The organism is Rhizobium anhuiense bv. trifolii (assembly GCF_024346605.1).
GTDB lineage: Bacteria > Pseudomonadota > Alphaproteobacteria > Rhizobiales > Rhizobiaceae > Rhizobium > Rhizobium anhuiense.
In genome coordinates this window covers 402,026-459,696 of the sequence record NZ_CP098804.1, presented here as the reverse complement: position 1 = coordinate 459,696, position 57,671 = coordinate 402,026, and the positions used below count along the sequence as shown (strand labels likewise).

Here is a 57,671-nt window from a genome sequence, read left to right as displayed (position 1 = left end):
TTTCCCGCGGCTTGTTCCAGTAGCCCGGCGTTACCGCCGGCCCGCGCAGCCAGAGTTCGCCCATTTCGTCTTCGCCAACGTCGCGGCCGTCCTCGCCGACGATGCGAATGTCGAGTAACGGCGCGGGAAGACCGACGCTGCCGGGATTATCCTGCACGGCGCGCCGGTCGATCGGCACATGCAGCACCGTTCCGGCCTCGCTCATGCCGTAGCCGTTGACCAGCGCAACGCCGTCGTCGAGATAGCTTTCGATCAGCGCCTGCGTCAGCGGCGCGCCGCCGACGAAGAGCGCATGCAGGCCGGAAAGCGCCGCAGCGCTATAGGCGGGGTCGTTGCGCAAGGCGAGCGCGATCTGCGGCACGGCGAAATAATGGGTGATGCAGCGCCGCCGGTCGGCAAGGGCTGCAAGCGTGCGCGCCGGCGTGAAGCGGTCGGAAATGACAAGCGTGCCGCCCAGCATCAACGTGGTGCGCGCCACCGCGATCAGCCCGATCGTGTGAAAGAACGGCAGGTCGCACAATGCGACGGAACCTGGCCCGATCTCTCCGACCATGGAAAAATTGATGGCGGCGAAAAAGGCGTTGCGGCGGGTGATGACGACGCCCTTCGGCTGCCCCGTCGTGCCCGAGGTGTAGAGAAGCACGCAAGGTTCATCGGCATCGGCGGGCACCGGGCCGGCCGGACGGCTCGCCTCGATCCGCGCGGCGAGCCCGGCCGGGCCATCGGCCGTCGATATCACCGCCATTTCGGGATCGACGCTCGCGACGCTTACCACCGTTGCCGCGAACTCCTCGTCGTGAACGAGCAGAGCCGGCGTGCAATCGGCGAGGATCGGCCGAAGCTCGGCGGCGTTGAGGCGCCAGTTGAGCGGCACGTAGATGGCGGCGGCGCGCTGGCAGGCAAAGGCAAGCACGATCGAATCCACCGAATTGCGCGCCAGCATGGCGACACGCGCCCCATCCCGCCGCGCCCCGAGCATATCGTTGAGCAAGCCGGCGCAGCGGGCGATCCGCGCATCGAGCTCGGCATAGCTAAGCTGCCGGCCGGTGGCGATCTCGAACAGGGCCGGACGGTCCGGCGCGACGCGGACGCGGTAAAGGATCGGATCATCCGTCACCAGTCCGCAATCTGCCGACGAAACCATCCCGGAAAAGGAATGCGCCATGTTCTCCTCCCATGCCCGCCGCTCCTCTGCAGCCGGCATCAAATTTGTATGTAACACATACTAATATTTTTCCATAGAGATGCAAGAGGCTGTTCAAGGCAAATGCGATCGTTCGAATGGACGCGGGGAAATCCGCAATGCCGATATTGACTAACCCGCTGATTTTGATGGTTATGACCCTGAATGAAGCGAGAGCGAACCATGGGCACAAAATCACCGCGGGACGATGTCGAGGGCGAAGATGCCCCCGCGACGCCGGCGCTCGACGTCGGCCGGCTTGGCGATCTGCTCGGCTTCCATCTGCGCATGGCGCATGTTGCAATCTATCGCGACTTTGCCGAAACCATGGAGGAGCTGGCGCTGACGCAGAAGCAGCTCGCCGTGATGGAACTCGTCGCCGGCAATCCCGGCGCATCGCAAATCGACCTTGCCAACACGCTCGGCACTGACCGGGCGACGATGATGGCCCTCGTCAACCGGCTGGCCGCCCGCGACCTGATCGAACGCCGCCCCTCCGCGGCCGACCGCCGCCGCCAGGAACTGCATCTGACGAAAGCGGGACGCGCGATGCTCGCGCGGGCGCGTGAGTTGATCGACAAGCATGAGCGGCGTTTCATCGGTCTGTTTTCGCAGGACGAAATGGATGGACTGCTGGCAGCGCTGAAGCGGATATACAAGGGGAGCTGAAAACCCCCTCAAGCTTGGGAAGTAAGCCGCATCCAAGCTGATAGATTTCGCTTGGGAAAGTCCCGTGTTATGATCCCGGCCCTGGCGTCGTCCGCCGTGGGTTCTGCACACGGAGACTTGTCTCATGAGTGAAATGGACGTGCTTTTTGCCACCCTGCGACAGGCGGCTGACCCGCAGACGGTCGAGTGCATCGAAAACGTCGTCAAACATGGCTCGGATCGCGATCTCAATCGCATCAATGCGCTCGCCTTTGCCGACAAGCATCATCTCGATGAAGAGAAAACCATCGCGGCGCTTCTGCATGCCGCCCGCATCGGCGTCTTCGAAATGACCTGGAACGTCCTTTGCCCGGGATGCGGCGGCGTCCTCGACAGCGGCGCAACCCTCAAAGGGGTCGTCCAGGACACCTACCATTGCGCGCTCTGCGCGGCCGGATACGAACCGACCCTCGACGAGATGGTCGAGGTAACCTTCACCGTTAGTCCAAGAGTGCGCAGGATTGCCGCCCACGACCCCGATCGGCTGCCTCCCCTTGAATACTACCGCCAGATCTTCTTCAGCTCCGGCGTCGACCTGCCGGAGGACCTGGAGGCGAAGTTCGATCGGATCCAGCTGGAGATGATCGAACTGGCGCCGGGCGAGAAGGCGTTCGTCTCCCTACAACTGCCGGCGCAGTTCGTCATCATCTTCGATGCGGTCACCCATTCGGCGCAGTTCATCGATGTGCAGGGCGAGCCCACCGACGAACGTCAAACCCTCTCGATGATCATCAGCCGGACGCATGCGCTGAACGAAACGCTGATCCTTCGTCCCGGCCTGCTGCGGCTCACCCTCGAGAACCACACCGATCGCCGAGTGGTACCGAATGTCTGCATCGCCGGAGACGAACTGCACGACCTCCTGGGCCGCAGGCGGCCTTTTCTGACGGCCAAGCGCCTGCTGACGAACCAGAGCTTCCGGGACATCTATCGCACCGACACGCTTGACGTCGACCAGCGCCTCAAGATCACCAGCCTGACCTTCCTTTTCACCGACTTGAGGGGCTCGACCGCGCTCTACGAGCGCGTCGGAGATCTTGCCGCTTTCGATCTGGTGCGCGCGCATTTCAGGGTTCTTCACGAGATCGTCGCCACAGAGGCCGGAGCCGTCGTCAAAACCATAGGCGATGCCGTGATGGCGACCTTCCCGAGCCCGGACCGCGCGGTGGCGGCAGCACTCAGGATGCGCGAGGCGATGCTGCGGCTGAATGCCGAACACGGCAGCGACGACCTTCTGCTGAAGATCGGAATTCACGAGGGACCATGCCTCGCCGTCAATCTCAACGACCGGCAGGACTATTTCGGCCAAACCGTCAACATCGCCTCCCGCGTCCAGGGCCTTGCCGATCCCAATGTGATCATGACGACGGAGGCGATTGTCGGGGATGCCCAGGTTTCGGAGATCCTGCGTGACGGCGGCATCTCATCGGTCTCCCGGCTGGCGGAGCTTCAGGGCATCGGGAGAGAGGTGAGGATTTTTGCGCTGTCGTGAGGTTGGGTTGTTCTTCGAGGTCAAGCCAACTTGAGCGGCTGATGCGTGCTGAAAGCGGACGGCAACCGTTCGCGAAGAAATTGGCAACCCACCACTTAGCCGCGAGCACTACGCCGATTCATGCTAACGCCTACTTACGGGAATCACCACGCGCTGATAGGATTAGATTCCTTGAGGCGAACCGCCGGTTAGAATGCCTGCCAGGTCAGCGGAGGAAATATGAATAGTATAACTGTCGATCTCAAGAATTGTTACGGAATTACCTCTCTAAGCCATAAATTCGATTTTTCGAAGAAGCGCCAAAACGTAGTTTACGCTGCTAACGGCATAATGAAAAGTTCTCTGGCACTGACGTTCAAAGACGTTTCAGAGGGAAGACCTTCTTGCGATCGTGTTCATAAGGAGCGGGAGACTGAACGCTCCATAGTCGACGAAGCTGGCCACGATATTGCGGCAGAAAACGTTTTTGTCGTCGAGCCCTACAATGAAGCATATAAATCCAATCGGATGTCGACACTGTTGGCAAACAGCAGGTTGCGCGAGCGATATGAAAACGTGCGCAGAGAGATTGACAAGAAAAAGGACGCTCTGCTCGCAAGTTTAGGCAGTGCTGCTGGCATGAAGGCCGGCGTAGAAGAGGCGCTGGCAATGGACATTGCTAGCGATCCAAACGAATTCTTCAAGGCCGTTCGTCGCTTGAAGCCTGAGGTTGACGAGAACCCGTACGCCGCACTCGCAGACCTAAAATATGCTCAAATTTTTTCGGCCAAGGTTGCGGAGCAGCTAAAATCGGAAGCGTTCCGCAGCGACATTGAGAACTACATGGCGGTGTACGACCGCCTGGTAAGCAATTCCACCTTTTTTAGGAAAGGCGCTTTCAATCATAATAATGCGGCTGATGTTGCGAAAAGTTTGAAGGCTAACGGCTTTTTCAAGGCTGAACACTCTGTTTATGTAAACAACAAGGATGTGCGGAAAGAAATCAAGACCGAGAAAGACTTAGAAAAAATAATTCAGGAGGAAAAAGACGAGATACTCAATGATGCTGATCTAAAGGCACAATTCGAGCGCATCGATAAACTCTTGACTAAGAACGTCGACATGAAAGAGTTTCGTGCTTATCTTACCGAGTACGACAAGCTCATACCGGAGCTTGCGAATCCAGATCGGCTGCGGCAGCGCTTATGGATTGCATATCTTGCCCTAAATGCTGATCTCCTGAACGATGCCTTGGGTACGTACGATCGAGGCCGCGGGGAACTCGAGGAAATCGTTAACGAAGCACGGCAGGAAGCGACCCGCTGGGGAGACGTACTGGATGAATTTAATGGCCGTTTTTCCGTACCCTTCATTGTCACAATGGAAAACCAGCATGACGTGATTTTAAAAGCTGATGCACCGAGCATCCGGTTCCGTTTCAAAGGACATGACGGAACCGAAGTTGCGGTTGAGGAGCTCGACCTCGTTCGCATCCTATCGAACGGAGAAAAACGCGCCCTGTATCTTCTCAACATAATCTTTGAGGTTATCGCGAGGAAGGAAGGTGCGGTGAAGACAATTTTTGTCTTCGATGACATCGCCGACTCGTTCGACTATAAAAACAAGTACGCAATCATTGAATATCTACGCGACATTACCGACGTGGATTTCTTTTATCAGATTATCCTTACTCACAACTATGACTTTTACCGCACCGTATCTAGTCGATTGGATCTTGGAAGGGACAATAAGTTCCATACGCTCCGTAGCGACTCGGGTGTCCACATACGTGAAGAAAAATATCAGAACAATCCTTTTAAGCATTGGAAGGAGAAGCTCCCGGAAGGAACGCACGATGACTTCCTTATCGCGATGATTCCGTTTGTCCGGAACGTGGCCGAGTTTGCAGGCATGGAGGCAGAGGAAGCCGAGTTGACGCGGTATCTGCACGTGAAGCAGACTTCTGAGAACCTTACAGTTTTTGACCTTGAAAAGGAATTTAAGAAGGTCGTCACCTTCAAAACGAATTTCGCCTTACCGCATGGCGACCGGAAGGTGTTTGACTTGCTGTTTGAACGGGCGCAACAGGCGTGTGCTTTGGGCGAGGAGCAAATCGAACTGGAAACCAAGATCGTTTTGGCGATGGCCATCCGCATCAAAGCGGAGGTTTTTATGATCGGCGCCATCAACGACCAGGCTTTTGTAGATGCTATAAAAAACAATCAGACCTTTAAGCTACTTCAAAAGGTGGAACAGTTAGGGGTAGCAAGTCCGGCCAGCATCAAGTGCCTGAAGCAGGTCGTCCTGATGACTCCTGAAAACATCCATATTAACTCATTTATGTACGAGCCGATCCTAGATATGTCGAACCATCATTTGAAAAAGCTTTTTGAGAAGGTCAGCGCCCTTCCGCTTTGAAGCACGAGCCAACTGAGCCAAAGATTTGTTGACCGAAAATATCCGGCTTCATCTGCAAATAGTTGCCGATTTTGTTGCGGGAGAGGCGTGCGCTCGTGTCACTTTCTTGCGGAGAAAGCGCAAAACCGGCTTTACTGCTACCGGCCCCCATGTCGGCCATAGCCGATTGCGGCGCGCAATGACCGCTATGGTGCAGCATTGCAGTCCCACGCCGGTTTGCGCTCCATGTAAACGTGATTTACGATCCAAAACCGGCAAATTCCAGCTTTGACCAATGAGCCCCGAGTCTAAGGCCAATCCGCATAGCCCGAAGACAGCATGCTGTTTTCCGAGCCGGCGGAAGCGCGGGCGATCTCGCGGTAGCCGGCGGGGGAAAGGCCGGTCTTGCGTTTGAAGAAATGGCTGAAATAGGTCGGGTCGCGGAAGCCGAGGCTGTCGGAGATTTCCTGGATATTGCGGGCTGATCGCTCCAATCTCAGCTTTGCCTCCTGCACCACGCGCTCGTGCAGGAGCTGGATCGGCGAGCGGCCGAGCGCCCTTTGGCAGATGGAATGCAGCCGGTCGGCCGTGACGCCCAATTCCGCGGCATAATCGCTGATCGGCCGGTGCCGGCGGAAGCCGGCCTCGACGAGTTGCCGGTATCTCTGCAGGATCGATCCGGTTTCGCCCTGCCCGCGCTGTTCGCTTCTCTCGCCATCGGAGCCGCGCCACAGCGCCATCAGAATGAGCCTGATATAGGCGGATGCGACCATCCAGGAGGAGCGGGCGGGATCGCCCAGTTCCCGCACGAAGCCCGAAATCAGCGGGCTGATTTCGGCCACTGCTGAGGGATCCAGTGCCTCGACCAGCTTGCGCTGCTCGGTGAAGATGCGCAGCGAATAGGATTCCACCTTGTCGCCGATCGCATCGACCATGATCTGCGGCGAGGCGCCGACCAGATGGGCCGCGCTTCCCGCTGATATCGACAGCTCGCATCGCGCCTGCGGCGGCAGGAAGGCAAGCAGCGGTCCGTGCAGCGGCCGGTGTTCGCCATTGTCGAAATGAAGCTCCCCGCTCCCCTCCCCCAGCAGAAGGAAATGGTAGAAATCGGCATACAGCCCTTTTTGGAAACGGATGCGCCGGTGCGACAGCGACGGCCCGTGCCACTCGCCCCTGGCATAGTGATGAATCCCGCCGTCCGTTGCCAAGGCCTCTCCTCCATTCCCGCGTCAAACAATGCTGATATCACCGGATAATTACAATATTAACCCAATAAATCGCATTCCATCCGCGCCGGATCGGCGTAACCTTTTCTCATCAGCCTTTGGGAGGAGGCTCTTCAGCAGATGCAGGAATCGTCAGGCGACCTTCGTGGCGCCGCGTCCGCTCGTTTTCTCCCCATGGCAATAAAGCAGGCGCCGGCACTTGGCGCCAACACGTGACGAATTGGGTGGAACAGTGTTCGCGGCAAAGCTGATGATCAACAACGAGGCGATGGATGCTTCCGAAGGGGCCACCTTCGAGCGCATCGATCCGCTGACCGGCGATGTCGCAACGATCGCCTCGGCCGGATCGGTTGCCGACATGACACGGGCTGCCAATGCGGCCGCGGCAGCCTATCCGGACTGGTCGCAGACCGGGCCGGGCGAACGGCGCAGGCTGCTGAATGCCGCCGCCGATATACTGGACGCGCGCGCACCGGAACTCATCGCCGCCATGACCGGCGAAACCGGCGCCACCGCGCAATGGGCCGCGATCAATTGCGGGCTCGGCGCGGATATTCTCCGCGAGGCTGCGGCGATGACCACGCAAATCTCGGGCGAGCTCATTCCTTCAGGCATTCCGGGAAACCTTGCCATGGCGGTCCGCCAGCCGGCAGGCGTCTGCGTCGGCATTGCCCCCTGGAATGCGCCCATCATCCTCGGCACCCGCGCCGTCGCCATGCCGCTTGCCTGCGGCAACACGGTCATCCTGAAGGCCTCCGAACTCTGCCCGAAGACCCATGGCCTGATCGGCGACGTCCTGTGTGACGCCGGCTTTCCGCGCGGCGTCGTCAATGTCGTTTCCAATGCGCCGAGCGATGCCGCCGCCGTTGTCGACGCCCTGATCGCCCATCCGGCCGTGCGCCGCATCAATTTCACCGGCTCGACGCGTGTCGGCCGGATCATTGCCGAATCCGCGGCAAGACATCTCAAGCGCTGCCTGCTCGAACTCGGCGGCAAGGCGCCGTTCATCGTTCTGGCCGACGCCGATATCGACGAAGCCGTCAGTGCGGCCGCCTTCGGCGCCTTCATGAACCAGGGCCAGATCTGCATGTCGACCGAACGGATCATCCTGATGGACGAGATCGCCGACGGCTTCGTCGGCAAGTTCCGGGCGAAAGCCGCAACCTTGGTCGCCGGCAACCCGAAGGACGGCAACACGCCGCTCGGCACGCTGATCAACGCCGAAGCCATCCGTCGCGTCAGGTCGCTCATCGACGATGCGCTGCAGAAGGGCGCGATGCTCGTCTGCGGCGGTCACGCCAACGGCACGCTGATGGATGCGACCGTCATCGATCACGTCACACCTGCCATGCGCATCTACCGCGAGGAGAGCTTTGGACCGGTCGCCGCGATCATCCGGGTCAGCAGCGTCGACGAGGCCGTGACGGTTGCCAACGACAATGAATACGGGCTGTCCGCCGCCGTTTTCAGCGCCGACGTCAATGCCGCGCTTGCCGTCGCCATGCGGCTCGAATCCGGCATCTGCCACATCAACGAGGCGACAGTTTCCGACGAGCCGCAAATGCCCTTCGGCGGCGTCAAATCAAGCGGCTACGGCCGCTTCGGCGGCAAGGCGGCGATCGATGAATTCACCGAGCTCCGATGGGTCACCATCGCATCGGGAAAACGGCACTACCCGATCTGAATTGAGATCGGCCGAAATGAACATTGGGAACGGGCTGGGAGGCCCCATCAAGAGGGAGGAATGATTTCATGAACGGCATTTTCCGCAGCGGAAAATTCAACGCGGCATCGCTGAGCCGCCGCTCTTTCATCGCATCGACCGTGGCGGGCGGCGCGGCGCTGGCGCTTTCCGGCCGCACCGCCTTTGCTCAAAGCAGCGACACGCTGAAGGTCGGCTTCATCAGCCCGCGCACCGGCCCGCTCGGCGGCTTCGGCGAGACGGACGGCTATGTGCTCGACCTGGCGCGCAAGGCGCTGGCGAACGGCCTGCAGGCGGGCGGCAAGACCTGGAAGGTGGAGATTCTCGACCAGGATACCCAGTCCGATCCCTCGCGCGCCGGCCAGCTGGCGAAGGACCTGATCAACAACCAGTCGATCGACCTGATGCTTGCCGTCTCGACGCCCGAAACCATCAACCCGGTGGCCGACGCCTGCGAAGCGGCCGGCATTCCCTGCCTCTCGACGGTCATGCCCTGGGAAGCCTGGTATTTCGGCCGCGGCGCCAAGCCCGGCGCGCCCTCGCCGTTCAAGTGGACCTATCATTTCGGCTTCGGCGTCGAAGAATTCCACAAGGCCTATGTTTCGCAGTGGAACCTGATCGAGACCAACAAGAAGGTCGGCGTCATGTATCCCAACGATGCCGACGGCAATGCGATCCGCGCCCATCTGGCGCCGGCGCTCGCCAAGGAAGGCTTCACCATCGTCGATCCGGGCGCCTATGAAACCGGCACCACCGACTTTACCGCGCAGATCGCTCTCTTCAGGCAGGAGGGCGTGGAGATCTTCAATTCCTTCCCGATCCCGCCCGACTTCGCCGCCTTCTGGCGTCAGGCCGCACAGCAGGGCCTCACCCAGCAGATCAAGATCTGCCAGATCGCCAAGACGGGCCTGTTTCCCTCCGACATCGAGGCGCTCGGCGACCTCGGCCTGAACATCGGCAGCGCCGCCTACTGGCACAAGGCTTTCCCTTACAAATCGACGCTGACCGGTGTCTCCGGAACCGAACTCGCCGACGGTTATGAAACGGCGAGCGGCAAGCAGTGGACGCAGCAGCTCGGCGCCAGCCTTGCGCTTCTCGACGCCGGCTTCGATGCGCTGAAAGCCAGCGCCGACGTCAAGAGCAAGGAGGCCGTCGCCAAGGCGCTCAGCACGCTGAAGACCACGACGATTGCCGGCAAGGTCGACTTCACCAGCGGTCCCGTCGCCAATGTTTCTCCCGGGCCGATCATCGGCACGCAATGGGTGAAAGCGCCGGAGGGCTCGAAGTTCGCGCTCGACTATGTCGTCACCGAAAACGCCACCGACCCGAACGTCCCGGTCGGCGCCAAGCTCACCGCTTACAACGGATAACCAAAGTGCAGCAGCAAGCGCAAAGACGGCCGGGAGGAGCCTTTCTCTCGGCCAAGGGGATCCACAAGCGGTTCGGCGCGCTGGTGGTCCTGGAGAATCTGGATTTTTCCATGGGCGATGGCGAGGCGGTGGGCATTGTCGGGCCGAACGGCGCGGGCAAGACGACCCTGCTCAGCGTGCTCGCCGGCGCCTTTCCGCCGAGCGAGGGAAGCATCACCTTCGACGGCGCCGACGTGACGAACCGGACGGCGGCGGAACGCTGCCGCTCCGGGCTCGTCCGGACCCATCAGATTCCCAAACCCTTCAGCGGCATGACGACCTTCGAGAATGTTTTCGTCGCCGCATCGCACGGCAATGCCGCCAGCCGCGACGAGGCCTATGAGCGCGTGGTGGATTCGCTTTCGCTCTGCGGCATGCTTGATGTCGCCAACCGCCCCGCCGATACGCTCGGCCTGCTGGATCGCAAACGGCTGGAGCTTGCCCGCGCGCTTGCCACGCAGCCGAGACTGTTGCTGCTCGACGAGATCGGCGGCGGCCTGACCGATGGCGAGGCGAGCGAGCTCGTCGAAACCATCCTCGAATTGCGCCGCCGCGGCATCGGCATCGTCTGGATCGAGCATATCGTTCATATCCTGCTGCAGGTGGCAGAACGGCTGATCTGCATGGACGCCGGCAGGATCATCGCCGATGGCGAACCGAAAATGGTCATGAGCAATGCGGAGGTGGTCAAGGCCTATCTTGGAGGGACGCCCGCATGAGCCTTCTTTCCATCCGCGACCTCGACGTCCGCCACGGCCTGCTGCAGGCGGTGCGCGGCGTCAGTTTCGATCTTGCCAAGGGCGAAGTGCTGGCGCTGGTCGGCGCGAACGGCGCCGGCAAGACGACGCTGCTTCGATCGATCGCCGGCGCCCATCTTCCATCCTCCGGCCGCGTCCTTCTCAACGATGAAGATCTGGCTTCCGTGCCGTCCCACAAGCGCATCGCCAAGGGCATCGCCCTGGTGCCGGAAGGCCGGCGCCTGTTTTCACAGATGACGGTGGAGGAAAACCTGCTTCTCGGAAAGAGCTCCGGCCGCAAGGGCGAGTGGAGCATCGATCGCGTGCTCGACGCCTTTCCCAACCTGAAACCCCGTCGTCACGCCAAGACCGGGCACCTCTCGGGCGGGGAACAGCAGGCAACCGCCATCGGCCGGGCGCTGATGAGCAATCCCGATATTCTTCTCCTGGACGAGGTCTCGCTCGGGCTTTCGCCTCTGGTCGTCGATCGCGTCTATGCCCAGCTGCAAGCGCTGCTGACGTCGGGAACAACAATCGTGCTCGTCGAGCAGGATCTCGCCCGCGCCATGAGCGTGGCAAGCCGTGTCATCTGCATGCTCGAGGGACGCATCGTCCTCGACAGGCCGGCGGCGGCCGTCACGCGCGAGCACGTCACCCAAGCCTATTTCGGATTGCACCGGGCAGCCGGCGAAAGGAGCGCATCGTGATCAATACCCTGCTCCAGGGCATTCTGCTCGGCGGTTACTACGCCGTTATCGCCTGCGGCCTGTCCTTCATGTTCTCCGTCATGCGGATCATCAATCTCGCGCATGGCAGCCTGGCGGTCGCAGCCGCCTACGGCCTGTGGCTGCTCGCCGCCAAAGCCGGCATTCCGCCTTTCTACGGCCTGCTGATCGTGCTGCCGGTGATGGCCGCCATCGGCTGGCTGCTGCAGCGCTTCATCCTGGAACGCAGCGCCCGCGGCGGCACGCTCCTGCCGATTCTCACGACCTTCGGCCTGTCAATCGTCATCGATAACCTGCTGTTCGAGCAGTTCGGCGCCGACACAAGGTCGCTCGCGCCCTTCATCGGCAACCTGTCCTATGCCTCCTGGCAGCTGCCCGGCCACATCTTCGTCGGCAAGCTTGCCGTCATGATGATGGTGGCCGCAGTCCTCATTCTCGGCACGCTGCAGTTCTTCCTCAGCCGCTTTGCCCTCGGCCGCGCCATCCGCGCGACGGCGGAAGATCCCGATACGGCAGGACTGGTCGGCATCGATGCCCGCAGGGTCAACGCCGTCGCCACTGCGATCACCATGGTCACGGTCGGCATCGCCGGCGCCTTTCTCGGGATGCGGGCGACCTTCAGCCCCTATGCCGGCGGCCCGCAGCTTCTCTTCGCCTTCGAGGCGGCCGTGATCGGCGGAGCGGGATCACTATGGGGCACGCTTGCCGGCGGCATCGTTCTCGGCCTTGCCCAATCGCTCGGCGCGCAATTGCATCCGCAAGGCTTCCTGATCGGCGGCCATGCCGTGTTCCTGCTGGTGCTGTTCGTCAGGCTGTCCCGGTTCGGCATGCCGGTTCTCGACAAATTCGGCGCCTCTCTCAAGCTGCGCGCCCGTCTCCGGAGCCCGACATGACCATCATCTCCAACGGAATATCGATAGAGCGCTGGACGAAATCGTCTCGGGTGGCGCTCGGCTCCATGGCCGCGGTACTCGCCTTGCTGATGTTCGCTCCCGCCGTGCTCGGCGCCGGCGCGATCGACCGGCTGACGGCCCTGTTCATCTACGTGATCCTTGCCGCCATGTGGAATGCGCTTGCCGGTTTCGGCGGGCTGGTTTCGGTCGGCCAGCAGGTGTTCTTCGGCCTCGGCGCCTATTTCACCATCCGGCTTGCCGATGCGGGGCTCAATCCCTTCGTCGCGCTGTTTGCCGCCGCGATCGTCACCGGTGCGCTGTCGATCCCGCTTTCGCTGTTCATGCTGCGCCTGAAGGGCGGCGAGTTTGCGATCGGCATGTGGGTGGTCGCCACTCTCGCCCACCTGCTCGTCAACCTCGACGGGCTGATCCAGGGAGAAACCGGAACCTCGCTGATTTCGCTCAACGTCTATGACAGCGGCACGCGGCGGGCGACGATCTACTGGCTCGCATTGGCGGCCATGGCCGCCCTGCTCGGCGCGCTCTTCATCCTGATGCGCAGCCGCGCGGGCGCTGCCATGCAGGCGATCCGCGACAATGAGGAGGCGGCGACCTCGGTCGGCGTGCGCGTGATCGCGACCAAGAGGCTGCTCTTCGTGCTCGCCGCCTTCGGCATCGCCGTCGCCGGAGGCCTGTGGCTGGCAACCGCCACCACCTTCCAGCCGAAGACCTATTTCAGCGTCCAGTGGACGGCCTACATGATCTTCATGGTGCTGGTCGGCGGGATCGGCAAGTTCGAGGGCGCCATCCTCGGCGCCATCCTGTTCTTCGTGATCGAGACCTTCTTCGGCGCAGCCGGCGTCTGGTACCTGATTGGCCTCGGTGCCACCGCCCTGATTTTCTCCCTCTACCTGCCACGCGGCCTGTGGGGCGAAATCGAGCGCCGCTACGATTTTCAACTTCTGCCCGTCGGCTACCGGCTGAAATTGCCGGGTCCGCATAAGATCAAATGGGAAGAATGAGCCGGCTTATTTCCGGACTCTCTTGCGAAAGGTGACGTTCATGCTTTTTGGTAAAACAATCCTGGTGACCGGCGTGGCTTCCGGCATCGGCGCCCGCACGGCCGAGCTGGCCGGCCAGATGGGGGCCGAGGTCATCGGCGTCGATGTGCGCGAACCGGCCGGTGGAAGTGCCGCCTTCATCAAGGGTGATCTGTCCACGGCAGCAGGCGTTGCCGACATCGTCGCGCAGTTGCCGACGCGCCTCGACGCGCTCGCCAATGTCGCCGGCCTTTCCGGCAGCACCGGTATCGCCTCGACGCTCGCCGTCAATTTCTATGGCCTTCGCGCCCTGTCCGAAGCCGTCGCACCCCGCCTGCGCGAAGGCGGCGCCGTCGTCAACGTCGCCTCGATTGCCGGCTACGGCTGGCGCGCCAATCTCGAGCGGGCAAAGGCCTTGGCCGGCAAAGAAGGTTTTCCGGACGTGGCGGCGGTTGTGGCCGAACACGGCCTCAAGGACGAGCAAGGCTACCCGCTCTCCAAGGAACTGCTGCTGCTCTGGACCATGCGCGCCGCCCACCAGCCGCTGTTCAAAAGCCGCGGCATCCGGGTCAATGCGGTCAGCCCCGGACCGGTGGAAACGCCGATCCTCAAGCAGTTCCGCGCCGTGCTCGGCGATGCCAGGGTCGACAGCGACATCACCCGCGTCGGCCGGGCCGGCACCTCAGCCGATATCGCGCCGGCCGTGCTCTTCCTCTGCTCGGATGGCGCGCGCTGGGTCAACGGCGCCAATCTTGCCGCCGACGGCGGCCTCGAAGCGTCCATCAACGCCGAAGTCCTCGGCTTCTAGTTCTTGTTCCCAGGAGATCTCCGATGAATATTTCCCTCCTCATAAACGGCGCCGACCGCGCAGCCTCCACCGGCCGGACCTATGATCGTCTCGATCCCTTCACCGAGAAGCTCGCAAGCCGCGCCGCAGCGGCGGACCTGGACGACGTTGCCGCGGCCGTCAATGCCGCCTCCGCTGCCTTCGGCGCCTGGTCGAAGACCGGCCCCGGCCAGCGCCGCGCCATCCTGATGAAGGCTGCCGATATCATGGATTCGAAAGTCGGCGAGTTTACCCAGCTGATGATCGAGGAGACCGGCGCAACCGCACCCTGGGCCGGTTTCAATGTCATGCTCGCCGCCAATATCCTGCGCGAGGCCGGCGCCATGACGACGCAAATCACCGGCGAAATCATCCCTTCCGACAAACCCGGCACGCTCGCCATGGGCGTTCGCCAGGCCGCCGGCGTCTGCCTGGCGATTGCTCCCTGGAACGCGCCCGTCATCCTCGCCACCCGCGCCATCGCCATGCCGATCGCCTGCGGCAACACCGTCGTCCTCAAGGCATCCGAACAATGCCCCGGCACGCATCGGCTGATCGCCACGGCGCTGACCGAAGCGGGCCTGCCCGCCGGCGTCATCAATGTCCTCACCAACGCGCCGGAGGATGCGCCTGAGATCGTCGCCGCGCTGATTGCCCATCCGGCCGTCAAACGCGTGAACTTCACCGGCTCGACCAAGGTCGGCAAGATCATTGCCGAGACCTGCGGCAAGCATCTCAAGCCCGCCCTTCTCGAGCTCGGCGGCAAGGCGCCGCTCGTCGTCCTCGACGACGCCGATATCGACGGCGCCGTCAATGCCGCCATTTTCGGCGCCTTCATGCATCAGGGCCAGATCTGCATGTCGACGGAGCGGATCATCGTCGACGAGACGATCGCCGATCAGTTCGTCGCCAAACTGGCCGCCCGCGCCAGCCAGCTGCCGGCCGGCGACCCGCGGGGCCACGTCGTGCTCGGCTCGCTGATCAGCCTCGACGCCGCGAAGAAAATGGAGGAGCTGATCGCCGACGCGACGGCCAAGGGTGCAAAGCTCGTCGCCGGCGGCAAGCGCTCCGGCACCGTGGTCGAGGCGACGCTGCTCGATCACGTCACCCCCGAGATGCGCGTCTATGCGGAAGAATCCTTCGGCCCGGTGAAGCCGATCATTCGTGTTGCCGGTGAGGAGGAAGCCATTCGCATCGCCAACGACACCGAGTATGGCCTGTCATCAGCCGTCTTCAGCCGTGACATCCAGCGGGCAATGGCGGTTGCGGCGCGCATCGAATCCGGCATCTGCCATATCAACGGCCCGACGCTGCATGACGAGGCGCAGATGCCCTTCGGCGGCGTCAAGGGCAGCGGCTACGGCCGCTTCGGCGGCAAGGCGGCAATCGCCGAATTCACCGACCTGCGCTGGATCACGGTAGAGGATTCCGCCCAGCACTATCCTTTCTGAGGCTGAGAGGCATCGCCGGCAAAATGATGGGGCGCCCGGTCGGAGACGGGGCGCTCTGTTGCAATTGCGGTGCGGTCCGGCCGCGAATGGTCGGCGCACCGGCGCCATGGCGGCCGTTCAGATCGAGAAATCGTCCAGGGCGTCGGCAAGCTTCAGCCAGAGATCATGGGGAGGCGAGGGAATTGGCCGCGCATCTTCGTCGGGGACCCGAACTCCGAAGGTAATTCCCTTCGATTTGACGGCTGCCAGCATCCGGCCGAATTTTGTCGCCTTGTCTCTGAACCGTTCTGAGCCTTGCTCCCCCAGCACCGAGCGGATCGTTGCCACGGCCAGATTGAAGTTCTTCTGCAATTGCCCGAATGCGCCGCGGTGCTTGGCCCGCACGCTGACGCGCAGATCCCCTTGCGCAAAAGCGGCCATCGCATCGTTGAAATCGGACAGGTTGCCGTCGATCGACAAAATCAGCTCGTTGAGGATCACTGCCGAACGGCGCAGATCCGGATCCGCATAGTCGGCATTCATTCGCCGCCTGAGATCCCCGTTCATGGCAGCATTGGCCAATGCCGCGACTTCGGCGCAGAATCTGGCCTTCTGATCTCCGAGATCCGTGACCGCCGCACCGGTGTCGGGACCATCGGCTCGATCCTGATGCGCCATATTCCGTCCGGAGCTGTTGGTGGTCTCGACCATGCGCAGCGAGCCTTAGCGCAACGCATCGCGGGCATCAGCCCCGCGATGAATCGTAAGAACACAAATGCCGTGGACCATCTCGTATTCCCGTTTGCATGCCGAACAATTGCGCCGCTGCCGCTTGTGACCGAGCCGGTATCATCCGTTGACAGACAGCGATCCCATCCAAGGCGGCAACGCTTAAGAAAATCCTTCGGCGCCCCGCAGCCCCCGTATTTTCTCGCGCAGAACGGACAGAACGGCGTATTTTGACCATTGTCCGGCAGCTCCTCGAAATCTTCATCGTCGTCAGGGGCGTCGGTCATCGAGGTTTAGGCGGCAACCCTTTGAAATCGCGTTCCAACAACTCAGGTGGAATTTCGATTTCTGTCCAGCGATCACCGTCAAAGGTGTGCACGCCATGCTTCGAGTCGAAATAATACAGGACGTCATCGACAGCCTGGACTTTGAGCGGGTTCGGAATGTTGCGATTGATGCTCGGATCAAGGACGGGCTTCAAAGGTGACAACAGATGCCCGTCGAACCAATGCAAAGCGTAGTCTGAGGCTATCACCATCCGATCCTTGAATTTCGTAATCGAATGCAGCTTTTCATTGTTTCCCTTGAAAGAAACATCCCGAAAGCCATGTTCGGCATTCCCGCACAAAATGACGCCATTACCGCCGACGGCCCAGACCTTCTCTGGGGACTCGATGAAAATGTCCGAAAGCGTAGCTGGCTCTGGATAATACTTCCCCGAGCGCGGTTTGACTATGATCCGCCATTCTTGCCCGTTCCAATGATAAAGACGGCCTTCCAGGACACGGCTTGAGCCCTCCGAGGCTCGTCGAATGGCTGCGGCCTCTTCATTTCGGCCGGCTAGGTAGAGGCGCCCCATCTCCTCCTCTTCTTCGTCCGTTAATTCCCTGTTTGTGCTTGTCGGCGAATAGGTCACATTCATATAGAGATCGCTCTCGGTCCAGCCATTCAGATTGCCGAAAACGAGGTAATCGTATGTTTCTGGTGCTTGCGGCAGCTTTTCCTTGTGGAACCAGGCTATGTCGTTCTCGACCAGACGATAAAGCTGCGAGTGATAGCCGGTTATGAACAGCGCATCCCCAATCAGGGCGATGGAATTGACGTATCCAAGATCGGTCGCATCGTCGGAATAGACGCCAGCGCCGACTATTTTACGATGCGAGGAGTCCTTGCCCATGGGCAGCGTATAAACATCGCCTTCATCGCTGAGAGCATAGATGATCGGCCGTCCATTCTCTCCAATTCTACCGGCAAGATCATCGATCTTACGCGGGACGTCGGAACGGGACCACGGCTGTTCCAACCCACCTTCGTGAACCAGGACGTAGGAATACATATCCTCATAATCCTTGCCGCTGAACACGACGCAGAACGTGTCTTTCCCCAGAGCAAGGGCTCGATCAAGGCGTAGGGGATCGTACGGTTTCATATTTCTTACCTCAATAAGTGCCGGCTTTTAGGACATCGATTACACCTTGTCCGCCCGGCAATCGGGGAGGTCGTAGCGTAGTGCGGCCAGGTTGCCTAAATTTGATATTAACTTGCGCGTCCGCCGCATCCTTTGCCATTTTTTTACATTTCTCGGGCAGCCCCTCGATCCGATCAATCGCCTTGTGTGCCTCATCTCTGATTTTACCAAGCGGAGCCGTTCCCTGAGGGTTATAGTTCTGTCCCAAACTCGCGAGAGCCGGATTGAGCGACTTGTGAACGGCATCGTCGTCCGTTCTGTGCATGCCTGGCGACAGGCAAATAGCCTGTCCCTGATTATAGGTAGGCGAATTGGGAATACGCCCGGCGGTGGACTCTTTTTCTGTCTGCGTTTCCGGAGCCGTGCCCAGACGATATACCATATCCGGAATGATATGATGCGCCTCGCCCGGGCAGATCGTCTCGACATATTTGTAGGGGCCAACAATACATGGCCATTCACCCTCATCGACATCTACCCGGACACCTTGACCAACGGCCGCTTCAAGCCTTTTAGAGTTCAGGACGGCTTCTGTCGCTTCTCGCGCTTCTTGTTTCCTAACTTCTTGCAGCTCCATTTTCAGTTGATTGAGAGCCTCGTCCTCCGTCATCGGCGCGAAGAAATTTCGCTTTATGAAGCTGGTTCCACCAAGATTTTCGGAATAATTTGACAGCGCCTGAAGTTCACGGGGATTGCTTGGATCGACCACTGTACCTTGTTCTTCAAGGCTATTTCGCAAGCGCCAAAGTCTGCTGCCAGCGTAATATTGATTTTGTATCTCTCCGAGAGCAATTGCGGCTCCAGCTAATCCACCGCCCGGAATGGGACGGCCAAAATTACCTTTGCGTCCAAGCGAGGAACCGCTTTTAGGCTGTGTCGCGCCTTGCTCTGCCTGCCGCGCCATGAATTCACGTAACAACCTCTGCCCTTCAGGGGAAGTGGCATCAAACGCAAGCTGTATCGGCTTCTGGGCTGCCAATGATCCCATTATAGGATCGTCATCCGCAGGCGGATCATAGGTCTCAGTCCCACGCACGAAGATCGCTTCGCCCTGCGTATTCCGATTGTTCATCCAGAAGCGGTCGAGATGCCGGATGACGTGCGAACCCTCGGCACGCACCTGGTCGGCATGACCGATCGGCTCACAAATATTTTCAACGGTGCCGGATTTGACCCCCTTTTTCGTTCCCGGCGCATCGCCATGAACGTGGGTCGTACAGGACCGACGGACCATTGCCTTCTTGCCGGTGAAGCGGACAGATGGCGTGTAGTCTTTGTCGTGCCCGCAATAGTCGACGATGGGGTATGGGATGGGAACAACGGAAGAGCCGACTGGCGTCAGGCATACATCCGGCGACAGCGAGACGATCTTTGCCTCGTCAAGATCACGCAAACCTTCACGTGGTTGCTTCGTCGTCCAGGGCGTTGGATAGTCGGGCTCGCCGACGTAGTTATCGCGCGGGATGCTCATACCGCTGCTCCGTCGGGATGAGCATCAGCCACACCCGTGGGCAACAGATGCCTTGTTTTAAAGATCAGGATGCTCAATCCGCTCCCACTCATTCCCATCGAAGCGGAAAATATCCTTCTGACCGACAACCCAAAGAACATCACCGACAGCCCCCGCATAGAAAATGTATTCACCGCGCAGCTTAGGGAGAGCGGGGGAAAACCGGCGCAGATCGGACGTGCCGGGCGCGAGTTCGAACAGGCCGCCCGGGCGAACGCTCGACGGCAATATCAGCTTGCCTCGATAGGGCGTAATCATGTGAAAGAGATTGAGCTGTTGACGCAGATTGACTGGCGTGAACCCGCGTGCATAGCTGCCGTGCAGCAGCACGCCTTCCCGTCCGCAGATCCAGACGCTATCCGCGTGCTCAATGTGGATGCCCGTCAGCGCTGCTTCCTCAAGATAAACCTTCAGCTCATGCAGCTCCGAACCGTCCCAGAAATAGAGGACGGGCCGGGGTCCCTCTGATCCGCATAGATATATCGCATCCTCCGAAAAGCCTTTGATAGCGTTCAGAGAAATGTTTTTGGGCGCTTGCTTCTGAAAGTCCCTCAGCCAGGAAAGGTAGTCCGGATCATCTGTGCGAGGCCTTCCTTCTTTTTTCTTCTGATAGCTGGCCATGTCGAACAGCAATCTATCAGTCAGAAGGCTCCAACTGTCCCGACCGTGTCGCCGATAGATTTGCCCACCCTGTCCGCATGCATAAAGTTTGCCTCCGACCTGGGTAATTGCTGACATTCGTCCATGCCCTTTAGCGTCTGCCACCCAGGTTCCCGCGCCCGCGATCTTTTCGCGAAAGTTTCCTTTCCACCAAGCGTGATAAACATCCCCCTCAGAAGACATATAGGTGAGATAGTCGGTCGTAGCGTCGATTTCCGGATTGCTGAATAAGGTGATGTCCTGCATATGGAAATCGAAGTCGTCATAATACCATTGTTCTCCGATCCGGGCGTCGTGTTCGAAGCGAAAGATGCGGGATTCTGGAGCATAGACGTCAGACCCTGTCATGACGGCATTGATCACGACGACATCATCGGAGCGGGCACAGGCGCGAGTGAATTCTATCATGCTGCTCGCACTCTTAAGGTCTTGCATTTGCACCTCTCTTGGCACCCGTCTGCAACGCATTGAGCGTGTCGCTGGGCAAAGGCGGATACTGTTTGGCTCGCAACAGTTGGTTGGGGTCTCTCCCGGCGAACTCGCCATTGACTGCAGCGATGATCTGCGCGGCACAATCCGGCCGAACGGACGTCATCGCGTCGATAGAGGCATCCTTAACATCATCCAAAGTTGCGGTGAACGGCGGATTGGAATTTCTACCGAGCGCCTCGATCGCCCCATCGGCCAGGTGAGAATCGTTATGTTCGGTTCCCTGCGTCCTTGCCTGCCCGACGACGCACATGCTCTGCCCTTGCCAGAAACCGGGCATATTCGGAATTCGTTTTTCACCGACGATCGCTTCCTTGCGGGTGCCATAGCGCAAGGTCCAATCAGGCACGATATGATGGGCCTGCATGCCGATGCTCTTGCAGATCGGCTCCATCTTTTCGTAGGTGTCGATCCGGCATCTCCGCTTTTCACGCTCCTGCTCCACGCGGACGTTTTCCGGGACGGGCAGTGCTGCAGGCGCCCGGCGCTCACCGATGCGCTCTGCGTTTTTCCGCAACTGCTCGGCGCTGGGCCACGGCGCCTCGAGCAGGTCGGCGAGATCATCGGGATCCATCGTGCGAAAATCGAGCGGCACACCGGCCTTCAACGCCAGAATGTCATTGGCATTGAGGATGGTCGCATTCCCGGAAAACCATTCCCGCATATGCCAGGGCAAATTGCTGATTTCCTGCGCTTGCGTCGACGTAATAGGGACTTGCCCGCGCAAATGGTCCCCGATCGCCCGAGCCATGACACCATCCGGTCCGACATACCATCGTCCCGCCATGTCGCCGAGTTGGTAGCCGGCTTGCGCAAGGCCGAGCAAACCGAGCACCCGGCCCGCTCCTGTCGGCAAAGGGCGTCCGAAGGTTCCGCGGCGTTGATAAACGTTGTCATTCGCGGCGGGAGGAAAAGGTCGGGTCGTTTGCGGCCGCTGTGGCTGCGGCAGCGGCTTGGGCTGGGTTGCCGGTTGCGCATTTCCTGCCGATTGCTGCGGCGCTACCTTGCGAAGAGCGCTCCCCGCATCCGCGTATTGAGCCCCCATTATCAGCGGTTCGGGTGACGTGTCGCTCACGACCTTGCCTTCGTCACTACCCGTCCAGCGCAGTGAGCCGGGAATGGGATCATCGTCTTCAGGCGGCGCGAATGTCTCGGTACCGCGCACAAAATTCGCCTCGCCCTGCGTATTGCGATTGTTCATCCAGAAGCGGTCGAGATGGCGGATGACATGAGATCCCTCGGCTCGAACCTGATCCGCATGCTCGATCGGCTCGCAGATGTCTTCTACCGCGCCTGACTTAACGCCCTTGCGATTGCCCGGAGCGTCGCCATGGACATGCGTGGTGCAGGAGCGCATGACCATGGCTTTCTTGCCAGTGAAGCGGACGGATGGCGTATAGCCCTTGTCGTGCCCACAATAGTCGACGATCGGGTATGGTATGGGAACGACCGAAGAACCTATCGGCGTCAGGCACACATCCGGCGACAGCGAAACGATCCGTGCCTCATCGATATCGCGGAGCCCTTCGCGCGGCTGCTTCGTCGTCCAGGGCGTGGGATAGTCGGGCTCGCCGACATAGTTGTCGCGCGGAATGCTCATGCCGCTGCTCCGTCGGGATGAGCATCATCCGCCGCTTTGATTTGAACCCGCGTCAACGTAAGCGATGTTTGGCCTGCCTCCTGAAGCGGAAAGCGCGTCCGCCAGGTCAGCATAACTCGACCATCGTTCCGCCAGTCGAAATGCACGCCGTCCAGCGAGAGCAGATACCACTCATCGCGCTCCTGGCCGACACATCGGACGCCCAGCGTGATCCCCGGCAGTCGCCCTGTGGCTTGGGCGAAGCTAGGGTGGAGATGATCCAGTTCGTAGTCTTCGTCCCCGCTCAGATAAGGGGCCGCAACGAGATCCGGATGAGCGCATTGCCAGAAGCGTGCATCGAAATCTTCGGGCAGAAGCGGGTGACGCTCGTTGAGCCAGACATCGTCATAGGTCCCGGCATGTTGCTGACGAGATCGCCACCAAGGCGACACCAAGCCCAGTCCCTGAGGCTCGGTGGGCTCGCGCCAGTTCAGCGTCTGTCCCAGCAACGTGATTTGCGGTGCCGCGACGGGCGCTTGATCCCAAGGCATGTCGAGATTGACGATGCCGCAGCCGAGCGGATTGCGCGCTTCGACATCGGCGGGCGTTTCGGTTTGCGGATCGCCCGTACCGGGAATTTGACCGCCATAAGCCTTGCTCCAGCAGATCGGCACCGAAGATGCCGGTTCTGCTTCGCTCAGATGCCAATCCGCCAGCACCCGCTTGGCTTCCCTTGCCGAAAAGCCGGCCCATTTTTCCTTGATGACGGGGCGCCAGAAGCGCGCGCCATGGACTTCAAGCCTTTTGGAGAGCTGTCCGACGCGCAGACCGACCTGCCATGACGATGCTGGAGTGCTGCCCGGCGCATAGGCATTGCCGAGGAAAGTGATGTCGGTGCCGACCTTCTCTGGTGTGAGATCGGTCTGACGCAGGAGAGGGCCGGCATGGGGATCACCTTCATAGGCGTCCTCCCACTGGAAGTCTTCCTGCTCGCGACGTAACCGCAATCTGTCGTTTTGAACATGTTCGAACGTGCCACGAACCGACACGACACAATCCAAGTCCCCATTCGCATCGAACTGCCGAAAGGCCATAGCCGGAAAGGGAAGCCGGTTGATCAGTTCCAAGCGAACCTCCTCAGTTCAGATCGATCGGCTTGCCGCGCATCTGGAAGTGTTCGGTGGCGACGAAGTTGAACGTCTTGCCGAGAATGATCACTTCGCCATTGGCTTTCATGATGAATTTGGAATCGCCACATTCGATGACGAATTCCTCGCCGACGGCGATCTTCTTGAATTTGCCGACGCTCTCCAGCGATGTCTGGCCGACATTGGTCACCTTGCTCACGCCGACCTGCTCGGCACGGGCAATGCCGATCGTGTCCGATTTGAACGAGCCGACAATCGTGTTCATGATGCCGGGCAGCGGAAAAAGGCTGGAGGCCGCGTCGCCGACACCCGTGCCGGAGCCGGCCAATGCCGTGCCCGCATCCGCTCTGGGCGACGGCCCGGACACAACGCCCTCGCGGCTTCCCAGTCCGCCTGCACCGAGGAAACCGAGCGCTGAAGACGCCAGCGTGCCGGCAAAGGCCGCAAGCCCCGGCCCACCGCCGCCTGCAATTTGCCCAGCCTGCGCCAGCAGCCCGGCCGTATGTCCGGAGAGACCGCTGACCGCCCCCATCAGCGCCATGGCCATCGGCCCGGTGCCGCCGACGACGGTGTTCATCGAGCCGCCGACCTCGTGCTTCTGGTTGCCGCCGACTTCGACCGTCCGGTTGGCGCCGATCGCCGAAACCTCGTGCCGGTCGATGCGCTTTGTGCGGTCGTTCAGCACGCGCGTCGTCTGGTCCTTCTGGGCGTGGAAGAACATGTTCTCCTGGCCGGCCTCGTCTTCGAAGGTCATTTCGTTGAAGCCGGTGCCCTTATGGGAGTTCGAGCGCATGACCATGCGGGTCTTGTTGGCCGGCAGGTCGTAAGGAACTGCGTTGCTGGGATTGGGGACCACGCCGGTGACCAGTGGCCGGTCGGGGTCGCCGTCGACGAAGGCGACCATCACCTCCATGCCGATGCGCGGGATGACTTGGGCGCCCCAGGTCCCGCCTCCCCAGACCTGGCTGACGCGCACCCAGCAGGTGTCGGAACCGTCCTTCTTGGCCTTGCGGTCCCAGGGGAACCACAGCTTGATGCGACCGTACTGGTCGGGATGGATCTCCTCGCCGGAGGGGCCGGCGACGATTGCCACTTGCGTGCCCTCTATCCGAGGCCGCTTGGTCTCGCGGTGCGGCGTCATCGCCACCCGTGACGGCACCGCCTCGAATGTGTTCGTGTATTCCGGCTCGTTGCTGTTCGTCTCGTAAGAGCGGTCGACGACGGTATGCACCGCCTTGACCACCACATGCTCCTCATAGGCATGGTCGGGATGGGCGACTTCATAGGGGGTGAAGCGGCGCCCCGCCTCCAGGATGCGGGATGTGGAGCCGCCGAAGACCCGGTCGTGGTCGGCTTCGGAGGCCTGCATCCTGAGTTTTTCCGCCCGCTCCGCCTCAGCGACCGACGAGATGCGGGCCGGGTATTCGTAGAGCTCGCGCTTGGTCGCTTCCGGCATCTGCACCAGCGACGGCGTCATCGTGCCGGGCACCATGCGCGGCGTCTCGAAGTTCCAGTCGGCACCGGCCCGCTGCCCCGGCACATAGGAATAGCGCCGGCTCCACTCGGTGATATGGTTGCGGTCGGCCGAGCCCTGCGCCAGGCGGACCTGCCCCTCGCCCTGCGCCGAGGGCGACGGGCCGAGCCAAGACCGGGCGCTGTCGGCGACATGCAGCTTGTGTTTGCCGTCCTCATGGGAGAACCAGTAGAACAGTCCGTCCTCCTCGAAACGGCGGGTGAGGAAGGCAAGGTCGGTTTCGTTCCACTGCACCGAATAATGCTGCGGCGGTGGTGGCGTGATCACGCCCGTGGTATCGGGCGCCGGGATGCCGTGCTCGGAAAACAGCGTCTCGACGATATCGACCGAGGTCTTGTCCATCCAGATGCGGCAGTCGGAGCGGCGCGACAGCAGCCACATCTGCGGGCGCAGCACCATGGAATAGGATCTGAGGCCGCGGGTGATCGGCGGCCCCTCGTTGAGTTCGGTCACCAGCCCGTTGAACGGCCGGCGCACGCCGCCGCCATCCTCGCCCTGCTGCACCTCGACGGAGACATCCATCAGCCGGCCGATCAACTCCTCCGGCTTGACCGACGGCTTCTTGGCGCGCGCCGACAGCTTGATTTCAAAGAGCGAGGAAATGCCTTCCTCGATCGTCACCCGCTCCGGCAGAAGCTGGTCCTCGCCGAGCGGCGAGACGATCTTCAGAATACGGTTCGCCTGAATGAAATCGGCGGCGAGGGATTGCAAATCGTCCATAACATCACGTTCCGTCTTGGGAGCCGAATTACTGCTGCTGTTGCGGCCGAGGATGGGTCTTGAGGTAATCCACCAGCGCCTGGAAATACTGCCCCAGCATTTCGCTATTGGCCTGATCGGAGACCTGCCTGTAACTTTCGATGAGCGCGTCGCGCTTGGCCTTTCCACCCGGGCTCTCGTAGAAATCCGTCAGCACCGACAGGTCTTCCGGAGACAGGGTGGCGAGCACGAAGGTCAGCCGCGCCCTTTCGTTCGCCCGTGCCATGTCCTTGGGAACCGGCTTCTCGTTCTCGCTTTTCGAACGCAGCGACGAGATCACGCCCCGCATCTCGGATTGCAGCTCGTCCTGCGAAGCGGACGCCAGTTTCCCGGCATCGGAGCTGGAAAGAGCCTCCAGCGACAGATACATCAGCTGCGAGGTGAAAGCGGTTTCCACGGCAAGATCCGGGCCGGCCATCAGATCGGCAAGCTGGTTTATCCGCAGCCCCTTGTCCGGATCGGCAAGATGCGTTTCGATGTCCTTCGCCGCGGTCTGGTCCTGCGCTTCGTACATGCGCGCGATCTTCGCCTGCCCCTCTTCCAAAGCCGCTGCCGCTTTGGCGAAGGCTTTCGGATCGACGGCATCGTCGCCTGCCCCATCGACAGCTTTTGATATTTCGGCCAGCATACCGTCGGCCTTGAAGGAAGACCGCGCAGCTGTTTCAAGCAGCGGCCGCGCATCGGAAGCCTCCGGAATGCCCCGATCCGCGGCAGCCTTCACGACATTTTCGACAGCGGCGGGCATACCGGAGAGGCGCGACGACACCTCTTCGATCTGAAGCAGCGATTGATCGGTGGTATCGGACGCACCCACCATGCCGGCAGCACTTGCGGCCATGACGCAGGCAAGAGCCGCCGCAACCAGCGGCCAGCGCAAGCGTCCCATCCATCCCAGCGGCTTCAGGAGATCCGTCAACAGCACCGACACCCTCAGATCATCCTGACATCGGTCAGCTCTTTCGGCCGCGCTTCGGTGGAAAGACGGTTGATGATCTGCTCCGCCTTCGCCAGTTGGGCGCTGCCGGTGGGGTCGATCAGCAGCCTTTCGGCAAAATTCTGCTGCGGATAGAAGGAAGAATTGCCGGTAAGACGGCTGAGCGTGTCGATGCGATCCCGCACGACCGATCCGATATTGTCGTATTCGACACGCTGACCGGGTTCGAAAGGCTGGAGAGGCCGGCCGATAAAGCGGGGCGAAGTGGCCTTCGGATAATCCGATGCCGAGGGCAGCTGTGGAATGGCGTTCTTGGTGTACTCGATATCCCGGCCCGCGCCGCCGACGGTGCCGCCGGTGGCCGGCACATAGGTCACCAGCTTGTCGGAATCCAGAACCGCGCTCATGTAGAACAAGAGCTCCATCTTCTGGGACAGCCGGTTTTCGTCGACGCGCCGGCTCTCCGGCGGATTGCAGAACGGCGTCTTGCCGACCAGATCGGCAAGCCTGGATTTGTTGGCCTCGCTGATCGAATTGTCCTGCTGCACGCCCCTGACCAAATCATGCACGCAGATGTGGTTGGTATCGATGAAATCCGCGATCCGCGTCATGAAATTGAGGGCGGTCGGCGCAGAGGCGATCGGCGCGCTGCTGGTCAGCTTTTCCGCGGCGCTGGTCACCTGCTTGTTGGCGAGTTTCTTGGCCTCGTCGAGCACGCCGCCGAGCGCAAACATCACCGGTTTGCTATTGGCGGCAGCATGCATCAGGTCGAAGGTGCGGTTGAGATTGTTGTTGCAGATCACGCGCAGCGCCGTGCGCCCCGCCAGCACGCGCACCGAGGTCGTCGCGAAGGCGGCCATCATGATGCTGCCCGTCAGGACCGAAGCGGAAAACACGAAGAGCTCGGCCAGCATGCGGTCGCGGGCTTCCTGGGCCTTTGTGGTTTTCTGGAAATTGTCGATGGCGAGATCGTAAGCCCGCACATAGGGATTGGCGACGTTCGTCTCCCATTGGGATTTGTATTTGGGCAATTCCACAAGAATATCGTTCAAACGATCAGTTGCAGCCGACACGATCATCTCCATTGTCTAAAGCGCAAGGATGTCTCTCAACTCATCTGCGAAAACAGCCTGTTTCAGCGCCCTTCCCTGTGATGGAAAAGGCGCGCGAAACGTCGGCTGCAGTGCCAGCAGCAAGGCTGGCACTGCCGATGTTGAGAAGCCTTAAGCGGCCTTGGTGGTCGCGAGATCGTAAGAGGCGATCATCGGCGACTGCGGCGAGTGCTTGTCGTCGTAAGGCGTGTACTTCACTTCCATCTTGGTGAAGTTCAGCTTGATCGTCTCGACCGGGCGGTCACCGTTGGAATCGATCGAGTAGCTGGCGATCAGCGTGTTCTCGAGCGAGTACTCGATATAGGTGTCGCCGGGATTGCCCGTCGTGACGAGATGGATGACGGAGCGCTTGCCGGTGCGGCCCGAGCAGGCCTCCTGGAAGAGCTTGGTCGACGAGGAGTCGCTGACCTTGGTGAGGATCACTTCCGAAACGGTCGGCTCGGAAGCTTCGCGGTTTGCCGCCGAACCGGCGGAGGTGTTCATGTTGCGGGCGACGTTCCAGTGGATGGCTTCGATGTCCATCCACTTGCGATGCTGCTCGTGGGTCGCATCCCCCTGGATACCGTCGATCTGAAGATAAATCGGCATGCTGTCAGCTCTCCTATTGGCGGTTGAGTGCCTAGTTGCGTCTAAGGCGTAGTTGCCTTTCTTCTCGCTGCTCCCCGAGTGCGCTTGCGGCTCGGGGCTACTTCATCCGACAACCGGCTTTCCCCCGGCGTGTCGAATTCCTGCGGGGCGGCCTCTTCGGCATTAAGGCCGAAGCGATGGCCATCGTAGCCGATGGCAACCCCTTTCATTTTCTTCCCCTGGCCAACGGCATCGAGGAAAAACGTCGAAAGAACAGGCAAGAGGTCGCGGGCAATCATGACCTCGATCGCTCGGGCGCCCACCTCGCTGGCGCGGGCGCGCGAAATCAGCGCGTCGCGGGCTTCCGGCGAGAGTGAAAGCGTGGTCCCGTAGGTGGCCCCGACCCGTTCGCGGATACGGCCGATCTGGATATCGACGATGCCCGAGAGGGTCTCGTTGCCGAGCGGCATGAAGGGAAGCACGGTCGTGCGGCCCAGGAAGGCCGGCTTGAAATGCTTCTGCAATTCCGGCGTCAGCAGCGCTTCGAGCGCGTCGGCCTCCGGCATCGTGTCGGGATCGGCGGCAAGCGAGGCGATCATTTCCGAACCGGTATTCGCCGTCATGACGATGGTGGTGTTCTTGAAATCGATGTCCCGGCCTTCGCCGTCGCGCAGCGTTCCCTTGTCGAACACCTGATAGAAGATCTCCTGAACGCCCGGATGCGCCTTGTCGATCTCGTCGAGCAGCAGCACCCCATAGGGCCTGCGCCTCACCGCCTCGGTAAGCACGCCGCCTTCGCCGTAACCGACATAACCGGGCGGCGAGCCGAGGAGCATGGAAATCTTATGCTCCTCCTTGAATTCGGACATGTTGATGGTCGTGAGGTACCGGCTGCCGCCATACAGCATGTCGGCGAGCGAAAGCGCGGTTTCGGTCTTGCCGGTGCCGGACATGCCGACCAGCAGGAAGACGGCCGGCGGCCGGCGCGGATCGGAAAGCCCGGCGCGGGCCGCCCGCATCGCTGATGCGATGCGCTCGATCGCCGCGTCCTGGCCAAGCACTCGCTCCTTCAGGCGGGCATCGAGCGTCTTGACGGTCTCGATCTGGTCCGACAGCAGCTTGCCGACCGGAATGCCGGTCCAGCGAGCGACGACGGCGGCAACGATTTCCTTGTCGACGACGCGCGGTAGCAGCGGCGTTTGATCCACGACTGCCGCCAGGCTGCGTTCCGTGACGGCAAGTGCGGCGCGTGCGCTTTCCGCGGTCATGGCTTGCGATGGGAAAGGCGCGACATTCGTGCCGTCGCCCGTCTTGTCGGCCGGCGCCAGCGGGACGACGGCGTCGTCGGGCGAGAAGAACTCCTCCAGCCGGTCCGCTTCCCGGACGAGCCGGTTTTCTTCGTCGAATTTCGACTGGAGCGTCTCGATCTCCAGAACGATCTGCTTCTGCTTGCCGGCGATCTCCTCAAGCCGGGCGCGCTTTTCCGGCGTCTCCGGTTCGCGTGCGAGCCAGTTCGCCTCGGTTTCCAGAAGATCGCGCTCGTCGGCGAGCAACTTCAGCGCCTCCGGCGTCGTCTGGCGCGCCAGCGCCACCGCAGCAGCGGCCGTGTCGATCAGGCTGATCGCCTTGTCGGGAAGCTGCCGGTCCGGCAGATATCGCGCCGAAAGCCGGACGGCGGCGATGATCGCCTCGTCGCGGATGCGGACCTTGTGATGGGTTTTCAGGCCTTCCGCCACGCCGCGCAGCATGCGGATTGCGGCTTCTTCGTCCGGCTCGCGGACATGCACGGTCTGAAAGCGGCGGGTGAGCGCGGCATCCTTTTCGATGAAGCGCTTGTATTCGCCCCAGGTCGTCGCCGCGATCGTCCGCAGTTCTCCCCGCGCCAAAGCGGGCTTCAGGATATTGGCGGCATCACCTTGCCCCGCCTGTCCGCCGGCGCCGATCAGCCCATGCGCCTCGTCTATGAACAGGATGATCGGCTCGGGCGAGGTCTTCACCGCATCGACCACGCCATGCAAGCGCCGTTCGAACTCGCCTTTGACGCCGGCGCCAGCCTGCAGCTGGCTCAGGTCCAGCAGCAGCAGCTTCACGTCCTTCAGCCGCGCGGGCACGTTGCCGGCGGCGATCTCCAGGGCAAGCGCTTCGGCCACCGCGGTCTTGCCGACTCCCGCCTCGCCGACCAGGATCGGATTGTTCTGGCGCCGGCGCATCAGGATATCGATCAACTGCCGCAATTCGCCATCACGGCCGATGACCGGGTCGATCCGGCCGGCGCGGGCATCCGCCGTCATGTCGTGGGTGTAGAGCCGCAGGAATTCATTGTCCCCAGAGAGGTTCGGAGACGGGGTGGCGGGCATGGAAAGCTGCTCGGACGAACCGGACGACGCTTTCTCCAGCAACCTGTCGAGCGTCGCCCTGTCGAGATTGCGCATCGATGGGGCAATGCCCCGCATCACGGCCCGCAATGCCGAATCATTGATCAGCGCGGCCAGCAGATCGGCCAGCAGCACGACATTCCGCCCGCATTGCAGCGATGCAACCAGAAAGGATTCCCTCCCAAGGGCAAGCAGGTTTGGAGAGAGCGCGAGCGAGGCGCCATCCTCCCGCGGCATGTCGGCGATCGCCGCGTCGAGCTCTGTCCTCAGCATTTCGGAGGAGAGCTTGAGCTCTTCGAAAACGGCAGAAAATCCTGCGATATCAAGAAGGGAGCGAAGCCAGTGGGCGATATCGACGACGGCGTGCTGATGCCGCACGGCAAGCGAAGCCGCTGTCTCAAGACCGACACGTAAATTGGGCTCAAGCGTTCTTATCAGACGATTGAGATCGATATGGGACATCCACCAGTCCTGTGTTTACGTCGAAATTCAGTATGCTCTCCTAACGCGAAGAAACAACTAGGGCGCTCATAAACCCTTGTCCAGAAGAAAAACGACTCTATTTTGAAAAACGAGCATATCGAAAGTCGTCATAAATCCGTCATCATCCTTCGATGGTTGACAAGCCAATATGAGCCGCCCAAAATGACCGTTCTTCGCAGTATGCTCTGCTTTTTGAGGAATTTAACCGCGTGAACGTTCGTGAAATTATAGATCCATTTGAACAAAATCATCCGTGCGGAGAAAACGTGCGGATTAATACTTCATCACGTGAAATATACTATAGAATTAAGGACGCGAGAAACGCCGCGCGTACAGCCGAACGTAGTATTTCTCCAGGCGACACTATTGCGCTTGCACCTGCCTGGCATGATGTTAGCAATCTTGGATTGCAGATCCTTTCTTCCAGAAGCAAGGACATCGAAGTATTGGCCTGGCTGGCGGAAGCGCAGTTGCGGCTGCGCGGCTTCTCAGGATTGCATGACGTTTACGTCGCAACCGTGTCGCTTTTAGACAAGTATTTCGACGCTTTGCATTCGATCGGAGACGGCGATATCGAGGAACGGTTCGCGCCCTTCGCGGGCCTGAACGGCGTCGGCGGCGAAGGAACGCTGATCCAGGCTATTCGTTTGACATCGTTGATCCCCGGCGGAAAGTTCGCCCAGTTTTCGCTTTGGGATTTTCAGCTTGCACAGCGGCCGAACGAAGCCGAACGGCGCAAGGAATTGCAGCAGGCGGCGGCAGAAGCCGGTGTCGCTCAGATGTCAGCCCATCTCGGCGTGCTGACCGAGTGCATCGCCGCTTTCGATCGCATGGTCGAAATACTTGACAGACACTGCGGCGACCAGGCGCCACCGAGTTCGAATACACGCAATGTTTTGCAGGAGGCCGCTTCTGCAATCCGGATGCTCGCCGGGATCGAAGAGCCGCTCACCGCTCCTGAAGCCCTTGTCCCGCAGGGATCCGAGCCGTTGCAGGCAAGCAATGGCAACGAAGCCGAGGCCATTCGCATGCCACCCGTCAGCGCCGAGACGATTCGTTCGCGGGAAGAGGCCTTCGAACTTCTGATCGCCGTTGCCCGCTATTTCCGCCGTACCGAGCCCCATTCACCGATCTCCATGTCGATCGAGACGCTGGTGCGTCGCGGCCGGATGGACTTTTTCGAGCTTCTTGCCGAACTGCTGCCCGAACAACACACCCGCAACGCGGTGCTGACGGCAGCCGGCATCCAGCCCGTCACCGACAAGGGAGGCTAGCGGCAGGCCGCAGCATCTCAATTGACAATCCGCCGATGAGACGAAGGAGAATCTCGATGGCAAGTGTGCATGAAAAACTGGAACGGGTTCGCAAGCCGCGGGTCCACATCAAATACGAAGTCGAAACCGAAGGCGCGATGGTGGTGAAGGAACTGCCTTTCGTCGTCGGCGTGCTCGGCGACTTCTCCGGCAATCCCACGCAGGCGCTCAAGCCTTTCGGCGAGCGCAAATTCGTGCAGATCGACCGCGACAACTTCGATGACGTCATGCGCCGCATGACGCCGGGCCTCACCCTGTCGGTCGAGAACACCCTCGAGAAAGATGGAACCGAGATTCCGGTTTCGCTGAAATTCGAAAGCATGGCCGATTTCGAACCCGGCTCTGTCGTCGATCAGGTACCGGCGCTGAAGGCCCTGCTCAACGCCCGCAACCAGCTGCGCGACCTGATGAGCAAGGCGGACCGCTCCGAGGAACTCGAGCGCCTGCTCGAGGATATCCTGCAGAACAAGGCCGATCTCTCGCAGCTGGTGGCCCAGCTTGGCGGCGGCAAAGCCGAAGAGGCGAAGGACGTGTTGAACTGAGTGCCTGGGATCGCGGACCGATAGCGGCCCGCGCGCTCAATTCCTGAAAAGTCGTTGTCCGGCAGCCGCCCCTCTCGAAGGGAACCCCTCATGCTTCGAGGGCCGCCGCTTTCGCAAAAAGGATCGATAGATGACCGCCGAAACGCAATTGCAAACAAAGGAAGAAGCCGGGTTCGCGCCTGATGAGAACCTGCTCTCGAAGGTCGTTGCGGCAACCCGCCAGACCGAGCCCGACCGTGCCCAGGACCTTCTGCGCACGCTGACCGATCAAGCCCTGAAGGGTACGGTCAGCTATGATCGCAACCTGACGATCACACTGAACAATGCCATTGCCGAGATCGACAAGGCGATTTCAAGCCAGCTCGCGGCCATCATGCAGTCGCCCGAGTTCACCAAACTCGAAGGCGCCTGGCGCGGCTTGAATTATCTCGTCAAGAACACCGAGACCAGCGCCAATCTGAAGATCCGCGTGCTCAACGCATCCAAGCGCGATGTCGCCAAGGATCTGGCAAAGGCCGTCGAGTTCGACCAGTCGCGGCTCTTCAAGTCGGTCTATGAAGACGAGTTCGGCACACCCGGCGGCGAACCGATGGGCGCGCTGATCGGCGACTACGAATTCGACAATTCCTTCGACGACGTCCAGCTTCTGCAGGGCGTCTCGATGATCGCCGCAGCCGCTTTCGCGCCGTTCATCTCGGCCGCCAGCCCGCGCATGTTCGGCTTCGAGGATTTCCGCGAACTGGCCAAACCCCGCGATCTCGAGAAGATCTTCGAGACGGTGGAGTACGCCAAGTGGCGCAGCCTGCGCGACAGCGACGATTCACGCTTCGTGACGCTCGCCATGCCGCGCGTGCTCGCCCGCATGCCCTACGGTCCGAAGACCAGTCCGATCGAAGAGTTCAATTTCGACGAAACCGGCGGCTCCAAGACCGGCGAACTGTCGCACGATTCCTACTGCTGGATGAACGCAGCCTATGTGATGGGCACGCGTCTGACCGAAGCCTTCGCCAAGAACGGCTGGTGCACCGCCATCCGAGGGGCGGAAAACGGCGGCAAGGTCGAAGGGTTGCCGATGCATATCTTCTCGAGCGACGACGGCGACCTGGACCTGAAATGCCCGACGGAAGTCGGCATCACCGACCGCCGCGACGCCGAGCTCGGCAAGCTCGGCTTCCTGCCGCTCTGCCACTACAAGAATACGGACTATGCCGTGTTCTTCGGGGCGCAGACCGCGCATAAGCCGAAGCTCTACGACCGGCCCGAAGCAACAGCCAATGCCGCCGTTTCAGCCCGTCTGCCCTATATGATGGCGACCTCGCGCTTTGCCCATTATCTCAAAGTGATGGGCCGCGATAAGATCGGCTCCTTCATGGAGGCGGAAGATTGCGAGGCCTGGCTCAATCGCTGGATCTCCAACTATGTCAATGCCAATGACGACGCCGGCGAGGAATCGCGGGCGAAATATCCGCTGCGCGAGGCAAAGGTCACCGTACAGGAGATCCCCGGCAGGCCGGGCGCTTACAATGCCGTGGCCTGGATGCGTCCGTGGTTGCAGATGGAGGAATTGACCACCTCGCTGCGCATGGTCGCCCGGATTCCCTCGAAGAACTGATGAAAGCAGGGTCAGGTGTGGTGGGTTCGCCGCCGCGCCTGACCCTTGCGTTCGAACATCTGTGTCAGGTTGACGATGGGTTCCAGCACTGAATGGCGGCGCCGGGCGGATCAGCTGATTACGCTGATCGACGAAGCGCTGAACAGGCAAGTCAATGCCATCCTCCACCATCCCGATTTTCAGGCGATGGAGGCGAGATGGCGAGGCCTTGCCATGCTCGTGCGCGAGGCAAGCCGCAGCGGCGAGGTGAAGGTCAAGCTTCTCAGCGTCAGCTGGAGCGAGCTCGCGCGAAGCATGGAGCGTGCCAGCGATTTCGACCAAAGCCATCTCTTTGAACTGATCTATAGCCGCGAGTTCGGCATGGCGGGCGGCGAGCCCTTCGGCCTGCTGGTCGGCGACTATCATCTTTCTCCCGCCGACCCGGCCGGTGGCGATCCGGTCGGCACGCTGTCGCAGATCGGCATGGTGGCGGCGGCCGCCTTCTGCCCCTTTATTGCGGGTGCAGCGCCGCAGGCGATCGGGCTTGAAGACTTTCACGAGCTGAACCGGGTCAACGACTTTTCCTGGCTTGCCTATGAGACGGCCCGCATCCGCTGGAACGGTCTGCGTGCACGGGAGGATTCGCGTTTCCTCGGGCTTGTCGCGCCGCGCATCCTGATGCGCTCGCCGCTGACGCCTCATGCGCGCGATCGCAACGACGGCTTTCCCTTCCGCGAAAGCATCGCCGCCGACGGCAGTTCGCTTCTTTGGGGCAATGCCGCTTTCGCCTTTGCCACTGTCGTCATCCGAAATTTCATCGTCTCAGGCTGGTTCGCGGATATCCGCGGCGTCACGCAGGATGCTGTCGACGGCGGCCTGCTGAGTGCAGCCGACCTGCCGCCTTATGATTTTGGCACCGAAAGCAACGGACTATCAGCCCAGCCGCCGGTGGAAATCCAACTGACCAGCGGCCAGGAGCAGCAGCTTTGCGATCTCGGCATCATCCCCGCCGCCACCACCTATCTCTCCGCTTCGGCGATTTTCAATTCCAATCAGTCGCTGCATGCGCCGCCGCACTATTCCAACGAACATGCCCGCCAGAACGCCCGCCTCGCCGCCATGCTGCAATATGTGCTCTGCGCGTCGCGCTTCTCGCATTATCTCAAGGTCATCATGCGCGACGAAATCGGCCAACTTTCGGATGCGATCTCGATCGAGCGGAAGCTGGCGGACTGGCTGACCGCCTATACGCTCGGCAATGACGATGCCGACATCGCGTTGCGCACCCGCTTTCCCCTGCGCTCGGCCGGCATCAGCGTCGCCGAGATTCCGGGCAAGCCCGGCAGCTTCTCCTGCACCGTCCGGCTGCAGCCGCATTTCCAGCTCGATGACGTTGCCACCAGCTTCCATCTCGTCGCCGAGACCGCGACCACCGGCCAGACCCCGAGCCGCCCCATTGCCATACCCGAGAGGATGTCCGCATGACGCTTTCCGCCAGCATCGCCCAATCGCTCAGCGACGACGCCCTCGATGACGCGATCGAGGAGGTCAAGGCGCATCTGAAGATCAAGCCCTCGGATCAGGAGGCGCGGCATCTCTATATCGATCTTCTCGTGCTTGCCGGGGATTATCAGCGTGCGGACAATCAGTGCAGCCTTGCGGCCACCCTCTCTCCCGACGCGACGATGGGCTTCGCCTTGCTGCGTAATGAGCTTCGGGCAATGGCGGCGCGTGACGCCTGGTTTACGAGCAGCGCCCTGCCGGAATTTCCGCAGGGGCCGAGCGAGCTCGACAAGCTCGCCGTCCGCCTCGGCATCGCCCATCGCGGCGGGGATGCGGATGAGGCGAGGACCGCGCTCGCTGCGCTCGAGAACCTGAGGGGCGAGCGCCCACTGATCTGGAACGGCAGGGCGGTCTCTGATTTCCGCGATCTCGACGACCGCACGCCGCACGCTCTCGAAGTCATCATGACCGGCGGCGCCTATCTCTGGATCGATTTCGCCAAGATCGCAGCTCTGTCGATAGAGCCAATTGCCCGTCCGCGGGATCTCGCCTTCCGCCGCGCCGAGCTCTCGCTGATCGACGGCGCGGCCGCGTCGGTGCTTCTGCCTGCGGTTTATCATGGCACCGGCAAGGATGCGACGCTCAGGCTTGGCCGTGAGACCGAATGGATCGAGGAACCCACGGGCATCACCACCGGCCGCGGCCAGCGCTGCTACCTCGCCGGCGACGAACTGGTTTCCATCCATGACACCCAAAGTCTGGAGATCGTGCCGGCAACGGCTGCCGGCAGGCAGGTTGCGCATGGCTGATCCGCTCGAACGCTACCGACTGCGCGACCGCGTCCTTGCCCGCTCGATCCTCGACAGGTTGATCGACGAGGCTCCGGATCGCGCCGTCGATCCGCCGATGAGCCTCGTCGATCAGGTCCGCGACGTCAGGGAGGCGATCCGCCGCGATCTCGAAGCGCTGCTCAACACGCGGCGCTGCCCGACCACGCCGCCGACGGCACTTTCCGAACTCAAGGACGCCCTGGTGAGCTATGGCGTCGACGGCGTCGTCTCGGCAAATCTGATGACCGACCAGGCCAAGCTCAAGCTGGCGCAAGCGATCGAGCGGCGGATCGCGCTTTTCGAAACGCGCCTTTCCGATGTCAGGGTGACGATCCTGAAAAGCCGGACGATGACCGAACGAGCGCTGCGCATGCGCATCCAGGCGATCTTCCGTCTGCATGAAGGCATGCCGCCGATCAGCTTCGAGTCGACCATCGATCCCTCGACCCAGCGCTTCCTCGTGGAGGCGGCGCATGGCTGAAGGTTTTCTGCACCGTTACAATGAGGAGTTGCTGGCGCTGCGCCGCCGGGCCGCACGTTTTGCCGATGCCTTCCCGAAGATCGCCGGCCGCCTGCGCATGACGGGAGACGTCGCCGACGACCCGCATGTGGAGCGCCTGATCCAGAGTTTCGCCTATTCGGCCGCCCGGGTCCGCCAGAAGCTGGACGACGAGTTTCCCGAACTGACCGACAGCCTGCTCGAAACGCTCTATCCCCACTACCTCTCGCCGCTGCCCTCGATGAGCATCGTCAGGTTCCGACCGAGCGATACGCTCGCCTCGGTCCAGACAGTGCCGCGTCATACGGAAATCCTGGCCGAGCCAGTGCGAGGGGAGGCCTGCCGTTTCCGCACCACGCAGGATGTCGAGATGGCGCCGATCGAGATCACCGGTGCAGCACTTTCCGGCCAGCCGATCAATGCGCCGCTTTCGCCCTATGTCGGCGTTGCCGGCTGCCTCAGGCTCTCCATCCGCAGCCTCGATGCCCGAAAGCCCCTCGGCAGCCTCGGCGTGAACCGGCTGCGCCTGCACATTCCCTCCCCCTGGCAGCAGGCGGTGGCGATCTACGAACTGCTTGCCAATCACACGCTCGGCATTGCGCTCGCCAAACATGCGGACGACCGGTCGCCGGTATTCCTGCCGGCGGGGAATCTCAAACCGGTCGGCTTCGAGCCCGAAGAGGCCATGCTGCCCTATCCGGCGCCGAGCTTTGTCGGCTACCGGCTGCTGACCGAATTTTTCGCTCTGCCACGGAAGTTTCTGTTTCTCGACATCGAGGGGCTCGATGCCTGGCGCGGCGAGACGCTGGAGCTCTTCGTCTACCTGAGGGACAGCGACGCCAAGCTCGAGCGAGCGGTGTCGGTCCGCGACTTCGCGCTCAATGCGACGCCTGTCGTCAACCTCTTCCGCCAGGTCTGCGAGCCGATTGCCATCGACGGCACCCGCACCGAATACCGTCTCCTGCCGGACGCGCGGCGCCAGAAGACCCGCGAGATCTATTCGATCGATCGCGTTCTCCTGACCGGATCGCGCGGCCACGAGGAATTCTGCCAGCCGTTCTTCGGACGCTCCCAACGGGCAGGCGCGAGCCCGACCTACTGGCAGGCCTATCGCCGTTTCGACGAAGACGACAGGACCAGCGACATGGACATCGCCTTCGTCGATCGCCAGCGCCGCTCCGCCGGTCCCGTCGATGCGGTCGCGAGCGTCGATACGCTCTGCCTCAATCGCGACCTGCCGGAACAGCTCCCCTTCGGCGGCGGCCATCCTTTCCTGCAGCTCGCCTCCGGCCATGAAGCGGTCGCAAGTGTCGAAGCGCTGATCCCGCCGACGCCGTCGGTCAGGATGAACGATCAGGAGGGCCGAAACTGGCGGCTGATGTCGCATCTCATTCTCAATCACCTGTCGCTCTTCGACAATGACGGCGCGGCGCTGAAGGACATCCTGTCGCTCTACGCCTTCCGGGACAGTCCCGAGACCAAGCAGTTCGGCGATGCGCTCGTCCGGATCAAGGCGGGCAACTCGACCGCCCGTCTCGGCAGCGGCGGCATGGTGCCCGGTACCGAGATCGCGCTCGAATTCGATCCGGCCGCCATCGACCGGCCCTCGGCCTTCCTGTTCGGCAGCGTGCTCGACCGTTTCTTCAGTCTCTATACCTCGGTCAACAGCTTCACCCGGCTGACCATCGGGATGAAGGGGCAGTCGAGGCCGATCGCCCGATGGCCGGCACGCGCCGCCGAACGCCCGCTGCTCTGAGGAAGGATCGCTCTCAAATCATGGATCTCCCCGTCGCCCGCCAACCAGACGCCCTTGCCGATCTGCTCGAACGCGACCCCGGCCGCTTCGAGCCGGTGACGGCTTTCCGTGTTGCGCAGGCTTCGGTGGAGGAAGGGCGGCTCGATGTCGCCGCCCATGTCGGCGTCTCGCCGGCGCCGCTTGCGGTCAGCGGATACAGCCGCAAGGCCGGCCGGGCCGTCATCCGCAGCGCGCTTGCCGGTCTCGTCGGCGCGCTCGGCTCGATGCCGTCGGCCTATAACGAACTTGTCATGCGCGAGGAGCGCAACAGGTCACGGGCGCTGGCCGGCTTTTTCGACCTGTTCGGTGCGCGGATGGCGGAACTCTTCACCGACGCCTGCGAGAAATACCGCATCGCCCGGCGGCTGCGCTGGGGCGGCACGTGGGCAAACAACGCCTTCGTCACCACGCTCCTGTCGCTCACCGGTTTCGGCACCAAGCGTCTCGTCGAAAAGAGCGGCGTCGACGAAGAGCTGATCCTGCGTTTCTCCGGCTTTTTCGCCGCGCGCAACCGCAATGCTTCCAATCTGCGCGCCATGCTGCGCGAATTCAGCGGCCTGCCGGTGGAGATCGAATTGTTCCGCGGCCGCTGGCTGACCATCCCGGTGGAGGAGCGCAGCCGCATGGGCCAGCCGCAGGGCGTCCAGCTTGGGATCAATGCGACGGCGGGTGCAGCCATCCACGATTTCAGCGGCGGCTTTCGCATCGTCATCGGTCCGCTCGGCTATGCCGATTACCTGCAGCTCGCGCCGGGCGGCCGCGCCATCACCGAGCTCTTCGCCCTGACGCGGCTCTATGTCGGCGCCGCACTCGAATTCGACATACAGGCCATCCTGAAAAAGGAGGACGTCCCCTTCTGCCAGCTCGGACAGGTAGGCGATCCGCCGCGCTTGGGCTGGAACAGCTGGGCGAGGGTCGCGCCGGCGGCAAAGGACAGCGGCGATGCGGTGATCGTCGAGCGCCTGTCGGTCCAGGCGCGGTGAGGAGACGAAGATGCGGCTTGAACTGAAAGAGATCACCAGCGACGCGATGGCGCCAGGCCAGCCGAAATGGTTCTTCGAACGCGGCCGGCGAACGCTCGGCCGGGCGCCCGATTGCGATTGGCGGCTGCCGGAGGATCGGCGCTCCATCTCCAAGCTCCATTGCATCATCGAGCGCGACCGCGAAGGCTTCCTGCTGCGTGACCAGAGCGCAAACGGCTCCCGGGTCAACGGCATCGCCGTGCATGAAGGCCAGATCGTGCGGCTTTCCGACAGGTCGCGGCTGGAGATGGGCGGGCTTGCCTTTTCCGTCCACATATCAGGCGACAAGGACCGCGAGATCGAGGATCCCGATGCCGCCCTCGTGCTGAGCGACGAACCGCTGACCATCTCCGCAATCCTGGCCGATATCGCTCCGGGCGGCCATACCGCAAACGGCGTCCTTGGCGAGCGTGCGGTCGATGATTGGGGTCTTCCCGAAAAGGCCGGGAAAATCGGAGCGGCCTCATCCCGCAGTGTCGAGATCGGCTGGAGCGGCCCTCCGGAGATCCGGTCAGCCACCCAGCTTCTGCCGGAAGACTGGAATGTGGAGGAGACCGAATACGGCAGCCACCTGGAACATGGGGCCGCCACCCATGTCTCCGTGCCGATCGCCCAGCGCCGGCCGGCGCCGGTGATCGGGATCATCAACGACAACGATCCGCGGCCCGAACCGGAGCCCGAGGAATTTCCGGCGCTGGCGATCGGCCGGCCCGACGCCTTCGCCGATCGTCTGGAGCCGCTGCTTGTCCGGCTCGAGCAAGCCATCGAGAATAGTTATGCGGTTTTCGAGATCAACGCGCCATCCTCCGACGGCGAGCAGGATTTCCTGGCCGGCGGCAGAGAGGAAGCGCTCCTTGCCCGCTTCGAGACCATGCTCGGGCAGCAGCTCAAACTCAATTCCGCGCTCGAGGCTCTCGTTCAGGCGGCAGGCCGGCTGGAGCCGCGCATCATCGAGGCGCGGGTCGAGACCGGCGCCTGGCGCCTGCCCTGGCGCCGGGACCAGGCCTATTGGCAGGCTTACCGGGCACTATTCGAAAAGGACGGCGAGAGCCGCTCGATCCATGACGTGTTCCGCGATGCGATGTCCGGCGCGGTGGACGACACGCAGGCACCGCCTCGTCCGCAAGACAGGCAGGAAGGAAAAGACACACATCATGAGGAATGAGAACCGGGTGGCCTGGAGCGAAGGCATGTTCCTTCGCGTGCAGCATTTTCAGCAGGCGGACCGCTGGACGGAGCGGCTCGTGCGCACCGCGACGCACGGCCTGTCGCCCTACCCCTGGGGTGTGGCCGAGATCGGCATCGACCGCGGCGCATTGGCGATCGGCCAATTCGCGCTGTCGAACCTGCGCGGCGTCTTGCCCGACGGAACGCCGTTCGAAGCCCCCATCGATACCGATCTGCCGCCGCCGCTCGATCTCGACGAGAACACCAAGAATACGATCGTCTATCTGGCGCTTCCCGCCCGCCAGCCGGGCAAGGCCGACGTGGCGCTGAACGGTGGCGCCGCACGCAACAGCGTCCGTCTCGTCGCCTCGCCCTACGAAGCGCCCGATGCCAATGTCGAGACCGACTTCATGGCGCCGATCGATGTCGGCCGCCTCAGCCTGCGTTATCTCCGGACCGGCGACGAGCTTGCCGGTTACGAGCTCATCGGACTTGCCCGCATCATCGAGGTGCGCTCCGACCGGGCCGTGATCCTCGATCCGGACTATATCGTGCCGAGTCTCAACTGCACGGCCGCGGGACGGCTGAACGAATTGATCACCGAACTGCTCGGCATCGTGCGCCACCGCGCGGAGGCGATCGCCGAACGGATCGGCGACCCCACCATTCGAGGAACGGCGGAGGTCGGCGACTACCTGCTCTTGCAGATCCTCAACCGCGCCGACCCGATGCTGAAACATATTTCGGCGAATGCGACGCGGATCCACCCCATCGTCTTCTACGAAAACTGCATCCAGCTTGCCGGCGAGCTCGCCACCTTCACGACAGACCGCAAACGCGCCAGCGACTTCCCGCCCTACCGGCACGACGACCTGAAGGCGACCTTCGCCGCCGTCTTCGACGATCTGCGCGCTTCGCTGTCCTCCGTGCTCGAACAGGCGGCCGTGGCAATCGAGCTGGCCGAACGCCGGCATGGTGTCAGGATCGGCACGATCAACGACCGTTCGCTGCTCAGAGATGCCGGATTCGTGCTGGCGGTCCGGGCCGAGATGCCGGCCGAGGACGTGCGCCGCAAGCTGCCGGCGCAGATCAAGGTCGGCCCGGTCGAGCGCATCGCCGACCTCGTCAACGTGGCGCTGCCGGGCATTCCCGTGCGGCCGCTGCCGGTGCTGCCGCGCCAGCTCCCCTATCGCTCCGGCACCATCTATTTCGAACTCGACACCAAAAACCCGCTTTGGAAACAACTCGACACTTCGGGCGCCATCGCCGTGCATCTTGCCGGCGATTTCCCCGGGCTTGAAATAGAATTGTGGGCCCTCAGAGAATGAAGACCGAACCCGCCTCCACCTGGCAGAACCTGCCGACCATCGTCGAACTCACCGAGGATGGCACTCGGAAAAAGCAATCCGCCCGCAAGATGGCGGAGATGCTGGATGACGTCCTCGACTTTCCCGAAAGCGAGGCAGGAAAGCCGCCGGTGGGATCACCTCCGAAGAGCGCCGCGTCCATCGAAACCCTCGTCCGGGATTTTCGCTTCGGCGCCGACGACGTGCCGACGCTGGTACGCTCGGCCGCACCGCTGCTCAACCTCGCCCATGCCCTGCGCTACACGGAAGAACAGCCCGAGATCGACGCTTTGCGCCAGCTGGCGATCGAAGCCGTCGGCCGCTACGAGCGCGATCTGGCGAGCGCCCGCATCAGCCCCGAACGCGCGCGCGCCGCCCACTACGTCGTCTGCGCGACGGTCGACGATGTCGTGCTCAGCAAGGCCTGGGGCGTTCGCGCCGGCTGGGCCCGCTCGGGTCTCGTTTCCACCTTCCATATGGACGTGACCGGCGGCGAACGGGTATTCGACCTGCTCGATCATTTCCAGCAGAGCCCCGGCGCCAACAAGGACCTGCTGCTGCTCATCTATCTCTGCCTGTCGCTTGCCTTCGAGGGCCGCACCCGCGTCTCGGCGCGCGGCGGGCTGGAGCTCGGCCGCATCCGCGACAGTCTCTACAAGACGTTGCTCGGCCAGTACGGCGTGTTCGAACGGGAGCTGTCTCCCCATTGGAAGGGTGTTTCGGCCCGGCATCAGCCGCTGCGCACCGCGGCCGCGATCTGGACGCTGCTTTCGCTTCTGACCCTGATCCTGGCGTTCGGCTATCTGTTCTTCACGCTCTCGCTCAATCGCGCCTCCGACGGAACCTTCGAGCGGCTCGCCAAGCTGCCGCCGCGTGATATGCCGAGCGTGCTGGTCAAGGTGCCCGAACCGCCCCCTCAGCCGCCGCCTGTTGTCGTCGCCGAAACCCCGCCGCCGCCGCCACAAGTGAAACCGCCGAGCCGGCTCGACAATCTGCTCGCCTTCCTTCAGCCGGAGGTCGAGAAAAAGCTGGTCACGCTTTCGGACTCGAATGGCAGGCTGCTGGTCCGGATCAGCAATTCCGGCCTGTTTGCCACCGGCAGCGCGGAGGTCAGCCAGAAATTCCACGATCTTCTCCAGCGGATCGGCGGCGCGCTGGCCGCAGAGAATTTCCGCGCCGTGGTGGTGGGCTACACGGACAATGTGCCGATCCGCACCGTCCAGTTCCCCTCCAACTGGCACCTTTCCGAAGCCCGCGCCAAGGCGGTGGGCGAAATCCTCGGTTCGTTCACCGGGCCGGGCGCGATCCTGACCGAGGGGCGTGCCGACACCGATCCGATCGCCGGCAACGATACGCCGGAGGGCCGGGAGATGAACCGTCGCACTGAGATCCTGGTGCTAACCGATCCGAGCGAGCGGCTGAGCGATGCGGGTATGACGACACCGCGCCAGGCCGACATGCCGGATGACCCGACGGCGCCTGCTGCAGGAGGTGGTTCGCGATGAACCCGCTCAGTTATTTCTATACGCTGCGCTCCTATGTGGAGGCCTATGCCGGCCTCCTCGGCCGGCGCTTCATCTCGATCATCTGGGTGGCGGCAATCTGCGTCGTCATCTGGTTCTACGGCTATCTCGCCGCCTATGGCGATTTCAAGCCGCTGGCGAGCGCCAGTGCGCGGCTGACGCTGATCGGCATCATCATCGCCGCCTGGTTTGCTTATCTCGTCTTCACCACCATCCGCGACCGCCGCCGCGACAAAAAGCTCGTCGAAGGCATAGAGCGGGACGCGGAAGCCGAAGCGGCGGCCAGCCAGCAAGCCGAAGTGGGTGAGATCCACAATCGGCTCAAGGAAGCGCTGCAGCTGCTGCGCCGCATCACCAAGAAGCGTTTCGGCTATATCTACGAGCTGCCATGGTACGTCATCTTCGGCGCGCCGGGTTCCGGCAAGACGACGGCGCTCACCAATTCCGGCCTCAAATTCCCCCTCGGCGATGCGCTCGGCAGCAATTCGGTGCAGGGGATCGGCGGCACGCGCAACTGCAATTGGTGGTTCACCGACGAGGCCATCCTCATCGACACGGCTGGCCGCTATACGACGCAGGACGATCTGAATGGCGCCGCCAAGGCCGGCTGGGAAGGATTTCTCGGCCTGCTACGCAAATACCGGCGTTCGCAGCCGATCAACGGCGCGCTGGTGACGCTGTCGATCGGCGATCTCCTGACGCGCGATCCGGAGGCACAGCGCGAGGAGGTCAGGGCGATCCGCCAGCGGCTTTCCGAGCTCGACGAACTCCTGCATGCCCGCGTGCCGGTCTATCTGCTTTTGACCAAGGCCGATCTCCTGACCGGCTTCGTGGAATTCTTCGACGGTTTCAACAAAAGCGATCGCGAACAGGTCTGGGGCACGACCTTCGGCCTCGACGAAAGCTACAAGGCGGCAAACCTGCCGGAACGCTTCATGGAGGAATTCACCCTGCTGCAGCAGCGCGTCGACGCCATGCTGATCGAACGCCTGCAGCAGGAACCCAATCCGGAGCTGCGCGGCCGGATCTTCCGCTTTCCGGCCGAACTCACCTCTTTGAAGGAGCGTCTGCACGAGGTCGTCACCGAGCTTTGCTCGGGTTCGAAACTGGTGGAGGCGCCGCTCTTGCGCGGCATCTATTTCGCTTCCGGTACCCAGAGGGAGGAGACGGTCGCCGTTCCCCGCATGCGACGCAGCTATTTCCTCCCGCGTCTCTTCAAGGAGGTGATCTTCGGCGAAGCCTCGCTGGTCGCCCGCGACAAGCGGCTTTCCGGCCGGCAACTCCTCTTCCGCCGCGCCGCCTATGCGAGCGCGGTTCTGTTGCTGGCCGTCGTGCTGACAAGCTGGACGGCCACCTATATCCAGAACACCACCGCGCTCGCCGCCGCCGAAAGGCGCATAGACGCCTATGAGCAACTGGCGCGCGGCGTGCCGGTTCGCGACGTTTCGGATGCGGATTTCCTGCGTATCCTGCCGGCGCTCGACAATCTCGCCGCCGTCACCACCGACTTTTCGAAGACCCGCGTCTGGCCGGTCAGCCTCGGCCTCGACCAGGAAGGCAAGGTCGCCAGCCGCCAGCGCGAGGCCTATCAGCGGGCGCTGAACGCGCTGCTCCTGCCGCGCATGCTGGTGCAGCTCCAGAAGGACATGGCCGAAACCACCGACGTCACCCGAACCTTCGACGCATTGAAGCTCTACGGCATGCTCGGCGGGCTCGGCCCCATGGATGCGGACTTCGCATCGCTTGAGGCGGAGGACATGTTCACGAAACTCTACCCCGACGAAGGCAGGGCCGCGGCCCGGAAGGCGTTGATCGCCCATGCCAATGTGATGGCGCGCGGCGCGCTGCCGCCGATCGAGCTCGACAAGACGCTGATCGCCAAGGCGCGCGACATCATCCGCTCGCAGAATATCGCCAGCCGCGCCTATGACATCCTGGCGGAATATCGCGAGTCCCGCGCCCTTCCCGCCTGGAGCCCGGCAGGCGCGCTCGGGCCGCTCGGTGAACAGGCTTTCGAGAGAACCTCCAAGGCGCCGCTCAGCGAAGGCATTCCCGGCCTTTTCTCCGCGACCGGCTACCGCACCGTCGTTCTCACCGGGATTACCGACGCCGCGCGCGAGGCGCTCGATGAGCAATGGGTCCGCGGCGATCCCAATCCTGCCGGCGTGACGGTCGATACGGTCGCCCTGGCGACGCTGCAGCTTTACTTCGACACGTTCGAGCAGCGCTGGTCGACGATCCTGGCCGATATCAGGGTAAAACCTTCCCAGACGATCGGCGATGCGGCAGAAACCACCCGCATCCTGGCGGGCAAGCCCGGTCCGGTCGAGACGATCACCAAATCGATCGTCGCCACCACCGATCTGCGTGGACCCGGCGCGGAAATCGCCTCGGCCGCCAGCGACAGCCTGCCCGCGTCGACCACCGCGCTTGCCAGCGCGGCGAATGCACCCGACCCGTTCGGCCGTCTGCGCGAAGCGCTGAAGGCGCCTGCCGGCCAGTCGCCGCCTGCCGAGCAGCCGAAGGATGCGCCGCGATCGGAAATCGGGCAGCTCGAGCCGATCCTGCAGAGAGTGCAGGAGCAGCTTTCGCGCGCCACGACCTCCACCGCCGAAGTCGCGAAAGTCTTCGACGTCGACAGTCAGCTGACAGACGCCAATCAGGACCTGCTGCAGCAGGCCCGCAAGCTGCCGGCGCCGGTCGACACCTGGATGGCCGGGCTGGCTGCGGATGTCGGATCGCTGGCGGTCAAATCCGCACGCTCACGCATCAGCGACGCATGGGCGGCCGAAGGCGCAGGCTTCTGCTCGAACGTCGTCACCGGCCGTTATCCCTTCGAGCGGAAATCACCGCGCGACGTGGCGATGAGCGACTTCATCAGGCTTTTCGGGCCGGAGGGACTGTTCAAGACCTTCTTCAAGGAAAAGCTCGAAGCCTTCGTCGACACCAGCGCGTCGCCATGGGGCTGGAAGGGCACCTTCGGCGCAGCGAGCATTCCAAGCACGGCGATCGCCCAGTTCGAAAATGCCGACAAGATCAACCGCGCCTTCTTCCCGGCCGGTAGCGACAACCCGTCGATTACGATCAACGTCAAGCCGGTATCACTGACCGAGGCGGCCAGCGCCGTGATGCTGGAGATCGAAGGCGAACGCGTGGTCTATTTCCACGGCCCGATCCAATCGAAATCGATCACTTGGCCGTCGACGGAAGCAAGCAATGCTTCCCGCCTCGCCTTCCAGCCGGGTGGCTGGCAGCAGGCCTTGACGGAAAATGGCGATTGGTCGCCCTTCCGGCTGTTCGACGATGCCGACATCGCCATACAGGGCGACGACCTCTTCCGGGCGAAATTCCAGCAGGACGGCCAAGCGGCGGAATTCGACGTGCAGTTCGGTTCGGTGCTCAATCCATTCCGGCTGGAGGCGCTCGGCGCCTTCTCATGCCCGGCACAATTCTGACCGGTCTGATATGAACGAGCGCGCCGCCCTGGACCGAAGCCCGAGCGAAACCGACAGGATCGGCTTCTTCGGCAAGCTGCCGAGCCACGGCGATTTCGTCTCGATGGGGCTCGGCCGCGGCCTGCAAACAGCACTTGACGCCTGGCTGCAATCGGGATTGCAGGCAGCGCAGCAGGACCTCGGCGAGGATTGGGAACGCCGGTTTCGCCTCATGCCGGCATGGCGTTTCATCATCGAGCGCGGCCTCTGGGGACCGGCAACCGTTGCCGGCGTCCTGCTTCCCAGTCTCGACCGCGTCGGGCGCAGCTTTCCGCTTGTTATCGCGGCACAGCTTCACGGCTTTTCCGAGCATCCGCGCCAACTCTATCTGGACGATACGTGGTTTACGGCGGCCGAGGCGATCGCCGAAAGCTCGGCCAAGCGGGATTTCGAGATCAACCATTTCACCGCAAGCCTGAAGCGGCTGAGGAGCTTGCGGCCGGCCGATCTCGCGGAAAACGAGACGCTGCAGGACAGAGCGTCCAGCCGCGGCACGATCTGGTGGCGGATCGATCCCGAGGAGCGGCGGGCCAAGGGATTTGGCGTCACTGGTGCCCCGGAACCTGCTCACTTCGCAAAGCTGCTGCGCGAAAGTGCCAGTGTGGTTTCAACGGCGCCGCAGCCAGAAACAGTCGCGACACCGCGTCCTGTTGTCGTCGAACCGCATCCTCCTCTGGTGCTCCGGCACAGCCATGCCACGCATGCAGGAACAAGGCTTGCCGTCAACGCCGATGCGCTGCTCGTTTCGGAAACGCCCTCGCTCTTTGCCGTCGCCGATGGCGTGGGTGACGGCAACACCGCGGCCGAAGTCGGCAAGATCGCCGTTCACGTGCTGGCCGAAACGGCGAAGCAGCAGACGATCGAAGCGCAGGTGCAGGAGGTCAAGGGCAAGCTCGGCCGTGCCCACGGCCTGCTTCAATCGGCCTATCATTCCTCCGATCGCGAGCCGTCGGCCGCCAGCATCGTCGTGCTGGCCACGCTTGGGGACAGCTGCGCCTTGCTCTGGGTCGGCGATGCCCGCTGCTATCTCTTACGGGACGGCATGATGCGCTGCCTCACCCGCGACCATGTTGAGATCGGCCTGCGGCGCACGCTCTCGCGCGCCATCGGCATGCGGGGACATCTCATCCCCGAAGTCCGTTTCGGCGGACTGCAGGCCGGCGACCGGCTGCTGCTCTGCAGCGCGCCGCTGCCGAATGCGATCCCTGAACGCGGCATCGCCGAAATCCTGCTTTCCGCAAAGATCGAAAAGGCGGCCGACATCCTCGTCCACGAGGGGCTGATCGCCAATTGCCGTGACAATCTCAGCGCCATCGTGATCGATGTGAAGACCGATGAGCCGTGAACCTCCGGACGCGGATTTCGAGGAGATCGCGCGACGTTTCTCCCATCTCTGGCAGGCCTTGAATGCCAGGGCGGACAGTCGGTATCCGCTCGAGACCCGGCAGATGCTGGTCGACCGGGTCCGGGATGCGCTCGATCGAGGCGAGGCCCGCCTCAGCGATACCGATCCCGGGGTCATCGCCAACAGCTTCGCGCTCGAGGCGCTGGTCCATGACGGCGCGCTGACCCAAATCTATCGTGCCCGCCATCGTGATCTCGGAACGCTTCATGCCATCAAGATGCCGCGGCCCGAGCACGCCGATGACCCCGTGCTGAGGAAGCTCATGCTGCGTGAAGCCGAGATCGGCATAACGCTCCGTCACCCTCATATCGCTGGAACACAAGCGGTTCTGCGCCTCGCCGACGGACGCCCGGCCCTGGTGATGGAATGGCTCGGGAGACGGCTTGCGGATCGCTTGCAGGAACAACCGTTATCTCCGGATGAGGTCATCTCGATCATGATTTCGGCGCTGTCCGGGCTGGACGCCATCCATGCCGCCGGCACCGTGCATTGCGACCTGTCGCCGCTCAATCTTCTCGTTGCCGATGGCGACCTCTCCCATTTGAAGATCGCCGATTTCGGCATCGCGATCGAGGTCGGGTGCCGGCACGGGCAACTCGATCTCGCCTTCGCCGGCCAACCGGATTTCGTGTCTCCGGAACAAATGGCCGGTGAATCGCTCGACGGCCGATCCGATCTCTATGCCGCTGGACTTCTGCTGTCCCTGCTCCTGCATCATTGCGGCGAGGAAGGCGAAGAGCTTCAGGCTTTAGAGGCGTTGGCGATCTGCCTGTCACAGCACAATCCTGAAGACAGGCCCGAGAATGCGAAGGCCGCCTTGCATCTGCTCGGCGGCCTCGCGAAACGTCCAGTCGGCGCTTAGTTGCCGCTCGATCCGGGGATCGGCGCTGCGGCCGTCGGCACGCTCTTCTGGTAGACGTTGAAGAGCTTGGCAAAATCCACCAGGCTGGCGTTGCTGGCGTAGATGATATCGCCATCCATCATCTGGAATCGCTGCATCAACGCCAGATTGGAAACGTCCTTCAGATTGACCCGGTAGATCACCGGCTTGGTGCGCACCACAGCCGGCGCGGCATTCTTGCCATTTGCGGCTGCAACCTGCGTATAGACCGGCTGGTTGCGCAGCACATAGAAATTGCTTGCATCGGCACGATCGTCGAGCAGGCCGCCGGCGCGCCCGAGCGCCTGGGCCAACGTCAGCTTGCCCGGTTCGAATTCGAACTCGCCGACACTCTTGAAGGCGCCGAAAGCGGTGAAGGTCGGCGAGTCCTTGTCGACATAGATCTGATCATCAGGCAGCAGGTAGACATTCTGTTTGCTGTCATCGATGACGCGCTGGAGCGGCACCGTGGCGCGCTGCTTGCCGCGCATCAGCGTGACGGTCGCCGATCCTGGCGCCGACGATGCACCGCCGGCAAGAGCGACCGCATCGAGCACGCGCTCCTTGCGTGCGCTGAGCGGGAAACGGCCGGCGGAGCGTACATCGCCATTGACGGTGAAACCGCTGGAGGGCCTGTCGACAACGGTGACGACGGCCTGCGGATTGACCGCCGAGCCCTTGAGGCCGGTGACGATGCGCGTCTGCAGGGCTTCCGGCGAGGAATCCACCACCCGCTGCTTGCCGATGAAGGGAAGCGTCACATTCCCCGTCGAATCGACGGTGAACCGGCCGAGATTGAGGGTCTTGCTCTGGGTCGAGGAGAAAAGTCCATCTTCGCCGGGATCGAGGATCGTCACCTCGATGACGTCGCCGCGCCTCAGCTTCGTATCGGCAAATCCACCCGAGCGCATAAGGCTGAGCCCGGGATCCGTGGCCGCATAGGCCAGCGGGGTGACCGCAACCGGACCCATCGGCGCTTCAGAGAGCCTGACCACCGGGATCCGCTCATTACTTTGAGGGGCAGTGGCATTATAAAAACCACCGGCGGTTGGGCCATCCGATGGCCGGGCGCAGGCACTGAGAACTGCGACAAGGACGAGCGGCGCCAACTTTCGCATCAAGTATCCTTTTGGCAATATTGAGAGAATCGGAAAATATCAGCGGCATGCGACCGAGCAATACCAGTTGCACGCGAAAAATCAATTATGACAGTCCAGAGGTAGGCATGTGTGACTAATTGGCAACCATCAGCCCCTCGGTGGAACCAAATCCTTCGCCCGTCTTTTCGGTCGAAGTTGGCGTCGACTCATGGCGAATGAGCAAATGGCTTTGCGCATCAAACGAATCTACGAGCCGAAGGAAGACAGTGATGGCACCCGCATCCTGGTCGACAGGTTATGGCCGCGCGGATTGAGCAAGCAGGATGCGGCAGTCGATATCTGGTTGAAGGATATCGCGCCAAGCCCGGCGCTGCGCCGATGGTTTGGCCATGACCCCGCCAAATGGACGGAGTTCCAGCGCCGCTACCGGGACGAACTGGAAGAAAATTCATCGGCCGTCGAAGAATTGAAACGCCAGATCCGGCAATCGGACGCGACACTTCTCTACGCTGCGAAAGATCTGCGCCACAATCACGCGATCGTCCTCCAGCGTTTCATCGGCAAGGACTGACACCGGCAACAAGCCGTTTCTTCGTCTCCGAAATTTCCGGGAACCTTTTCGACGGACCTGCATCCAATGTCCGCTTCAAAGGCGCACACCGCTGCTGCCGGGAGGCATCGTCATATCGACACAAGGGAGACAGACCATGTTGAAAGAAATTCTCGGCGCCGCCCTCATGGCGGCATCCATAAGCACGGCTTCGATCGCCGCAGACTCCAAGCCCACCGATCCTCAGATCGCCCACATCGCCTATACGGCTGGGCAGATCGATGTCACCGCCGCGGAGCAGGCGCTGAAGAAAAGCAAGAACGCCGAAGTCATCGAATTCGCCAAGACCATGGAGCGCGACCACAAGGCCGTCAACGACCAGGCGCTCGCTCTCGTCAAGAAGCTGAACGTGACGCCCGAAGACAACGCCGTCAGCCAATCATTGTCGACACAGGCAGCGAAGGAACTGAAAACGCTGGAGGCGCTCGACGGCGCGGCATTCGACAAGGCTTATGTCGAAAACGAAGTCGCTTATCACAAGTCGGTCAACTCAGCGCTTGCCAAGATCCTGATCCCGTCGGCTGAGAATAAGGAGCTCAAGTCACTGCTGGAAACGGGCCTGATCCTGTTCAAGGAGCACCAGATACATGCCGAGCATCTGGCTTCGATGATCAAGTAGACATGGCGATGGGCTCGCTGGTCAAATCGCTGCGGCTCCCGCTGCTGTCTGCGCTGCTTTGGGCAGGCAACGGCGTCGCCTCGGCGGCGGAATATCAGGTCACCATCGCCGGCATGAAATTCGGCTCGCCATCTGCCGAGCTGCATGTCGGCGATGTGATCGTCTGGCGAAACGATGATATATTCCGGCACACGGCAACCGCACGCGACAAAAGCTTCGATCTCGACCTGCCGCCAAAATCGGAAGGCCGCATGACGCTCAGCCAGGCGGGAGCCGTTGATTTCTATTGTCGTTTTCATCCCGCCATGGCGGGCAAACTGGATGTTCGGCCCTAATGCATGTCGCCCGGAAGTGTGCAGCGGTTCCGGGATACCGGCATGCAGAAACAAAAGGCTTTAGGGCCGGGCTCCGATCGAAGGACGGCAAGCAGGGGAGAATTTCCATGACAGCCATTCCGGTTCCGGCCGAGCGACACCGGCAGGAGGTATCGACACTGTCCGACGCCGAGCTCGTACCCCTGGCAAGAATGGGCGACGAACCTGCCATCCGCGCCATCATTCAGCGTCACAATCGGCGCCTGTTCCGGACGGCGCGCGCCATCATCCGCAATGATGCGGAGGCCGAAGACGTCGTCCAGGCCGCCTATATCAAGGCGTTCAGCAATCTGGCCGCGTTCCGGGGCGATGCACAGTTTTCGACATGGCTGACCCGCATTGCCCTCAACGAGGCGCTGGCGCGCGTGCGGCGGCAAAAGAACACCACCGGACTTGAGGAAATCGACATGCAGACGAGATGGGGCGGCGACGTATTGCAGTTTCCGTCCTCCCTGTCGGCGACTGATCCGGAAACCGAACTCGCCAGGAGCCAGGCGCGACATCTCCTCGAAAATGCTGTCGACGAACTGCCGGATGATTTTCGCGCTATATTCGTGCTGCGGGATGTCGAAGGCATGGGCACGGACGAGGCCGCATCTTACCTTGGCATAAGACCGGAAACGGCCAAGACCCGGCTGCACCGGGCGCGAAAGCTGATGCGGCAGTCGATCGAAAACCAGCTCTCCGGTGCATTCTCGGCGCTGTTTCCGTTCGATGGCGCGCGGTGCGCTTTCATGGCCGATCGTGTGATCGCTGCCCTTCGTCACAAGACGCCATGATGTCAGGCAGCCTGTAGAGCTGCACCTTGGTCGAGGTGGTTCAGCGCTTAACGTGAGGCAGCAGCCCGTATATCTTCTCGATATCGAGCATCAGGGTTGCGGCGAGAATGCCGCGTTGCATCCCGCTCCGTCTTGCCGAGAAATCGTCCGAGTGAAAGGGCGGTTACCCTGCGGCGCCTGTCGATGCAGAACCGGTCTGCAGCGCTCCGCTTAATCTGTCGAGTTCATCCAGAACCTTTTGGATCCGGGCACGCGCCTGGAGCATTTGGTCCATATCCGGATCTCCGGACGATACGCCTGCGACGTTGAGGTCGTGAATCTCGATCGAGGTGTTGGGGGCCGGGTTTGGAAATGGGATGATTTCAGCCATGAGCATTCGCTATTCTTGACAATCTGGGAGGATCGGAAACTCTCATGTCTCCAAGTCCGACGGCTCGAGGATCCGGCATGCTTCATTCGCCGATCAACCGGAACATCTTCGCTATTCATTTCAGTGAGTTGCGCCTGTTCGTATGGCTAGTAAACGCCGTGTCAGCCTTAACAAACTCTTACTTTAGCGCGCACAGCGGCGCGCTTGCCGGCTTTGCTGCGTCAAACGGACAGAGATGCGACAATCGGATACCGCAACCAAAGATTTTATAAATATCATAGGTTGTGATTTTTTCACATTTGTAGATTGCAAATTCTACCACTGCATATCGAGGACAGCGGCAAGCCAGATCAAAAGGAGAAGGCCGGCTCCTTTATCCTTTGGCAAGCGCCCTTGGTCGGGAGCGGCCTGAATCCGCCGTCCCGACATCGGCTGGAATTTCGACAATCCTGCGAAGGGTTTGCGATGGCAGTTCGCCGAAGCGCTTTCGATATTGGCCTGAGAACCGGCCAACATGGGCAAAGCCCCATTTTTGCGCAATGACTCTCACCGATTGCTCGGGATCGGCCGATGAAAGTTCCTGGCGAACGACATCAAGACGCATATGCTCCAGATAGGCCATCGGCGTCGTCATGCGAAATTTTCGAAAGCCATCCTGCAGGGTCCGGGCACTGACGCCGCATGCTTCAGCAATTTCCTTGAGAGTCATCGCCCGGGAAATATTGCCATGCATGTAGTGGATCGCGCGCTTAACGTGCCATGGAACAGGAGCCTCCCTGTCGCGGGAAAACTCCTGGGAATAGTTGTGCGGTAGGGCGTCGATGAGAAGCTCGAGCATTGCTCCCAGGACATGACCAAGCGCCGCAGGCGATTTATGGAGGGTTTCACCCGCCAGGCCGTGATGGATGGCCATAGCGAGCCGTGCTAGGTCCAATCCAGGCCCTTGCGACAGATCGATCTCGGTTGCGAATTGGAGACGCTCCCTCAACGAGGCATTCAACCGGGCTTCGATACGCCGGGTCAGTTCGAAGTGGGGCAGCCTAAGGCAAAGATGCGTTCTGGGGCCCGCAATGCGCAGCTGATTGTCAGACAGCCGATCGACGAAGACGCCCTTGTTTTGGATGGACGGCAAATTACGGTCGGCTACCGCGACCATCGCGCTCCCGGTCAGCGGAATGAGAACCATGGCTGTGTCGATCGATGCGGGAAAGTGGATCGAGAAATCGCCGTCATAGCGGCTCGCGATGACCGAGATCCCCCGCGTGCGAACCATATTGACCTGATATTTCGTATTCCGCTGACTTTCCGATCTCACTTGGATTCCGCTGTGCAAACGGGAAAGCGACGTTGAGAATTCCTGCAGATCCGCCCCGGCAAACGACAGATGGTCGAAGGTGTTCCAACTTACGTCCGGCACTCCCGGTTACCTCTGGCCAATGATGAATGTCTGCGTTTGCTGAGAGCCGAGGGGGCTCCCCGCTCGGCCGCCATCCTCATCGGCGTGGCGCGATCGGCGCCCGCCTGCCGCGGCCCCACAGGATGAACGCCGAAAGAGCAAGCAGGATGACGTTGAGCGGCACGGCGGGGGCTTCGCCGCGGGAGAGATGAAAGATCATCGCGGCGATTTGCAGCAGCACGCAGCCGAGCGCCGCCAGCACCGTCAGGCGAGGCTGGATGCGGGTCAACGCAGGCAGCAGCACGCCCACTCCGCCCGCAAAATCGATAATACCCATCAGACGCAAAAACCACACGGGAACGTCGCCGGGCCATACCCACATCGCCGCCAATTGATCGACCGGCATGAAAAATTTCATGCAGCCGAACAGGGTGAAGGCGGCAAAGATCAGCACCTGCGCGGCCCACAGCCCAATCTGGAGCCATTTTCCGGCAGGTGCAGGCAAGACAGTCGTGGTGTTGGGCATGCGAACCTCTGGAGCAAAATGCGGTGCGTCGCGCGGGATAGATAAAGCTGGAAGCTCATCGCGAAAACCGCTAAACTTTCGAGAAAAGTTATCGATAGGATCGATGAGATATGCAGCCCCACCCGACTTTGGATCAGCTTCAGGTGTTCCTGACCGTGGTGGAGAAAGGCAGCTTCTCCGCTGCATCCCGCGCCCTTAACCGAACGCAATCGGTCGTCAGCTATACGATCGCCAACCTGGAGGCGCAGCTGCGGGTGGCGCTTTTCAGCCGTTCCGGCACCAGACGACCGGAGCTGACAGATGCCGGCAGATCCGTCGTCGAGGATGCTCGCCGCTTGCTTGGCGATCTCGATCTGATGCGGGCTCGCGTGCAGGCCTTGAGCGACGGCCTGGAGGCAGAGCTCAACGTTGCGATGAGCTCCATTGTCCCCTCGGACGTCGTCGTCGAGGTGCTGCGTGCCTTCCGCAACCACTATCCCACCGTCTCCTTGAAAGTAACGGCGGGGACACCTGTGATCGTCATGGACGAGGTAATTCATGGCAGGGCCGTCGTCGGCTTTGGCGGCACTATGGCAGTCAAAAACGATCAGATCGTTTTCGAGCGGATCGGCCAGACGGCGATGGTCCCCGTTGCAGCCCCGGATCATCTTCTTGCCACGCTGCGCCGGCCATTGACCCTTGCCGACGTGCGAGACGAAACCCAGTTGGTGGTCTTCGATGCTTCGGGAACGGCGAAGGGCCGGGATTTCAATGTATTCTCTCTCAAGACCTGGCGGGTCAGCGACAACGCGACGAAACATCTGTTCATCCTCGGCGGATTGGGATGGGGCGGCCTTCCCGCATCCGTGGTCAAGGACGATCTCGCTGCAGGCCGCCTCGTCCGTCTCCAGTTTTCTGCCTTCGACCAGGGCGAGCTTCCCATCCATGCGGTCCGCAATGTTGCAAACCCGCCGGGCCCCGCTGCGAGATGGCTGACGGCGGCGTTCCAGGCGAGGCTTTCAGGCGGGGTTGGAAGCCGAGAGCCGTCGGAGGAGGATGTCGAACCCGGCCTCATGGAAGCCGATAGCTGACGGCAACATGGATGTTACCCGCGTCAGGGCGGCGTCGCCTGGAGACGGGTGATCGCCACGTTGCACTCAGTTCGACGATGTTCCCTGCGTGATGGAATTCAAATGCAAGGCCGCTCCTCGCGTGGGGAGCAGCCGTTGGCCAGGGAACGCAGCCACAGAGCGATGATTTCCGTCTTGGGCAGAGCTTTGCTGTAAAGGAAGCCTTGCGCCGAACCGCATCCATTTGCCACCAGGAAGGCTGCCTGCTCGGCGGTCTCGACGCCTTCCGCCACCACATTCTGTCCGAGACAACGGGCGATGGACAGGATTGCCTTCACAAGTTCCTCGTTGCGTTTATCCGCGCTGTTGATGAAAGACCGGTCGATCTTCAGCGTGTCGATCGGAAAGCGCGCGAGATAGTTCAGCGCCGAATAGCCGGTGCCGAAATCATCGATGGCGATCGAAAATCCCATGTTTCGAAGTTCAGAAAGCATCTGCAGCGTTTCGTCTTTCTGATCCAGCAGCAGGCTTTCCGTTATTTCGATTTCAACCCATTCCGCGCGGCAGCCGGTCTCCTCGAGAATCTCGGCGATCGACCTTACCAGGCCGGCGGACTGGAACTGTTTGACCGAGAGGTTGATCGCCACCTTGTGCGGTGACCGGCTATCGGCGTTGAATTCGGCCGCTGTCTGGCAAGCCTCGCGCAGCACCCATCGTCCGAGCTCCACGATCAGCCCTGTCTCTTCGGCAACCGGAATGAAGCTCGAGGGAGGGATCATGCCCATTTCGGGGTGACGCCATCTTAACAAGGCCTCGCAGCCGACTATGGCGCCGCTGTCCAAAA

General features: G+C 61.7%; 49 protein-coding genes (2 of these 49 running past the window's edge). 30 read left to right on the top strand and 19 right to left on the bottom strand.

Translation table 11 applies throughout. The annotated features are described in order from the left end of the window. On the bottom strand, positions 1–1,165 hold the 5' portion of the coding sequence (locus NE851_RS33885; RefSeq protein WP_254962496.1) for an AMP-binding protein. 422 nt of this gene lie to the left of the window's left edge; the window shows 1,165 of its 1,587 coding nt (coding positions 1–1,165); it begins with the start codon at positions 1,163–1,165; its stop codon lies beyond the left edge, outside the window. A gap of 201 nt (positions 1,166–1,366) precedes the next feature. On the opposite strand from NE851_RS33885, the gene NE851_RS33880 reads away from it, so the two are divergent. The 3 genes from NE851_RS33880 to NE851_RS33870 all read left to right on the top strand — a co-directional run bounded on the left by NE851_RS33880 (position 1,367) and on the right by NE851_RS33870 (position 5,780). Next, entirely contained in the window at positions 1,367–1,852 is a 486-nt protein-coding gene (locus tag NE851_RS33880; RefSeq protein WP_254962495.1) for a MarR family winged helix-turn-helix transcriptional regulator, read from the top strand. Positions 1,853–1,976: 124 nt separating this feature from the next. After that, positions 1,977–3,383, top strand: a complete 1,407-nt coding sequence (locus NE851_RS33875) for an adenylate/guanylate cyclase domain-containing protein (protein ID WP_254962494.1) — start codon at positions 1,977–1,979, stop codon at positions 3,381–3,383. A 219-nt stretch (positions 3,384–3,602) separates the two neighbouring features. After that, entirely contained in the window at positions 3,603–5,780 is a 2,178-nt protein-coding gene (locus tag NE851_RS33870; protein ID WP_254962493.1) for an ATP-binding protein, read from the top strand. On the opposite strand, the gene NE851_RS33865 is transcribed toward NE851_RS33870, so the two are convergent. Both NE851_RS33865 and NE851_RS33860 read right to left on the bottom strand, forming a co-directional pair. Next, positions 5,761–5,979 carry a hypothetical protein gene (locus tag NE851_RS33865; RefSeq protein WP_254962492.1) on the bottom strand — a complete coding sequence of 73 codons (219 nt, stop codon included), beginning with the start codon at positions 5,977–5,979 and terminating at the stop codon, positions 5,761–5,763. The genes NE851_RS33870 and NE851_RS33865 overlap by 20 nt on opposite strands. Before the next feature lie 88 nt (positions 5,980–6,067). Further along, on the bottom strand, positions 6,068–6,967 hold the full coding sequence (locus NE851_RS33860; RefSeq protein WP_254962491.1) for a helix-turn-helix transcriptional regulator: 900 nt from the start codon (positions 6,965–6,967) through the stop codon (positions 6,068–6,070). Positions 6,968–7,205: 238 nt separating this feature from the next. On the opposite strand from NE851_RS33860, the gene NE851_RS33855 reads away from it, so the two are divergent. The 8 genes from NE851_RS33855 to NE851_RS33820 all read left to right on the top strand — a co-directional run bounded on the left by NE851_RS33855 (position 7,206) and on the right by NE851_RS33820 (position 15,768). Beyond that, entirely contained in the window at positions 7,206–8,669 is a 1,464-nt protein-coding gene (locus NE851_RS33855) for an aldehyde dehydrogenase (protein WP_254962684.1), read from the top strand. A gap of 68 nt (positions 8,670–8,737) precedes the next feature. Beyond that, positions 8,738–10,057 (top strand): ABC transporter substrate-binding protein, encoded by a 1,320-nt coding sequence (locus NE851_RS33850; protein WP_048338163.1) that lies wholly within the window; start codon positions 8,738–8,740, stop codon positions 10,055–10,057. Positions 10,058–10,062: 5 nt separating this feature from the next. Next, a complete protein-coding gene (locus tag NE851_RS33845) occupies positions 10,063–10,815 on the top strand; it encodes an ABC transporter ATP-binding protein (RefSeq protein WP_127430779.1) in 753 nt (250 codons plus the stop codon). Further along, entirely contained in the window at positions 10,812–11,540 is a 729-nt protein-coding gene (locus tag NE851_RS33840) for an ABC transporter ATP-binding protein (protein ID WP_063474149.1), read from the top strand. The genes NE851_RS33845 and NE851_RS33840 overlap by 4 nt, the downstream gene beginning before the upstream one ends. Next, positions 11,537–12,451: a branched-chain amino acid ABC transporter permease gene (locus NE851_RS33835; protein WP_097543410.1), complete on the top strand. Its 915-nt coding sequence runs from the start codon at positions 11,537–11,539 to the stop codon at positions 12,449–12,451. Before NE851_RS33840 ends, NE851_RS33835 begins: the two co-directional genes overlap by 4 nt. Continuing rightward, positions 12,448–13,473 carry a branched-chain amino acid ABC transporter permease gene (locus tag NE851_RS33830; protein ID WP_132574947.1) on the top strand — a complete coding sequence of 342 codons (1,026 nt, stop codon included), beginning with the start codon at positions 12,448–12,450 and terminating at the stop codon, positions 13,471–13,473. The genes NE851_RS33835 and NE851_RS33830 overlap by 4 nt, the downstream gene beginning before the upstream one ends. A gap of 40 nt (positions 13,474–13,513) precedes the next feature. Beyond that, positions 13,514–14,299 carry a coniferyl-alcohol dehydrogenase gene (locus NE851_RS33825; RefSeq protein ID WP_132574945.1) on the top strand — a complete coding sequence of 262 codons (786 nt, stop codon included), beginning with the start codon at positions 13,514–13,516 and terminating at the stop codon, positions 14,297–14,299. A 23-nt stretch (positions 14,300–14,322) separates the two neighbouring features. After that, positions 14,323–15,768, top strand: a complete 1,446-nt coding sequence (locus tag NE851_RS33820) for an aldehyde dehydrogenase (RefSeq protein ID WP_132574943.1) — start codon at positions 14,323–14,325, stop codon at positions 15,766–15,768. Between the two features lie 117 nt (positions 15,769–15,885). Here the strand turns inward: NE851_RS33820 and NE851_RS33815 are convergent, their stop codons facing one another. From NE851_RS33815 to tssH, 11 genes are all read right to left on the bottom strand, one after another. Beyond that, on the bottom strand, positions 15,886–16,458 hold the full coding sequence (locus NE851_RS33815) for a methyl-accepting chemotaxis protein (protein ID WP_132574941.1): 573 nt from the start codon (positions 16,456–16,458) through the stop codon (positions 15,886–15,888). Between the two features lie 301 nt (positions 16,459–16,759). After that, positions 16,760–17,905 carry a hypothetical protein gene (locus NE851_RS33810; RefSeq protein WP_132574939.1) on the bottom strand — a complete coding sequence of 382 codons (1,146 nt, stop codon included), beginning with the start codon at positions 17,903–17,905 and terminating at the stop codon, positions 16,760–16,762. A gap of 10 nt (positions 17,906–17,915) precedes the next feature. Next, the gene (locus NE851_RS33805) at positions 17,916–19,415 is read right to left on the bottom strand and encodes a DUF4150 domain-containing protein (protein WP_132574937.1); all 1,500 of its coding nucleotides are present in this window, start codon (positions 19,413–19,415) and stop codon (positions 17,916–17,918) included. 57 nt (positions 19,416–19,472) lie between these two features. After that, on the bottom strand, positions 19,473–20,549 hold the full coding sequence (locus NE851_RS33800) for a hypothetical protein (protein WP_165932252.1): 1,077 nt from the start codon (positions 20,547–20,549) through the stop codon (positions 19,473–19,475). After that, entirely contained in the window at positions 20,536–22,203 is a 1,668-nt protein-coding gene (locus NE851_RS33795; RefSeq protein WP_254962490.1) for a DUF4150 domain-containing protein, read from the bottom strand. Before NE851_RS33795 ends, NE851_RS33800 begins: the two co-directional genes overlap by 14 nt. Beyond that, a complete protein-coding gene (locus NE851_RS33790) occupies positions 22,200–23,309 on the bottom strand; it encodes a DUF2169 family type VI secretion system accessory protein (RefSeq protein WP_132574931.1) in 1,110 nt (369 codons plus the stop codon). The genes NE851_RS33795 and NE851_RS33790 overlap by 4 nt, the downstream gene beginning before the upstream one ends. A gap of 10 nt (positions 23,310–23,319) precedes the next feature. Further along, positions 23,320–25,584, bottom strand: coding sequence for a type VI secretion system tip protein TssI/VgrG (tssI, locus tag NE851_RS33785; protein ID WP_132574929.1), 2,265 nt, complete (start codon positions 25,582–25,584; stop codon positions 23,320–23,322). Positions 25,585–25,612: 28 nt separating this feature from the next. After that, positions 25,613–26,551, bottom strand: coding sequence for a hypothetical protein (locus tag NE851_RS33780; protein WP_254962489.1), 939 nt, complete (start codon positions 26,549–26,551; stop codon positions 25,613–25,615). Between the two features lie 2 nt (positions 26,552–26,553). Next, positions 26,554–27,636: a hypothetical protein gene (locus NE851_RS33775; protein WP_254962488.1), complete on the bottom strand. Its 1,083-nt coding sequence runs from the start codon at positions 27,634–27,636 to the stop codon at positions 26,554–26,556. A gap of 144 nt (positions 27,637–27,780) precedes the next feature. Beyond that, complete coding sequence (locus NE851_RS33770; RefSeq protein WP_003575677.1) at positions 27,781–28,257, bottom strand: Hcp family type VI secretion system effector; 477 nt, start codon at positions 28,255–28,257, stop codon at positions 27,781–27,783. 41 nt (positions 28,258–28,298) lie between these two features. Further along, positions 28,299–31,073 carry a type VI secretion system ATPase TssH gene (gene tssH, locus NE851_RS33765; RefSeq protein WP_254962487.1) on the bottom strand — a complete coding sequence of 925 codons (2,775 nt, stop codon included), beginning with the start codon at positions 31,071–31,073 and terminating at the stop codon, positions 28,299–28,301. Between the two features lie 230 nt (positions 31,074–31,303). Between tssH and tssA the strand changes: the two genes are divergently transcribed. From tssA to NE851_RS33695, 14 genes are all read left to right on the top strand, one after another. Further along, positions 31,304–32,368 (top strand): type VI secretion system protein TssA, encoded by a 1,065-nt coding sequence (gene tssA, locus NE851_RS33760; protein ID WP_254962486.1) that lies wholly within the window; start codon positions 31,304–31,306, stop codon positions 32,366–32,368. Positions 32,369–32,424: 56 nt separating this feature from the next. After that, the gene (gene tssB / locus NE851_RS33755; protein ID WP_047616886.1) at positions 32,425–32,949 is read left to right on the top strand and encodes a type VI secretion system contractile sheath small subunit; all 525 of its coding nucleotides are present in this window, start codon (positions 32,425–32,427) and stop codon (positions 32,947–32,949) included. Positions 32,950–33,079: 130 nt separating this feature from the next. Further along, positions 33,080–34,561: a type VI secretion system contractile sheath large subunit gene (tssC, locus tag NE851_RS33750; RefSeq protein WP_047616887.1), complete on the top strand. Its 1,482-nt coding sequence runs from the start codon at positions 33,080–33,082 to the stop codon at positions 34,559–34,561. A 75-nt stretch (positions 34,562–34,636) separates the two neighbouring features. Next, on the top strand, positions 34,637–36,025 hold the full coding sequence (tssC, locus tag NE851_RS33745; RefSeq protein ID WP_063474131.1) for a type VI secretion system contractile sheath large subunit: 1,389 nt from the start codon (positions 34,637–34,639) through the stop codon (positions 36,023–36,025). Then, entirely contained in the window at positions 36,022–36,852 is an 831-nt protein-coding gene (locus NE851_RS33740) for a type VI secretion system accessory protein TagJ (RefSeq protein WP_047616891.1), read from the top strand. The genes tssC (NE851_RS33745) and NE851_RS33740 overlap by 4 nt, the downstream gene beginning before the upstream one ends. Next, the gene (gene tssE / locus NE851_RS33735) at positions 36,845–37,354 is read left to right on the top strand and encodes a type VI secretion system baseplate subunit TssE (protein ID WP_254962485.1); all 510 of its coding nucleotides are present in this window, start codon (positions 36,845–36,847) and stop codon (positions 37,352–37,354) included. The genes NE851_RS33740 and tssE overlap by 8 nt, the downstream gene beginning before the upstream one ends. After that, positions 37,347–39,128, top strand: a complete 1,782-nt coding sequence (gene tssF / locus NE851_RS33730; RefSeq protein ID WP_254962484.1) for a type VI secretion system baseplate subunit TssF — start codon at positions 37,347–37,349, stop codon at positions 39,126–39,128. The genes tssE and tssF overlap by 8 nt, the downstream gene beginning before the upstream one ends. A gap of 20 nt (positions 39,129–39,148) precedes the next feature. Continuing rightward, positions 39,149–40,150: a type VI secretion system baseplate subunit TssG gene (gene tssG / locus NE851_RS33725; RefSeq protein WP_097543427.1), complete on the top strand. Its 1,002-nt coding sequence runs from the start codon at positions 39,149–39,151 to the stop codon at positions 40,148–40,150. Between the two features lie 10 nt (positions 40,151–40,160). Continuing rightward, positions 40,161–41,354: a type VI secretion system-associated FHA domain protein gene (locus tag NE851_RS33720; RefSeq protein WP_097543395.1), complete on the top strand. Its 1,194-nt coding sequence runs from the start codon at positions 40,161–40,163 to the stop codon at positions 41,352–41,354. After that, positions 41,344–42,684 (top strand): type VI secretion system baseplate subunit TssK, encoded by a 1,341-nt coding sequence (gene tssK / locus NE851_RS33715; protein ID WP_047616899.1) that lies wholly within the window; start codon positions 41,344–41,346, stop codon positions 42,682–42,684. Before NE851_RS33720 ends, tssK begins: the two co-directional genes overlap by 11 nt. Beyond that, a complete protein-coding gene (gene tssL / locus NE851_RS33710; protein ID WP_097543394.1) occupies positions 42,681–44,207 on the top strand; it encodes a type VI secretion system protein TssL, long form in 1,527 nt (508 codons plus the stop codon). The genes tssK and tssL overlap by 4 nt, the downstream gene beginning before the upstream one ends. Then, the gene (gene tssM, locus NE851_RS33705; protein ID WP_254962483.1) at positions 44,204–47,680 is read left to right on the top strand and encodes a type VI secretion system membrane subunit TssM; all 3,477 of its coding nucleotides are present in this window, start codon (positions 44,204–44,206) and stop codon (positions 47,678–47,680) included. Before tssL ends, tssM begins: the two co-directional genes overlap by 4 nt. A 10-nt stretch (positions 47,681–47,690) precedes the next feature. After that, on the top strand, positions 47,691–49,064 hold the full coding sequence (tagF, locus tag NE851_RS33700) for a type VI secretion system-associated protein TagF (RefSeq protein WP_097543392.1): 1,374 nt from the start codon (positions 47,691–47,693) through the stop codon (positions 49,062–49,064). Further along, positions 49,054–49,986, top strand: coding sequence for a serine/threonine-protein kinase (locus tag NE851_RS33695; RefSeq protein WP_097543391.1), 933 nt, complete (start codon positions 49,054–49,056; stop codon positions 49,984–49,986). The genes tagF and NE851_RS33695 overlap by 11 nt, the downstream gene beginning before the upstream one ends. On the opposite strand, the gene NE851_RS33690 is transcribed toward NE851_RS33695, so the two are convergent. After that, on the bottom strand, positions 49,983–51,122 hold the full coding sequence (locus NE851_RS33690; protein WP_097543390.1) for a polysaccharide biosynthesis/export family protein: 1,140 nt from the start codon (positions 51,120–51,122) through the stop codon (positions 49,983–49,985). The genes NE851_RS33695 and NE851_RS33690 overlap by 4 nt on opposite strands. A 205-nt stretch (positions 51,123–51,327) precedes the next feature. Here NE851_RS33690 and NE851_RS33685 point away from each other — a divergent pair, with 205 nt between their 5' ends. The 4 genes from NE851_RS33685 to NE851_RS33670 all read left to right on the top strand — a co-directional run bounded on the left by NE851_RS33685 (position 51,328) and on the right by NE851_RS33670 (position 53,486). Next, a complete protein-coding gene (locus NE851_RS33685; RefSeq protein WP_063474124.1) occupies positions 51,328–51,675 on the top strand; it encodes a DUF488 domain-containing protein in 348 nt (115 codons plus the stop codon). A 136-nt stretch (positions 51,676–51,811) separates the two neighbouring features. Then, the gene (locus tag NE851_RS33680; protein WP_097543389.1) at positions 51,812–52,333 is read left to right on the top strand and encodes a DUF4142 domain-containing protein; all 522 of its coding nucleotides are present in this window, start codon (positions 51,812–51,814) and stop codon (positions 52,331–52,333) included. 8 nt (positions 52,334–52,341) lie between these two features. Next, the gene (locus NE851_RS33675; protein WP_063474184.1) at positions 52,342–52,668 is read left to right on the top strand and encodes a cupredoxin domain-containing protein; all 327 of its coding nucleotides are present in this window, start codon (positions 52,342–52,344) and stop codon (positions 52,666–52,668) included. A 107-nt stretch (positions 52,669–52,775) separates the two neighbouring features. Continuing rightward, entirely contained in the window at positions 52,776–53,486 is a 711-nt protein-coding gene (locus NE851_RS33670) for an RNA polymerase sigma factor (protein ID WP_097543388.1), read from the top strand. A 163-nt stretch (positions 53,487–53,649) separates the two neighbouring features. On the opposite strand, the gene NE851_RS33665 is transcribed toward NE851_RS33670, so the two are convergent. From NE851_RS33665 to NE851_RS33655, 3 genes are all read right to left on the bottom strand, one after another. Beyond that, positions 53,650–53,856, bottom strand: coding sequence for a hypothetical protein (locus tag NE851_RS33665; RefSeq protein ID WP_244604813.1), 207 nt, complete (start codon positions 53,854–53,856; stop codon positions 53,650–53,652). A gap of 373 nt (positions 53,857–54,229) precedes the next feature. Next, entirely contained in the window at positions 54,230–55,273 is a 1,044-nt protein-coding gene (locus NE851_RS33660; protein WP_097543387.1) for an AraC family transcriptional regulator, read from the bottom strand. A 76-nt stretch (positions 55,274–55,349) separates the two neighbouring features. Beyond that, on the bottom strand, positions 55,350–55,778 hold the full coding sequence (locus tag NE851_RS33655) for a DoxX family protein (protein ID WP_097543386.1): 429 nt from the start codon (positions 55,776–55,778) through the stop codon (positions 55,350–55,352). A 110-nt stretch (positions 55,779–55,888) separates the two neighbouring features. Between NE851_RS33655 and NE851_RS33650 the strand changes: the two genes are divergently transcribed. After that, entirely contained in the window at positions 55,889–56,848 is a 960-nt protein-coding gene (locus NE851_RS33650) for a LysR family transcriptional regulator (RefSeq protein WP_097543385.1), read from the top strand. Positions 56,849–56,946: 98 nt separating this feature from the next. Here NE851_RS33650 and NE851_RS33645 read toward each other — a convergent pair whose 3' ends face one another. Continuing rightward, on the bottom strand, positions 56,947–57,671 hold the 3' end of the coding sequence (locus NE851_RS33645; RefSeq protein WP_097543384.1) for a sensor domain-containing protein. 1,831 nt of this gene lie beyond the right edge of the window; only the last 725 of its 2,556 coding nucleotides appear in the window; its start codon lies off the right edge, out of view; its stop codon occupies positions 56,947–56,949.

Coding starts and splice junctions, on each gene's coding strand:
- NE851_RS33655 (WP_097543386.1), bottom strand. CDS start 55,778: ATGCCCAACACCACGACTGTCTTGCCTGCACCTGCCGGAAAATGGCTC.
- NE851_RS33815 (WP_132574941.1), bottom strand. CDS start 16,458: ATGGTCGAGACCACCAACAGCTCCGGACGGAATATGGCGCATCAGGAT.
- tssC (WP_063474131.1), top strand. CDS start 34,637: ATGGGTTCCAGCACTGAATGGCGGCGCCGGGCGGATCAGCTGATTACG.
- NE851_RS33875 (WP_254962494.1), top strand. CDS start 1,977: ATGAGTGAAATGGACGTGCTTTTTGCCACCCTGCGACAGGCGGCTGAC.
- NE851_RS33680 (WP_097543389.1), top strand. CDS start 51,812: ATGTTGAAAGAAATTCTCGGCGCCGCCCTCATGGCGGCATCCATAAGC.
- tssI (WP_132574929.1), bottom strand. CDS start 25,584: ATGGACGATTTGCAATCCCTCGCCGCCGATTTCATTCAGGCGAACCGT.
- tssK (WP_047616899.1), top strand. CDS start 41,344: ATGAGGAATGAGAACCGGGTGGCCTGGAGCGAAGGCATGTTCCTTCGC.
- NE851_RS33675 (WP_063474184.1), top strand. CDS start 52,342: ATGGGCTCGCTGGTCAAATCGCTGCGGCTCCCGCTGCTGTCTGCGCTG.
- tssC (WP_047616887.1), top strand. CDS start 33,080: ATGACCGCCGAAACGCAATTGCAAACAAAGGAAGAAGCCGGGTTCGCG.
- tssH (WP_254962487.1), bottom strand. CDS start 31,073: ATGTCCCATATCGATCTCAATCGTCTGATAAGAACGCTTGAGCCCAAT.
- NE851_RS33665 (WP_244604813.1), bottom strand. CDS start 53,856: ATGGCTGAAATCATCCCATTTCCAAACCCGGCCCCCAACACCTCGATC.
- NE851_RS33810 (WP_132574939.1), bottom strand. CDS start 17,905: ATGAAACCGTACGATCCCCTACGCCTTGATCGAGCCCTTGCTCTGGGG.
- NE851_RS33865 (WP_254962492.1), bottom strand. CDS start 5,979: ATGCTGCACCATAGCGGTCATTGCGCGCCGCAATCGGCTATGGCCGAC.
- tssE (WP_254962485.1), top strand. CDS start 36,845: ATGGCTGATCCGCTCGAACGCTACCGACTGCGCGACCGCGTCCTTGCC.
- NE851_RS33690 (WP_097543390.1), bottom strand. CDS start 51,122: ATGCGAAAGTTGGCGCCGCTCGTCCTTGTCGCAGTTCTCAGTGCCTGC.
- NE851_RS33800 (WP_165932252.1), bottom strand. CDS start 20,549: ATGCAAGACCTTAAGAGTGCGAGCAGCATGATAGAATTCACTCGCGCC.
- NE851_RS33670 (WP_097543388.1), top strand. CDS start 52,776: ATGACAGCCATTCCGGTTCCGGCCGAGCGACACCGGCAGGAGGTATCG.
- tssB (WP_047616886.1), top strand. CDS start 32,425: ATGGCAAGTGTGCATGAAAAACTGGAACGGGTTCGCAAGCCGCGGGTC.
- NE851_RS33695 (WP_097543391.1), top strand. CDS start 49,054: ATGAGCCGTGAACCTCCGGACGCGGATTTCGAGGAGATCGCGCGACGT.
- tssF (WP_254962484.1), top strand. CDS start 37,347: ATGGCTGAAGGTTTTCTGCACCGTTACAATGAGGAGTTGCTGGCGCTG.
- NE851_RS33720 (WP_097543395.1), top strand. CDS start 40,161: ATGCGGCTTGAACTGAAAGAGATCACCAGCGACGCGATGGCGCCAGGC.
- tssG (WP_097543427.1), top strand. CDS start 39,149: ATGGATCTCCCCGTCGCCCGCCAACCAGACGCCCTTGCCGATCTGCTC.
- tssL (WP_097543394.1), top strand. CDS start 42,681: ATGAAGACCGAACCCGCCTCCACCTGGCAGAACCTGCCGACCATCGTC.
- NE851_RS33650 (WP_097543385.1), top strand. CDS start 55,889: ATGCAGCCCCACCCGACTTTGGATCAGCTTCAGGTGTTCCTGACCGTG.
- tagF (WP_097543392.1), top strand. CDS start 47,691: ATGAACGAGCGCGCCGCCCTGGACCGAAGCCCGAGCGAAACCGACAGG.
- NE851_RS33795 (WP_254962490.1), bottom strand. CDS start 22,203: ATGAGCATTCCGCGCGACAACTATGTCGGCGAGCCCGACTATCCCACG.
- NE851_RS33850 (WP_048338163.1), top strand. CDS start 8,738: ATGAACGGCATTTTCCGCAGCGGAAAATTCAACGCGGCATCGCTGAGC.
- NE851_RS33775 (WP_254962488.1), bottom strand. CDS start 27,636: ATGATCGTGTCGGCTGCAACTGATCGTTTGAACGATATTCTTGTGGAA.
- tssM (WP_254962483.1), top strand. CDS start 44,204: ATGAACCCGCTCAGTTATTTCTATACGCTGCGCTCCTATGTGGAGGCC.
- NE851_RS33820 (WP_132574943.1), top strand. CDS start 14,323: ATGAATATTTCCCTCCTCATAAACGGCGCCGACCGCGCAGCCTCCACC.
- NE851_RS33825 (WP_132574945.1), top strand. CDS start 13,514: ATGCTTTTTGGTAAAACAATCCTGGTGACCGGCGTGGCTTCCGGCATC.
- NE851_RS33840 (WP_063474149.1), top strand. CDS start 10,812: ATGAGCCTTCTTTCCATCCGCGACCTCGACGTCCGCCACGGCCTGCTG.
- NE851_RS33870 (WP_254962493.1), top strand. CDS start 3,603: ATGAATAGTATAACTGTCGATCTCAAGAATTGTTACGGAATTACCTCT.
- NE851_RS33805 (WP_132574937.1), bottom strand. CDS start 19,415: ATGAGCATCCCGCGCGATAACTACGTCGGCGAGCCCGACTATCCAACG.
- NE851_RS33880 (WP_254962495.1), top strand. CDS start 1,367: ATGGGCACAAAATCACCGCGGGACGATGTCGAGGGCGAAGATGCCCCC.
- NE851_RS33830 (WP_132574947.1), top strand. CDS start 12,448: ATGACCATCATCTCCAACGGAATATCGATAGAGCGCTGGACGAAATCG.
- NE851_RS33770 (WP_003575677.1), bottom strand. CDS start 28,257: ATGCCGATTTATCTTCAGATCGACGGTATCCAGGGGGATGCGACCCAC.
- NE851_RS33685 (WP_063474124.1), top strand. CDS start 51,328: ATGGCTTTGCGCATCAAACGAATCTACGAGCCGAAGGAAGACAGTGAT.
- NE851_RS33740 (WP_047616891.1), top strand. CDS start 36,022: ATGACGCTTTCCGCCAGCATCGCCCAATCGCTCAGCGACGACGCCCTC.